Here is a 55836-nt window from a genome sequence, read left to right as displayed (position 1 = left end):
CGCGCTCCCCTCCGCCCCCGACGAGGCCGCCCTGGTCGTACTGAGCGCCCGGGCGGACGGGCACTGGCCCTGGCTGTCGCTCTCCGAGCCGGTCCCGCCGGGGCAGGTGGTCGCCGCCGCGCACAAGCGGGGCTGCACCCTCGCCGAGGCACTGGCGGAGCTGGTCTCGTTCGGCTTCCGGCCGCCCCACCCCTTCCCCGCCGATGCGCACGCCGACGACCGGCTGCTGCTGTACGACTTCTGGGACGCCCGCTTTCCGCTCCCGTCCGAGCCGTTCCCCTACCACTGCCTGTTCGAGTCCGTGGAGCGCACCGGTGACGGCCTTGAGGAGGCCTTGGCGCGCCTGCGCGCCTACGGGTTCGATGTGCCCTTCCGGCTGCCCGACCCGTTCACCCCGCTCGACGAGGCGCTCCTCCAGGTGGACGGGGCCTTCCACTGGTGGGGCCTGCAGGCCGGCGCCGAGGTGCCGTACGCCCATGTGGTGGCGGCGTCGCGCACCCTCGCGGCGAGCCACCACGAGGTCGCCGCACGGCTCCGGGCGTACGGGCTGCGGGTGCCGCTCCGGGATCTCCCGCCGGGCCTCTCCTTTGCCAAGGCGCTGGACCTGCTCTTCTCGGGCTTCTCCGACGACGACGCGTTCCGCGACGCCGAATCCGAGGTGTCCCTGCAGGAGGCGCTCGCCCTGTCCGGGACTCTGCGGGCAAGCCTCCCCCAGGTCGTCTCCTGGCTCGACGCCCTGGGGGTGCCCGTCGTGGACATCGGAGAGACCCTGCGCACGGCCCTGGCCCACGTCCCCTTCGCCGATGCGGCGCCGCAGGCCCGTGGGGAGCCCGAGTGCGATCCTGGACCGTAGGCAACACCGGGAGAGCGACGAAGGCATCCGGGACGGCAACCACCGAGGAGCACCGATCATGGGCACCACACACGGCCACCGCATCGACGTCGTCACGGGCACCGACCACGTCCGGGTGGTGATCGGCGACCGACTGATAGCGGAGAGCCGGCGACCGCTGCTGCTCTCCGAGACGGGCTACCCCGTGCGGTACTACCTCCCGCCCGAGGACGTACGGATGGATCTGCTCACCCCCTCCGAGACCCACACCGTCTGCCCCTTCAAGGGCACCGCCTCCTACTGGTCGCTGACCGGCGGCCCCGAAGACGTCGCCTGGGCCTATCCGGAGCCGCATCCGGAGGTGGCGCAGATCAAGGACCACCTGTGCTTCTACGAGGTCGAATCGGCCGCCGGGTCGACCGCCGAATCGGCCTAGGCCTTCGACGGGGCCAACGGGAACGGCGGTGCGCATCCCGGTGGATCCCCCCTACCCCGTACCCCGCACCCCCTCCCCGGGGCGCACAATCGAAGCGTGAACGACGCGGAGCGAGCCCACGACCAGGCCGGCCGGCAGCCGGCGCCCGACCAGGGCGGTGACCCGGCCTGTTGGCTGGACCAGGTGTGCCAGGAGTGCGGACGGATCCGGGAGCGGCCCGGCAGTGCGGGGTGTGAGCACTGCGGGGCCGGAACAGAACAGGACCCCCCGGTCCGCCGGCGGGACCGAGACGAGCAGGGCCGGGCCCGCAGCGCCCGCCCCCGGGACGGGCTCGGCCGACCGCTGCCGTACGGCGTCCCTGGTGTGGCCCGGCAGCCCGAAGGGGTGCCCCGTACACCCGCGCAGGCACTGGCCGAGGCGCAGCGGCTGCTCGACGCCGGGATGCCGTTCCACGCACATGAGGTGCTGGAGGACGCCTGGAAGGCCGCGCCGGAGGCGGAGCGCGAGCTGTGGCGGGGACTCGCCCAGCTCGCGGTGGGCCTCACCCATGCGGCACGGGGCAACGCCGTAGGGGGCGGGGCGCTGCTCGACCGGGGTGCGGCGGCCATCGGACGGTACGCGGATGCCGCCCCGTACGGGATCGACGTCGTGGGACTGCTCACCTGGGCGCGGGAGCTGAGCGCCCGTCTGACCGGACCGGAGGCGGTACCGGGGGCGGTGCCGGCGGCCGGGACCGCCCCCCGGCTGCGGGCCGCCGGGTAGACCGGACGGTGTCCGGCCGGACGGGGCGCCCCTCCGGCCGGACGTCCGCCCTACCCGCCGTCTCCCCTGCGGCCGGTGGGGCGTGGCTGCCGCCACCGGGCCAGCAGGGCGCCGAGTGCCACCACCGCGAGCCCGGCGCCGCCCGCCCCGAGGACGAGGGCGGGACGCCAGGGGGAACTCTCGCGGGTCTCGGCCCCGGTGGCCTGGGCGGCCACCGGGCGCATCGGGCCGCCGTGGTAGGCGGCGTTCACGGCGTGCAGGGTGCCCACCGGCTGGGTGCTGCCGGCCGTGCCGAAGCCCCAGTCGAGCAGCGCGCCGGCTTCCTTGTAGACCGCGTTGGGCACCGCGGACTGCGGGTTGAGCACGGTGACCAGCAGCGTCCGGCCGTTCCGTCGGGCGGCCGCAATCAGCGTGTTGCCGGCCTTGGAGGTGTAGCCGTTCTTCACGCCGATGATGCCGGGGTAGCGGGACATGCCGTGCGAGCCCGCCAGCAGGCGGTTGGTGTTCTCGATCGTGGTGCTGCCGCCGGCACCGGGGAACGTGGCGCGGGCGGTGGCGCAGTAGCGGGCGAAGTCGTCGTTGGCGAGCCCGGCGCGGGCGAAGACGGTCAGGTCGTAGGCGGAGGACACCTGGCCGGGCGCGTCATAGCCGTCGGGGGACTTCACGGTGGTGTCGTGCGCGCCGAGCCTGCGGGCGGTCTGCTGCATCTCGCGGGCGGTGGTCTGCCAGCCGCCGTTCATCGAGGCCAGGACGTGCACCGCGTCGTTGCCGGAGCGCAGGAAGACCCCGCGCCAGAGGTCGGCGACGGTGTAGCGGCGGCCCTGTTGGATGCCGACGACGCTGCTGCCGCTGCCGATTCCGTCGAGGTCGGCCGAGCTGACCTGGCGGACCGCGCCCGCGGAGAACTTCGGCAGGACGGTGACCGCGAACAGCGTCTTGAGGGTGCTGGCCGGGGCGAGCTTGCGGTGCGGGCTCCGGGCGGCCAGCACGCTGCCGGTCTCCGCGTCGGCCACCAGCCAGGACAGCGCGGACAGCCCGCCGGGCAGCCTCGGTATGCCGGGAGCGGTGACGGCCTGCTCCCCGGCGGTGCTCAGGGCGGGCTGAGGGGCCGTCCGTCCGTCGGCCGCGGCCGGTATGGGCGCCAGTGACACCCCGGTGGCGGCGATCAGGGCGAGCAGCGCCGCCTTCTTGGACACACGCACGTGACTTGCCATGCCGTCACGCTAAGGAGGGTGGGCGCTCTGCGCAGCGCAGTTGAGCCAGACGGGCCACGCGGTGTGCGCCGGCGCGGGCGTGTCGCAGCTGCAAAGGGGCGGCGACCGCAGAGAAGGGCCCGCCCGGTGCGACGGGGGATGCACACCGGGCGGGCTCAAGAACCTTTTTACCGCATGAGGGAACGGTTACGCCTCAAAAACTTGTTCGTTTGTCGATTACCAAGCGACGGGCAGCGAAATCAGGCCACGTGACCGCAGGGACCGACGATGGCGCAGGTCACCCCGTGGACCGGCGAGCCGGAGCCCCGGGAAGCGGGCGAGCAGCGCCTCCAGCGCGGTGACCGCCTCCATCCGCGCGAGCGGGGCGCCGAGGCACCGGTGGATGCCGTGTCCCATCGCGAGGTGCCCGGAGACCGCCCGGCCGCGGTCCAACCGGTCCGGCTCCGGGAAACGGGCGGCGTCACGGTTCGCGGAAGCGATCGCCAGCAGCACGCTCTCGCCCGCAGGAATCCGCACCCCACCGATCTCCAGGTCCTCCGTCGGGAACCGGCGGATCGCCAGTGGAGCGGGCCCGTCGTACCGCAGGAACTCCTCGACGGCGGACGGAAGTTCGGCCGGATTGCGCTGCAGCTGGCGGAGCTGGTCCGGATGGTCCAGTAGGGCGAGCACCGCGTTGCCGATGAGGTGGACGGTGTTCTCATATCCGGCAAAGAGGATGAGGAAGGCGAGCGAGGTCAGTTCGTCCTCGGTGAGCCGGTCGCCGGCCTCCTCGTCGCGCACCGCGATCAGGTCCGACAGCAGATCGTCGCCGGGCTCGGCGCGCTTGGCCGCGATCAGCCCGGTGTAGAACTCCAGCATCGCGCCGATCGCCTGCTTCATCAGCTCCGGCCGGGCCGGGTCCGGGGTGATCAGCGCGTCCGACCAGGCCAGGAAGTCCCGGCGGTCACGCTGCGGGATGCCGAGCAGATCGCAGATCACAATGATCGGCAAGGGACCCGCGTAGTCCGCCATCAGGTCGCCGCCGCTGCCCCGCTGCTCCATGGCCTCCAGCAGGTCATCGGCCACCCGCCGTACGGGCCGGCGCAGGGCGTCCACCCGGCCGGGCGTAAAGGCCTTGGTGACCAGCCGTCGGACCCTGGTGTGGTCCGGCGGGTCCATGTTGAGCAGGTTGGCGTCCAGCGCCGGCGGCAGTGCGAAGCCGCGGTAGCCGCCCGGTGCCGCGTTCCGCCGGTCCAGGGAGAGCCGCGGGTCGGCGAGGGCGCTGCGGACGTCGTCGTAGCGGGTGACCAGCCAGGCGGGGCTCCCGTCGGCGCCGGTGATCCGGTGCACCGGTCCGGCTTCGCGCAGCGCGGCGTACGTGGCGTACGGATCGTCCAGGAGGGGCGTGCTGTCGAGAGGGGCGTCGGGGCCGGTCTCAGCGGTGTTCGGCATGGCCCCGACTGTAGGGCGCGGGCGGCGACGGACCGGGCTGTCATGCGTCATCCGGCGACGCGGGGAGGCGGCACCGGCCCGCACGGAACGGTGCCGCCTCCGTCATACCGGGCAGCCCGGACCCCCGTACCGGGCCACCACGTCCGTGGTACTGCTCAGCCCTGCCGCATCGCACTCCGCTGCCGCAGTTCGGTGAGCACGGTCTCGATCAGCGGGGAGTGGTAGACGTCCGCGACCAGCGCCAAGTGCTCGTACTCCGCGGCGAGTTCGGCGCCGTCCCGGCCAGCGGCGACCACCACACTGTCCGCGCCGTGGGCAGGCACGTGCCCCACCGCGCGGTTCTCCAGCCCGCGGCGCAGTGCGGCCGCCTCGGCGACGGCCGCCAGTTGGCGGTCGTCCAGCGCCACCGCGCGGGCGCGTTCGCGGGCGATGTCGACGGCGTCGGACTCCACATGGCGGCGGATGCCGCGCTGGACGTCCCGGATCTCGGCCATCTGGCGGTTGGCGCGCCACTCCAGATCGGCGAACGGCCAGCGCACCGGCCAGCCCGGCTCCGCCATCGTGACCTCCGGAGCCTGCGCGGTGACGGTCCGCCAGAGCGGGGAGAGGCGGCGCAGCCGGCGCCAGGCGGCGACCCGGGGGCCGGCGGCGGGCAGGGCGAAACCGGCGAGGACCAGGAGCGCCGCGACCGAAGCGCTCAGCGGGGCCACCCCGTTGGAGAGCCACAGCGCCGGATGTCCCATCCAGGACAGCACGAAGCCGATGACCTTGCAGGCGCAGTAGACCAGACCGAGCCAGCAGCCGGCGGACAGCACCCGGAGTCCGCGCGCCAGGTGGGTGCCGCCGAGCCGGGCGGCGTAGAGGGGGCAGAGGGTGCCCAGGCCCGCGAGGCTCGATCCGAAAATGGCCAAATACAGCACCAGGAAGACCATGACTCCGGGGGAGTCGGTGTAGGCGGTGCTGAAGTCACGGGGGTGCTCGACGGCGTCCGGCCGCCCGAACGCGAAGCCGGTGACCGCCACCGCCCACAGCGCCGCCACCCCGGCGACCGCCGCCCGGGCCCGGAACCGCGCCCGGGCCTTCGCGGCGGGACCCTCGCCCGCGGTCCAGCGCAGCAACAGCACCAGCGCGCCGGCGGCGAAGAGCACGACGGAGGAGTAGAGGAAGACCATGGCGAGGTTGGCCACGCCCGTGAGCCGGTCGAAGGCGCGGTAGAGGCTGGGCGCGGAGAACAGGAAGACCGTCGCCACCCCGCCGGTCATCACACAGGCCAGCCCCAGGTCCGCATTGCTCCGGTCGCGGAACCACGCAACGGACTTGTACCCGACGATCGCCCAGGCGGCCACGCCGAACGACAGATAGAGGACGTCAAACACGAAGGCCCCCGCCCCCCGGTCGGCCCGCGGTGTCACCGTCGGGCCCGTCGGCTCCACCGGACGGCCGCTGCTGGTTCCGCCGGATGTGCTGGAGGGCCGGCCCGAGCGCGGCCGCCAGCGCGGCCGCCGGCCCCTCCAGGGGGAGTTGGCTCTCGGCGGCCGACGGAGCGACCCGCTCCATCAGCAGCGTGCCGAGCACTTCGGTCTCCCGCTCGGCGGGGTTGTCATAGCCGTGGTGCCGGGCGAAGCCCATGGTCAGCCCCATCCGCTGCATGGCGGTGGCGACATCGACGGACGGCGTCCACAGCTTCAGGGCGTCCTCCGTGACGGCCGGGTCCTGGCCGTGGCCCAGCAGCAGATGGCTGAGCTCGTGCAGCACGATGTGGGCCTGGTGCCAGGCCGAGGTCTTGAGCTCGTAGAAGATCCAGTAGCCGTCGTCGGTGACGGCGGTCATGCCCGAGATCACCCCACCCAGGCCCATCGGCACCAGATGGACGGGCCGTTCCACCCGCGCGCCGACGATGTCGCACATCCCGCGCAGATCGGTGGCGGCGGGCAGCTCAAGCTCCTTGATGAGGCGCTTGCACCGCCTGCGTATCTGGCCCACTCGCATGCTCGTCCCGTCCTCGTGTCCGGTCCGCTGCCAGGTAGTGAAGAACTGGTCGCCTTCAGCGGTCCGCATCGGGTCACTCACCGCGCCGATCACCGCCCCGCTCCGGCGGATCGGCCGGCAGATTCATCTGTTGCCGGAACTGGGAGATGATCGTGGTCAGGCTGTCCTGTACCTCCGGCGGCAGGCCGACGGAGCGCAGGGCGATGGCCCGCACCCGCTGGTCCCGCATCGCAGCGAGGAAGCGGACCTCCTCCTCCACCCGTGCGGCCTGCGGCTGGGAGAGGTCCCCCAGCAGGTAACCGACCGGCACCGCAAAGAACTTGGCCAGCGCGCGCAGCAGCTCCGGACTCGGATTCGCCCGCCTGCCGTTCCGCAGCATGGACAGGTACTGCTCGGTGACCTTGACCCCGCCGTAGGCCTCCGCCCCAGCACTGATCTCCTCGGCCACAAAGGCGTTGGTGTACGGCGCTCCCGGCGGATGCATGTTCGCGAAGAGGTGGTTGAGCCGCTCCGCGAGCGCACTGCCCGCCTCCCCGGACCGGCCGTCGCCCCCCACGCCCATGCCCCCGTCCCCCATCGATCGACCCAACGAGCAGTTAAGACCGCCCTTCCAGCACTTCTCATCCTGACATGCAACGCACGCGCCGCACCAGTCCACTTACAGACAGTGAGAAGGAACGGCCTTAACCGGCAGTTGAGTTACCGGACCCAACGCTCCGTGAGGCCTTTCGCGGTCCTGCAAGGGGCCGGCCGCTGACCTCCGGACCCGACCTGGCGGTGCACACGCCCCCGAGACGAAGGCCGCACGAACCGCCGCACGAACCGCTGCACGAACCGCCGCATGCAGCGCTGCATGAACCAACCCACAGGAGATCGATTCGAGATCACCGCCTTGTGCCGCCCGTCCACGCCGAGATCTCCGCGGCACCCCGACGGACAGCCTCTTCCGGATCCCGGGCGAGCTGGGCGCAGACCGCTTCGAGCCCAACCCAGGCCGCTACGAGGTCCGGCACGCCGTCCGGCTCCACGAGCGCGTCATACACCCCGGCCTGCAGCCAGTCGAACCGGCTGTCGTCAGCCCCGGCAATCGCGAGGGCGATGAGCCTGATGGCAGCCACCGTCCCCACCTGGGCCAGGGCCTCTGCCGTCTGTCGAGTCACCGCCGTGTCCTCGGCGTCCAGCAGCAGCCTCACCAGCACCTCCGCAGCCTCAGGAGAACCAGCGAAGCCAGCAAGGGCACGCCCGGCACGAACACGTTGCGCCCACGAAGGTGACGACGCCTCAGCCAAGGCCGCCGCCAACCCACTCCTCACCTCTGACACGACCAGACAGTCTCACGCCCCACGAGGAAGATCGAACGCCGGGCCGAAGCCGCCCACACCCTCGACAGCTCCCTGACACCCCCTCACCAACGCCCTCACCAACGCCGTTGGGCAATGCCCCCGAGGCCGCCGACTTCCACGACATGGCGGAGCGTGGCAGCCTGGGCGGAGACAACTCCAGCGACCGCGGAAGGCTCGCCGACGCCGCCGGGGAAAGGCCGAAGTAGCCAGTGCCCCGTATCCCCCACACCGTGACCCTGGCGAGCGTGGCACACAACAACCCGCACCACGCCCCCGGTTGGTCGGGCTTCCTCCTCGCACTCCTGGGAATCGCAGGGTGCCTGATCGCCTTCACCGGCCTCGCCGTGACCCTCGCCCTCTTGCGCGTCGACGGACGGAAGACCTGGGGCAACTACGCGATCGGCCCAGGGATCCTCCCCATCGACCTCGCCGCCACCGCCACCGGATTCCAACTGCGGTAGCCGGAGCGGAAGGAGCCTACGGCCCGGCAGGGCAGGTACGTTCCGCCAGCCCCATGGAGCCACAGCCTCCCCGGCCTGCTCAGCGGTGCGCCTACGCCTGGCTGACACCAGTCGGGAGCCCCCCAGCAGTGAGCTCGCCCGAGGCGAAGGCGTGGTACCGGTAGTCCCTTGGTGGCATGCCGTAGGCGTTACGGAATGCGCGGCTGAAGTCGGTTGCCCGCGGGAAGCCCCAGCGGGAGGCGATCATGTGGATGGAAGCGCTGCGGAGGGTGGCGTCGGCCAGATCACGCCGAGCGTGTTCGAGGCGCTGGCGCCTGATCCAACTGGACACCGTGATGCCCTGCTCTTTGAACAGGCGGTGCAGGTAGCCGGTCGAGATGTGGTGCGCGGCGGCGATGGTGCGCGGCGTCAACTGCGGGTCGTGCAGATGCCCCTGGACGAAGGCCCGGATGCGTAAGACCAGGTTGTTCCGGTGGGTTTCGGGGGGCAGCGAAGCATCCACATCGAGGGCCTGGGAAATCAGCGCGGACAACAGGTCGACCACCACTCCCCCGAGCCGGGGCCCATCGGTCGGCTGGTAGGAGTCGGTGGACTTCGCCAGCTGGGTGAGCAGCTGTGCCAGCAGGGCACCGAATCCGTCCTGCGGTGACAGTCGCAGGCCGGCAGCACGGTCAACCTGGTTCCGGGGCAGCGGCAGCAGCGCTTTGGGGACCTCCAGCCCCACGCCCGTGTGCAGGCGTGCGCCGTCACCCGCATGAACGTCCACGGGACGCGAGGTGTCGACGACGCACAGGCTGTCCGGACCGTACACCGCCTCCTCCTCGCCCCGGACTGCGTGCAGCGGTCCGCTCAATGGCAGGGAGAGATGCAGGCCTTCAGGGTCGGACTGCCGGACCAGTTTCGGCGTCCGCCGAAAGGACGCCGGCTGGAACGTCGTCGGCCACACCGATACCGCACCGAGTTCCAACAGGCGTTGAGAGGCTCGGAAGTCCTCCCGGTGGTCACTGGCCAGCTCCATCGGAGCATGCGTGTGCGAGACCACTTCGCGCCAGCAGTCAAACCGATCCGCCGCCGGTACGTCCTCGCTCCGGTACACCGTCTCGATCAGCATGTCCCCTTCTCTCCGTTCGGGCACCCTCCCGGCGGACGACGACTACGCCTCGTGTCCTCACGGGTACCGACTGCGGCAGGGGCAGATCATACGACCCAGCAGGACGGGGTCGCGGAACGGGGCGAGGAGCTTTCGGCCGAGCGCTGGGCTGCTGGGAGGCCCGTCCGGTCCGGCATGGGTTCGCCGCCTCTTGCCCGAGCCTGGGCGGGGCCATGCAGACGGCTCTCGTACCCACGACCGCACATCCGACTCCGCACGTCCGACGCCGCGGACCCGAGCACACCCGGCCGACAGACCCTGGCACCAGACCTCAGGAACATGCACTGATCTGCGGTTTTGCTCGGCCATGCTCCTAGGGACCACTGAACCACCCTCGGCAAGCAACTGACAAAACGTCAGAGGCAATACGGCCACACACAACGAAGAGGTCCTCTGACCTGGATTTCTCCAGGTCAGAGGACCTCTTCGCACCGTCGGGACGACAGGATTTGAACCTGCGACCCCTTGACCCCCAGTCAAGTGCGCTACCAAGCTGCGCCACGTCCCGGTGCTCGGCCCTGCCAGGCTCTCCCGGCCGACCGCGCACGAGAACAATACCGCATGTCAGAGGGTGGGTGCTGCCATATACGGCCACCCTCACGCGGACGGCGGGGTCACGCGCGGGAGGAAGGTTGAGTATCCGTACTCATGCGGCCGAGTCACCGCACGACCACGCTACGCGCATGACCACTCCATCGATTCAGCGGCCGACGACCACGGCCTTCTTCGTGCAGGCCGCACTCTCCTTCGGGCTGTCGCTGGTGGCGCTGATGATCGGGATCATCAAGCTGCCGGTAGGGCCCTGGGAGCGCGGGTTCCTCTCACTCGGCCTGGTCTTCGTGGTGTCCTCGGCGTTCACGCTGGCCAAGTGCGTCCGCGACCGGCAGGAGGTGGCCGAGGTGACCAACCGGGTGGACAAGGCCCGGATCGACAAGATCCTCATCGAGCAGGACCTCTTCAAGCCGGGACCGGTCTGACCCGTACCGTGCTGAGCCGTGCCGGGGCGCGGGTCGGAGGGCTCGCGGAGCGTACGGCTCACGGATCGCACCGTCCACGGACCGCGGCCGGCCCGCGGATCGGACGGTCCACGAAACGCGGCCGGCCCGCGGACCGCGCCGGCTCCCCCGGATCGGACGACCCGCGCCCCGGCCGCACGCTTCAAGACGGACCCGACAGCGGGGCTCCGACGAGTCGAGGGAGCAGCGACGGCCGCGCGAGCCCCCGGCCGCTCGAGCGCCAGCGCCCCAGCGCCCAGCCGCCCAGCCCCCGGTCAGAGGTGCTTGTCGAGCCAGGCCAGCAGGTCCTGCTGGACCTCGGCGCGGTTCGTCTCGTTGAGGATCTCGTGGCGGGCCTCCGGATAGGCCCGCCAGGTCAGCTCGCGGGCCCCCAGGTAGCGGAAGTCCTCCAGGAGTTCATGGACCAGGGTCATCTGCTGATGGCAGGGGTCCAGAGCACCCACGGCGATGTGGACGGGCAGCCCGCGCGGGATACGGGCGAGGTTCCCCGGGGCGTTGATCTTGCGGATGGCGCACACCCAGTCGAGGGCGAGGCCGGCGGAGAAGGGGAAGCCGCAGTCCTCGTCGGCGACGTAGGCGTCCACCTCGGCCGGATCGCGGGAGAGCCACTCATAGCCGGTGCGGTGCTCGAAGGCGTCATTGAAGGAGCTGAAGGTGCGCGGGATGAAGGAGGACAGCGCGGTGCGGCCGTGCACGTCGACCTCCCGCTCCAGTGCGGCGATGGCGCCCTCGACGTCCAGTCCCGGCAGGGTGCGGAAAGTGCCGCTGAGGATCAGTCCGGCCAGGTCGGCGCCGTACTCCTGGGCGTAGTCGCGGGCCAGCATCGAGCCCATGCTGTGGCCGAGCAGGACCAGCGGGAGGCCGGGGTGGGCGGCGGCCACATGGTCGCCGATCCCCTTCAGGTCGGTGACGATCGCCCGCCAGGAGTCCTCACCGACCACCCCGCGGCCACCGGTGGAGGCGGCGGTGGCCCCGTGGCCACGGTGGTCGGAGGCGATGACGCCGTAGCCGTGGCCCGCCAGGAAGCGGGCGAAGCGGTCGTAGCGCCGGCCGTGCTCCGCGGCGCCATGGGCGATCTGGACCAGGGCGCGCGGAGGGCCGGACTCCGGGAGCCAGGTGTAGGTGGCGATCCGTGCGCCGTCCGGAGCCTGGTGGAAGTCCTGCTGCGGGGCCTGCATGGCATCGTCTCCTGATTGCCGGGGCGGGGGCTGACGCATCGTCGCGGCCCACTCTGGCGCGCCGGGCGGCGGTACGCCATGGGGCGCGCGTGGCGGGGGTGACCTGCCGCCCGTGCGGCAAGCGATGGATTCCCTCCTCACCGAACCGCCCTGCTCGATACCTGCCACGGTGGTGACGGAGAGCCCTGAGGCCTGGGCCAGCTGTTCCTGAGTCGGCCCAGCGCGCCGGCGAAGAGTACGGACGTTGTGGGAAATCCGAGGGACGTTGCCACACCTTCCCTTGATGCCAGCGCACTCGTGCGTTCCCCCGCAAAGGCCTCCGCCGCGTGATCCCGATGGAGCTCTCTGCTCACCCCAACGCCCCTCTGCGACAACACCTGACGATCCCTCTGCAGAACTGCCGACGCCTGGAGTTCAGGCACGCAGTCAACGGATCCGGGCACCTACCAGGACGTGGCCGAGACCCGCACATCCGCGAGCCCACCAGGGAGCCAGGGAGGCGTGGGGTGGCGCGGATTCCGGGTCCGCCGGGGCCGCGCCACGGCAGTCCGCCAAGGGGGGTTGTGCGGGGTCACTTCGCGCCTCAACTCCTCCCATAAATGCCCCCAGTTGATGTTTTATGCGCCCCGCAGTAGGTATGCCAACCGGTATTGCACGCGGTAAGTGCCAGATCACTTTCCGGTATGCCCCCGCGGGCGACACCGCCCGGTGCCGCCCCGAGGCGGGGTGCGACCACTACCGAGAAGATCGCGAAGGAGGGCTCGTCTTGCATCGCTACTTCACCGATCAGCGACATGAAGCACTCCGCCAGCGGGTGCGGGACTTCGCCGAGAGCGAGGTCCGCCCCCGGATTGCGGAGATGGAGGCGAGCCGTTCCGTCTGCCATGACCTTTCGCGCCGGATCGCCCGCCAGGGCTGGATAGGCGCGACCGTGCACCGTGCGTACGGAGGCATGGGAGCGGGGCACGTCGCCAAGACCATCATCATCGAGGAGCTCTCGCGGGTCAGTGCCGCGATGGGCGCGATGGTGCAGGCGTCCCAGCTGGGCGTCGCAAAGATCGTCCACTTCGGCAGCGAGGAGCAGAAGAAGACCTGGCTGCCGGCGATCGCCTCCGGCGACTGCCTGCCGACCATCGCCGTCACCGAACCGCAGTCGGGCGGCCATGTCCTCGGCATGGCGTCCACCGCCGTGCGCGACGGCGACGACTACGTCCTCAACGGCCGCAAGATATACGTCGGCAACAGCCACATCGGCGATCTGCACGGCGTCGTGGTGCGCACCGGAGAGGGCGCCAAGGGCCTGTCGGCGTTCCTCGTCGAGTCCGGTACCCCCGGCTTCCGGGTGGGGCCACAGCAGCCGGCGATGGGCCTGCACGGCTTCAGCTTCGGCGAGCTGTTCTTCGACGACTGCCGGGTCCCGGCGACCCAGATGCTGGGCGGGGAGGGCGACGGGCTGTCCGTGGCGTACTCCTCCAGCGTGCTGTACGGCCGGCCGAACCTCACCGCGGTCTCGCTGGGGATCCACCAGGCGGTGCTGGACGAGACGTCCGCGTTCTGCGCCGAACGGCAGCGCTACGGGCGGCCGCTGGCCGACCTCGGCAACATCAAGCTCAAGCTGGGCCGCATCCAGTCGCGGCTGCTGCTGGCCCGGCTGTCGGCGTACCACGCGGTGCACCTGCTGGACCAGGGTCTGCCGTGCGATGCGGAGCTGATGAACGCAAAGCTGGTCAATGTGGAGTCGGCGCTGGAGTCGGCGCGCGATGCGATGGAGATCCACGCGGCCTGCGGCCTGTTCACCGACCGTCCCATCGAGCGCTTCCTGCGCGATGCGCACCACATCTTCGCCCCGGCCGGCACCTCCGACGTCCAGTTGCTGCGGCTGGGCGAGCTGGCCCTGGGCCGGGCGAAGGGCGACTGGTCGGCCCGGCTCGCGGAGCTGCTGCGGCTGGAGCCTTCGGAGTGGCCAGAGGACGACCACGGCGCGGACCCGGTGGAGGCCGCGGGCACCGTGGAGGCCGCGGGCACCGTGGAGGCCGCGGGCACCGTGGAGGCCGCGGGCGCGGTGCCGGGCAGGGAGGACCGGGCCACGCTGCCGGGCCAGCGCACCGGCCCGGTCCGGCAGCGCCTGGTGGGTCCGTCCGCCGTGACCGGCCGGCCCTGACCGCACAGATGGGGCCGCGGTATCGGCGTGCTGCTGATACCGCGGCCCCGGGCGGGTCCCCGCAAGCGGGACCCGGTTCAGCGGGCGTCGCTCTGCTGCCGCTCCATGTGGTGGATCTGCTCGACGAGTTCGGCGGCCATCGCCTTGATGGTCTCCAGGCCCTCCCGCCCCCAGGGGCGCGGTTCGAGGTCCACGACGCAGACGGTGCCCAGTGCCATACCCGTCCGGTCGATCAGCGGCGCCCCCAGGTAGGAGCGGATGCCGATCTCGTCGACGACGGGGTTGCCGGCGAACCGCGGATAGTCGCAGACGTCCTCCAGCACCAGCGCCTTGCGGCGGACGATGACATGCGGGCAGTAGCCGTGGTCACGGGCCATCACCCGGCCCGGCTGGCCGCTGGCGGGCGCCGGTCCCAGCTCGACGGCCTGGTCCTGGGCGGGCGTGTAGAGCCCGGCGAAGTACTGCCGGTGCTCGTCGATGAAGTTCACCATCGAGTACGGCGCCTTCGTGGTCCGGGCGAGCTTGCGCGCGAACTCGTCGAACGCGGGCAGCGGGGCGTCGCCGATGCCCAGGGCGCGCAGCCGGGCCACCCGCGCGGGGGCGTCGTCGTCCTGAGGGGTGAGCAGCAGGTGCCGCGTCGGGTCGTAGGAGGCGTAGGGGACACGGGAGGCGGGGTGGTTCATGGCAGCTCCGGGGTCGCGGCGAGGACGGGGGTGAGCAGGTGCTGGACGAGCGAGACCAGGACGTGGGTGGCCGAGCCGCCTCGGCGGGCGTCGCAGAGCACCACGGGGGTCCGCGGTGAGAGGTCCATGGCGGTGCGGACCTCGTCCGGGTTGTAGCGGTAGGAGCCCTCGAACTCGTTGACCGCGACGATGAAGTCGATGCCGCGCCGCTCGAAGAAGTCGACCGCGGCGAAGCACTGGTCCAGGCGCCGGGTGTCGGCGAGGACGACCGCGCCGAGCGCCCCGTTGGACAGTTCGTCCCACATGAACCAGAAGCGCTGCTGGCCGGGCGTCCCGAACAGGTAGAGGATGTGCTCGGGGCCGAGGGTGATCCGGCCGAAGTCCATGGCGACGGTCGTGGTGTTCTTCTCCTCGACGCCCGCTAGGTCGTCGGTGCCGACGCTGACCTGGGTGAGGAGCTCTTCGGTACTGAGCGGTTCGATCTCACTGACCGCTCCGACGAAGGTCGTCTTGCCGACCCCGAAGCCCCCCGCGACCAGGATCTTCAGCGCGGTCGGGAAGTGGTCGGACGAGGGGTCCCCCTGGCGGGGGTCACAGTCGTTTGCGAAGTCCATGCAGCACCGCCTCCAGCAGGGCTCGGTCGGTACGGGACGCGGGCCCTGCCGAAACGGCCGCGGGGGCCCGCGCGGTGAGCGCCCCGCAGTCGACGAGGTCGGCGAGGAGCACTTTGGTGACCACGGCGGGCAGCCGTATGTGGGCGGCGATCTCGGCCACCGAGACCGGGCCCCCGCACAGCCCCAGGACCTGGGCGTGCTCGGGACCTTGCGCGGCGACGGGGCGGCGCCCGGTGGCCATCACCATGGTCAGCAGGTCGAAGTGCGCCGTCGGCCGGGTCCGGCCGTTGCTGACGGTGTACGGGCGGACCAGCCGGCCCGCCTCGTCGTCGTACCAGGGTTCCCCGCCGCGCCGTCGTCGACGCACGGTCACGGTCACCGACCGCCCGCGGACGCCTGGTGGCGCGCGGGGGTGGACAGATAGGGCCGGACGCTCTTGACCAGCATCGACATCTCGTAGCCCAGCACCGCCACATCGGCATCGCGGCCGGCGAGCACCGCCAGACAGGCGCCGGACCCGGCGGTGGAGACGAACAGGAAGGTGGACTCCAGCTCGACGACGACCTGCAGTACGTCATCGCCCTCCCCGAAGCGGGCGCCCGCGCTGCGGGCCAGGGAGTAGAGCCCGGAGGACAGGGCCGCCATGTGGTCGGCGCTGTCCGGGTCGAAGCCGTGGGCGGCCTTGACCAGGCCGTCCGAGGACAGCAGCAGGGCGCTCCTGGCGTGCGGTACTCGCTGTACGAGCCCGGTCAGCAGCCAGGACAGATCGGTGTGCTGACTGCCCTGCAGCTGCGCCGTCTGCGCACGGACATCACTCACCATGGTTGCGGTCGTCTCCTCGGGGGCGGGCCATCGGGGCATCGTGGTCACGGTCGTAGAGCGGATCGTCGCCGGCCGGGCCGCGGGGGGCGCCGCCCGGTGCCGGGGGGTTGCCGTCGGTGCCGGCGGAGCCGGCGGCATAGCTCTCGTCGGCGAGGCTGAAGCCCCGCCGGAAGGCGGCCATCAGGCCGGGGTCGTGCTCGGGCTCGGGCCCCGTACGGCGGGTGGCAGACGGCAGGATCGGATCGCCGCGCAGCTCGGGGGCGAGGTGGGTCTGCTTGCGCCGCCGGGGCAGCCGGGGGCGGGCGCCGTTGTCGAGGGGCGCGGGGGGCGGGGGTGGCAGCACGACCGGGCCGGGGTCGGCGGGGCGGTCGGCCGGGGCGGGGGTGGGCACGTCGGCCATGGGGATGTCGGGGGTGAGGTGGCCCGAGACACGGACCAGCCGGCGGCGGGCCGAGCCGGGGTCGGGCTCGGCGTGGTGCGCCGGCGGCGCGGGGGCCGGGGCGGGTGCGGGCGCGGGAGCCGGGGCGGGCGCCGGCGCGGGGGCCGGGGCGAGCGCGGGCGCGGGGTCCGGGGCGGGCGCCGGATCCGTATGGTCGAGGTAGCCGGACCGGCCGGCGCCGAGCAGGTCGTCGGGGGCCGGGCCGGGGGCGGGGATGGCCGCGGTCCGGGGGCCGTTGCCGCCGTGGAGGGAGTGCTCCGGGCGGTCGTGGGCGTCGGGGTGGTGGGGGCGGTCGTACGCCCCGTGGTCGCGCGTCGGGTCGCTGTCCGGGGAGCCGAGGCGGCCGGTGTCCGCATCGTCCTGGCCGGCGGCCGACTCCGCGCCCAGCAGGTCCTGCGGCACGATCAGCACGGCCTGCACGCCACCGTAGATGTTGCTCTGCAGCCGTACGACGATGCCGTGCCTCCGGGCGAGCGAGGAGACCACGAAGAGCCCGATCCGGCCGTCGCTGAGCAGCTCGGCGACGTCGATGTGTTCGGGGTCGGCCAGCAGGGCGTTCATCCGCGACTGCTCGTCGGCCGACATGCCCAGGCCGCGGTCCTCGACCTCGACCGCGAGGCCGGCGGTGACGAGCTGGGTGCGCAGCAGGACCGGGGTCTGCGGGGCGGAGTAGATGGTGGCGTTCTCGACGAGTTCGGCCAGCAGGTGGATGACGTCGGCGACGGCGTGCCCGCGCAGGGTGCCCTCGATCGGCGGCACCAGTTTGATCCTGGGGTACTGCTCGACCTCGGCGATCGAGGAGCGCAGGACCTCGGTCATGGAGACCGGGCGGCTCCACTGCCGGCGGGAGATGGCGCCGCCGAGGACGGCGAGGTTCTCGGCGTGCCGGCGGATGCGGGTGGCCAGGTGGTCAACGTGGAAGAGGCCCTTGAGCAGGTCCGGGTCCTCGACCTGGTTCTCCAGCTCGTCCAGCAGCTCGATCTCGCGGTGCACCAGCGACTGCAGCCGGCGGGCGAGGTTCACGAAGACCTCGACCTTCTGCTCGCTGCCGCTGGCGTTGCTGCGGGCGATGGCGACCCCGTCGATGACGGCCGCCTCGGCGGCCCGGCCGGCGGCGGCCACTTCGTGCGCGAGGAGGTCGAGGGTGTCGCCCGTCGGGACCGGCACCGGCTCGGGCTCCCGGCGCGGCAGCCACTCGCCCTGGCGCACCCGGTCGAGCAGGTCGTACAGGTCGGACTGGCTGCGGGCGCTGACCTGGCGCAGCCGGGCGTAGCGGGCGACGGTGGCGCGGGCCTCGGAGCTGGCGGCGGCGCTCGCGGTGAGCACGATGACGCAGACCACGGCGAGGCCGCCGTAGAGCACCACCCACTCACGGCTGGTGATCCGGGCGCCGCCGGCTTGGACGACGAAGGCGGCGACGGCGGTGCAGACCACCGCGGTCAGCAGGCAGGGGACGGCGGTGAGCCGGACCAGCCGGGACCGTATCGCCGAATCGGCGGCCGACTCGGGGAAGGAGGCCCGGCCGTGCCGTGCGCCCTCCCGCTCCCGTCGCCGGGCGGAGGCGGGTACGGGAGCGACCCCCGGGGAACCCTGGGTCTCTGGGGACCCTTGAGCCTCCGGGGACGTCGGGGTCCCCTGGGGGATTGCGGTCGGCATCTACGCCCTCCGGATCGGCCGTTGGCAGTTCACGGAGCACGCACGCTAGTTGTTGCCGGGGTGGTGTTCGGGCCCACTTCGAGGTTTCGCTACCCCTCGCCACCTCCTTGAGTGGACGTCGCACGCACATCAGTGCGAGGCAATACGAACTTCCGTTCATCCAGAGGAAGTTGAGGAACGCGATCCGCTCTGGGCGACGGCTCGCGGACGGCGCTCACGGGTCCGCCGCGCGCCGGACCTCCGCGGCGTGCCTCAGTGCTCCGCCGCGAGGTCGGCGTCCACCACCGGCACCGCCGAAGGCCAGGCGGGCCACCCCTGGACGGGCGGCACCGCGACCGCCCGCCACCACGGTTCGAGCACCGGCGGGCCGGACGGTTCGAAAGGTTTGCCCGGGGGCGGCGCGGCCACCTGCACCCCCGCCCGCCGCCCCGCCGCGACCGTGCGCTCCACCGGTTCGGACCACGGATGCGGGGCGAGGTTGAAGGTGCCCCAGTGGATCGGCAACAGCACGCCGTGCGGTGCGCCGCCGGACAGGTCGAGGTGGGCGCGCAGGCCCTCCTCCGGCGTCATATGGATGTCGGGCCAGAAGTCGCTGTACGCACCGATCTGCACCATCGTCGCGTCGAACGGGCCGTGGGCCGCGCCGATCTCCGCGAAACCAGGGAAGTATCCGGTGTCACCGCTGTGGTAGATCCGGTGCTCGGGTCCGGCGACCACCCAGGAGGCCCACAGGGTGTGCTGCGGGCCACGCAGACCACGGCCGCAGAAGTGCTGGGCGGGGGTGGCCGTGAGGGTCAGACCGCCGACGCGGGTGGACTCGTGCCAGTCGAGTTCGGTGATCCGCTCGGCGGGCACGCCCCAGAACTCCAGGTCGGCACCTATCCCGAGCGGGACGACGAAGGCCGCGCCGGTACGGATCAGGCCCTGCACCGTCGGCATGTCGAGGTGGTCGTAGTGGTCGTGGGAGATCACCACCACATCGACCGGCTCCAGCTCGTGCAGCTCCACCGGCACCGGATGCATCCGCTTGGGACCGGCCCAGCCGAACGGCGAACAGCGCTCACCCCAGACGGGGTCGAAGAGCACCCGCCGGCCGTCGATCTCCGCCAGCACGCTGGAATGCCCCATCCAGGTGAGGCGGAGCCCCGAGGCGGGCGGGCGGCCCCAGTCCTCGGCGGTGGGGCGGTGCACCGGAATCGGACCCACCGGGGCGCGGCGCAGCCGTCCCTCGCGGCTCAGCTGGGTACGCGCCATCGGCAGCGCGGAGCCCCGCAGCAGCTGCCTGGTCGGCAGCGGGTTACGGAACTGGCCGTCCACGAACTGCGGCGATCTGCGCATTCTGGCCAACCGATCCCCGGTGGGCTCGGCGCCGAAGCTCGCAGGACGCAGTAGCGAAAGACCTGTGCGGCGGGGTCTGGAACCGGTCACGGCACCTCCATGTTCGGGGCAGTCGCGGAGTGAACGGACCACGCGAGCGGTGGGTTCCGGCCGACCGGCCAGGCGGCGCCGCCGCGCTCTGTACGCACCACTCAGCCCCTGGACTCAACACCATCACCCTCAGAAGGCAACCACGCGACCTGCGGCAACATTCCGAGGGGCGGACCACCACCTCAATCGATCACCCGTTCGACGCGAAGCCCGGCTAGGGGATTCACGGTGCCTCGACGGTGGTGGGCGGGTCGGGGAGGCCGGGGCGGCGGGGCAGGAGGAAGGTGCACAGGAGGACCCGCGGGGCGAGGAGCCGGGCGGGCGGGGCGGTGCGGCAGAACACGTCCCGGAAGGCCGGGCCGACGACGGTGCGCAAAGTGGCGGGCGTGCGGGGCTCCCTTGCGGAAGGCCCGTCCGGCCGGGTACCGGTCGCGTTCGACGACCGTGACGGTCTCGACGTGCCCTCGCAGCGCGGTCACCGCGAGCATCCCGGCGAGCCCGCCACCGATCACGATCGCGGTGCGCCCGCCATTCGAGTGCTCTGCCCTTCCCGCCTCGCTCCTCCTGCCGGCCCGTCGGCGGCCTGCGCACCGCCTGCGCACCGCCCCCACCGGGGCCCGTACGCCCCGCTCGCCATCCGCGGGACGGAACCGGGCGGGCGGCTCGTCCCCGTATCCGATCGTTGCCGGCCACCCCCCTTCAAGGCCCTGGAGGCACGTCAACTCCCGTTCGGACAAGGGGAGTCCGGGCGTGGGAACGGTGCGCGGCGGGCCCCTCTGCCGGCGTCCGGAGCACACCGGATGCGGACCGCGGGGGCGGCCTGCCGGACGTCCTTCGCTCCCGCGTGCCACCCCGGTCCGCGACATCCCGATTTGCGGCGGGCCTGCGTCTAGACTCCCCGCAGCGGGCGCCCCGGTCCGCCCACGGTCTCACCAGCAACGGATTCGCCTCACCAGCAAGGGATTCAAGGACGCTTGTGACATTCCAGCAGGTTTCTGAGCCGTATGACGTATACGACGTACTCGTTGTCGGCGGGTCGGGCGTGGACACGATCGTGCCGGTCGACGCGCTGCCCGTACCGCCCGCCGACTCCTGTGCGGTGCCCCCCATCCGGGAGTGGGCCGGCCATACCGGCACCGGTGTCGCACTGGGCTGTGCGGCGCTCGGCCTGGCCACCGGGTTCGTGGACTTCCTCGGCGACGACCACGCCGGCGGTCTGGTCCGCGAGCGGCTGGCCGGCACCGGCGTCGACTTCCGCCCGCTGATCTCGCCGCACGGCACCCGGCGCGCGGTCAATCTCGTCGCGCCGGACGGCCACCGGATGTCCTTCTTCGACGCCCGGGACCCGCAGGATCTGCGGATGCCGCCGGAGCACTACGGGCCCATGCTCCGCCGGGCCCGGCACGTCCATCTGTCGGTCACGCACTTCGCCCGCCATCTCTACGACGACATCGAGGCGCTGGGTCTCCCGGTCTCGACCGATCTGCACGACTGGGACGGCCTGACGGACCACCACCGGGACTTCGCGCTCCGCTCCGACCTGGTCTTCCTCAGCACGGCCGGGGCCGGTGAGCGGATCGGGGACGTGATGCGGGAGATCCTGCGCAAGGGGCGGGCCGAGGCGGTGATCGCGACGGCCGGGGCGGGTGGCGCCTACCTGCTGATGCGGGACGACCGCACCCCGCGGCCGGTGCCGGCCGTCGTCCCGCCCGGCCCGGTGGTGGACAGCAATGGCGCGGGAGACGCCTTCACCTGCGGATTCCTCTACGGTCGGCTGGCCGGCCGGCCGCTGGAGGACTGCGCACGGCTGGGTGCCGTCGCGGGGGCGTACGCCTGCACCGCGCCGGGCACGCACACCGCCCTGGTCGGCCCGGACGACCTCCGCGGCGTCCTGGACGGACCCGCGCCGGTGATCTCCGCACCGGCCGCCGCGCCGGCCGCCGTGCCCGCGGTGGACGGCCCCGCCCTCCCGGAGCCGCAGGCACCGCAGGTCTCGGCGACCGGGGCGTAGACATCCGCCCGATGCCGCGGAGCGCTCAGCCCTTGCGGCCTACCGCACCGTAGAAGATGGTGTTGTTGAGCTCCTCGGCGCCGGGCACCTCGCCGTCCGGACGCCACAGCGGCACCCGCACGACACCGGGATCGAGCAGGGTGAACGGCCCGAAGAGCGGCTCGATCCGGGCCTTGGACCGCAGGTGCAGGCTGGCGGTGGCGCTCTTGTAGACGTCCTCCACGCCGGCCCGCGCCACCTCGTCCGTACGGCCCGCCTCATAGGCCTCGTACGGCTCGTCGGTGGCGTGCGACAGCACGAGATGGCTACCCGCGGGCAGCCGCTCGGCAAAGGCCGCGATCAGGCCCGCCGGGTCCTCGTCGTCCCGGATGAAGTGCAGCACGGCGACCATCAGCAGGGCGACCGGCCGGTCGAAGTCGATCAGTTCACGGACGGTCGGGTGGTCCAGGATCGCCCCGGGGTCCCGGACGTCGCCGAGCACGAAGCCGGTGTGCGGGGTGTTGGCGAGCCGGGCCCCGGCGTGGGTGGCGACGATCGGGTCGTTGTCGATGTAGACGACGCGGGTGTCCGGCGCCGTCTCGTGGGCCACCTCATGGGTGTTGGGCGAGGTGGGGATGCCGGTGCCGACGTCGACGAGCTGGCGGATGCCGCCGCCGACCAGGTCGCGCACCGCCCGCCGCAGGAAGGCACGGTTGGCGCGGGCGCTCAGCCGGACCTGGGGGTGGACCTCGATGACGCGCTCGGCGGCCACCCGGTCGACCTCGTAGTTGTCCCAGCCGCCGAGGTAGTAGTCGTACATCCGGGCGGGGTGCGGGCGGCTGGTGTCGATCTCCTCGGCAGCGAAGCCGGAGTGCGCGGGCCCAGGGGCGTACGGTCCGATCCCGGGGACCGGCAGGTCCGGTGCCGGCGGGACGTCCTGCCCGCTCATGCCGGCCTCCGCTCCGGGCACCGGCCGGGCGCGGCGGTGAGCAGGAAGTCGGCGTGGCCGGCCTTGGCGCCCTCGATGAAGCTCACCATCTCTCCGTGGGTGTAGATCAGTGCGGGGCCGTCCGGGTCGGTCGACTGCCGCAGCGCGACCCGGCCGTCCCCCAGGCGCATGGCCTCGACGCATTCGCCGCCGTTTCCGCCGCTCCACGGTTTGTGCCAGCCCTCACTGCCCAATTCCTTGGCGGGCATGCCGTTGTAGATGCGTATGCGATCCATGGGGGGTTCAGATCTCCTTGCGAAAGCCACCCAGAATGGCCTCGGTGGTGTGTGCCGGCGCGGCCTGCGCACACATCCGGTCCAGGGCCTCCAGGAACTGCGAGACGTCGTTGCGCTGGTCGAAGTACACGGCTCCGACGAGGCTTTCCGCATAAGCGATGTCCGGGAGTTCCGGGATCGGGAAGCGGAAGATGTGAAAGGGGCCGTACATGGCAGGGTGCGGGCCTGCGGCGAACGGCATGATCTGCAGGCGGACGTTCGGCAGCGCGGTGGCTTCCATCAGCCGGGTGACCTGGTCGCGCATCACCTTGGGCCCGCCGATCGGGCGCCGCAGTACGGTCTCGTCCATGACCACCCACAGCATCGGCGCCCGCTCGCGGGTCAGCAGCGACTGCCGCTCCATCCGCAGGGCGACGATGCGGTCGATGTCGGCCGGGGAGGCGCCCGGCATACCGGCGCGCAGGACCGCGGTGGCGTAGTCCTCCGTCTGCAACAGCCCCGGGATGTAGTGCGGTTGGTAGGCCCGGATGAGGTTGGCCTCGCCCTCCAGGCTGACGTAGGCGCTGAACCACTCGGGGAGCACATCGCGGAAGCGGTGCCACCAGCCGGGCTTGTTGGCTTCCCGGGCGAGGGAGAGAAAGCCCTCGATCTCTTCCTCACCGGTGACGCCATAGGTCGCCAACAGCTTTTCCACGTAGGGGAGTTTGAGGCCGACTTCGGCCTTTTCCATACGGCGTATCGTGGCGTGGGTCACATCGAGGGCCGAGGCCGCCTGCTCGAAGGAGAGCCCCGCCTTCTCGCGCAGGTCCTGCAGTCGCTTACCGAGCACCACCCGCAGGACGGTTGGCGCTCCCGCCGACCGTGGGTCCGCCACGTCCGATCGCCTCCAACTGAATTCAGTGACCAGCAGTGTGTCATGCCGTCACCTTGAACGAACAGACTGCACTTACGATTCTGCAAATTGCAGAGTGATCCTTGCCATCGGTGACCAACATCGCACATAGTTGCGGCGTGGCTTCCTCCAACAACGCTCCCTCGTTAGGGCGCTGCGGCGGCTCTGTCGCCCAGTACCCGCAGGACGCGTTCCACTTGCCGGCGCGCTGCTCGTCCGTGTCCGAGGCACGCAGTCGCGTCAGTGCGCTGCTGCGCGAGTGGGGCGCGGGTCAACAAGTCCGCGACGACGTGGAGTTGGTGGTCTCCGAGCTGTTCACCAATGCGGTACGGCACACCGAGAGCGAGAAGATCGGCTGCGAGCTGTCGCTCACCGTGGCGCACATACGCATAGAGATCACCGACGAGGGCGGAGCGGGCTACTCCGCGCCGCACGTCCAGCCCGGCAGTGTGGACAAGGAGTGCGGGCGGGGGCTCTTCCTCGTCGGCGCACTGTCCGACGGCTGGGGTTCCCGGCCCGCTGACGGCGGCCGGGGCCGGGTGGTCTGGGCCGACCTGCCCCGCTCCGGCAACGCCGCGCACTGAGGCCCCGCTCCGCCACCGGCGGAATCGGGGCCTCCGTCATGCCGAGGGGCGTCGGCCCCCGGAAGGGCCCCACGCCCTACAGCGGCAGCAGATCGGGCCGCTTGGGCTCGACGTGGTCACCCGAGGACTCGCCGCGCAGCCGGCGACCGATCCACGGAACGAGGTGCTCCCGCGCCCAGTGGATGTTGTCCCGCCGCGCCTCGGAGGCCGAGCGCTCGGCCTCCGGGGGCCAAGGCCCGTCCGGGTCGGCCGGCACCGCCAGGCCCAGCACCTGCCCCGCGCGCAGCGCCACCCGGGTGTGGCCGTCCGCCGACAGGTGCAGCCGGTCCTCGCTCCACGCCCGCCGGTCCTGCACCGACTTCAGCGACCACAGGTCCAGTACCGGGCAATCATGGCGGTCCGCAATGGCCCGGACATGCGCGGTATAGGTCGCGATCTTGCCGCGCAGATGCTTGAGCACGGGGACACCGCGGGTGTCGAAGCCCGTGCACAGCAGGACCGTGCCGACCGACCGGCTCAGCTCGACCACCGCCGCTTCATAGCGCTCCGCGACCGCGTCCGGGTCCGACCCGGGCCGCAGGATGTCATTGCCGCCGGCACAGAACGTCACCAGCGCGGGGGCGAGCTCCTTGGCCCGCGGCACCTGCTCCTCGACGATCTGGTCCAGAAGCCGTCCCCGGACGGCGAGATTCGCGTAGCGGAAGTCGCCCTCCGCCCGCTGGTCCGAAAGCAGGACCGCGAGGCGGTCCGCCCAACCGATGTACACCCCGTCAGGGCCGGGATCCCCGACCCCCTCCGTGAAGCTGTCCCCGACGGCTGCGTACGACCCGATGGCACCGTTGGCGCCCTTGATGATGTCCCTCGACTCATCTGCAGCGCTCCTGGCGCCGCTGCTGATGTTCTTCGAATCGTCTGCCACGTCAGGAGATACTTCACCTTGAGAAGTGACCTACGCCACCGTAACCAGGGGTTGACGAGGGGTGATTAATGCCACCAGGTCAAAATCTCCTCAAGTTGGAATAAAGATCGATCGCGCGTTGCTTCCCGAGCGCTTCCCTGCGCTCCAGCACGCCGCCATTGCGGCCTGATTGTCTATTGCATCGATGTCGTATCGTCGGAGGCGCCGCCTCGCCGACGAGCAGCGTCGGCGGCCGACACCAAGGAGCGCCCGTGACGCAGACGCCGCAGGTCCCTCAGGCCCAGCCCGAGCTCGCGGAGGTGCGCAACTTCCGTGATGTGGGCGGACTGCCGACCGTGGACGGGCGTCGTATACGGGAGGGCCGGCTCTACCGCAGCGGACACCTCGCCCATGCGACCGAGGAGGACGCGGCGTTTCTGGCCACGCTCGGGCTGCACACCATCTTCGACTTCCGCAACGCCGCCGACATCAAGCTGGAGGGCTCCGACGTCGCCCTCCCCGGCGTGCGCAATGTGAACATTCCGCTCACCGACCCGGCCGACGGCGCGGAGTTCTGGACGATGGTCCGCGACGGTGAGCTGGAGCAGCTGCGCGAGGCGCTCGGCGACGGCAAGGCCGCGGCCCGTATGGCCATGACCTACCGGCACATCATCACCACCCGCACCGAGGATCACAGCCGGGTGCTGCACGCCCTGGCCGAGGACAGCGTCCCGGCGCTGATGCACTGTGCGGCCGGCAAGGACCGCGCGGGCCTGTCCGTCGCCGTGACCCTGCTGGCCGTCGGTGTGGAGCGGGACGCCATCGAGGCGGACTACCTCAAGTCCAACGAGCCGCACCGCCGCTACAAGATCCGCCGCTCCGACAACTCGGCCGTCGGGATGTCGCCGGAGATCCTGGAGCTGCTCTCCCCGCTGTTCGGGGCGCACGCCGACTACCTCACGGCGGCCTACGACGCCATCGAGGAGACCTGGGGCTCGACGGAGAGGTACCTCACCGAGGGCCTGAAGCTCGCGCCCGCCACCCGCGAGCGGCTGCGGGACCGGCTGCTGGAGGGCTGATCGCGGGCCCGGCCGCACCGTAGGGCCCGGTGGTCGCCACCGGGCCCGCCGCGGTCGCCGCCGCGCCAGGTCAGGGCAGGCCGACCCACCCGGCGGCCAGCACCAGCCCCGACGCCCGGTGCACCGCGAGGAAGCCGAAGGGCCGGTCGAAGCGGGCCGAGATCAGCTGCGCCTGGTAATGCGGGGGCGGCGGTACACAGCCCACCTCCATGGGTATGGCGGTGACCGCCGCCGCCCGGAAGCCCAGCGGACCGAAGGTCGCGGTGGCCGACTGCCGGGCGTCCGACACCGCGAGCGGCACCTCGCTGATCCCGGGGAAGTGCCCCCGGGAGGCGTCGCAGGCGGTGGTGAGGCCGAACAGCTCGGGCCGCTTGAGCAGGTCGTGGTCTCCGTCGACGGTGAAGGCGGCGGTGGTCAGGTGGAAGCGGGGCACGCCGTCGTCGCTCGGCACCGTCGTCACCCGCAGTCCGGGTCCCGCACCATCGGTCAGCGCCGCCCCGGACACCGTCGGGTACCCCCCGCCCAGCGCCGCGACGCCGTGCCGCAGCACCGCGCCACCGGGCGCCTCCGGCCCACCGAGCAGCAGATGGACGTCGAGGCCGTTGTCACCCTCGACCCGCACGGCGGTCAGCGGACCGTCCGGGGTGTCGTGCACCCGCACCTGCTCCACCTCGGGCACCGAGCGGCTCAACACCGTCAGCTCCCGCCCGGCCCAGGGTCCTTCGTACGCCCAACCCGGGAAGGCCTGGAACTCCTGTACCCAGGTCGTCCGCACCAGCAGCGCGCTGGCCAGGAGGCACAGCGTGCCCGGCCCGACCTGCACCGGCATCTCCCCGATCAGCCCGTCCGTGTGCTGTCGCGCCCAGGCGTCCAGCGCCTGCTGGTCGGCGCCCGGGTCGTCGGTGAACTCGCCGTACACACCGGCCGGCAGGGCGTTTCGCCAGGCGGGACGCACCGCCAGCGAGCGCCGGGCCCACAGCCCCATCGCGGCGTTGACCCCGGGCACCGCGTCCAGCGCCGCGAGCAGCTCGCAGCCGGCGGCCACCGCGTCCTCCGGGGCGACGCCGAGCGCCTCGGCCAGCTCCGTACGGGCCGGCCCCGCCGCCGGGCCCGCGAGCAGTGCCAGCAGCGGCCAGACACCGGCGGCGGTCAGCACCGTGTTCTGCTCCCCCACCATCTCCCGTGCCCAGCGGGCCGTCATGTCGTTGACGGCCCCGACCGTCGTCGCAGCGACCATCGCATCCCCCTCTGTCCTGTCAGCGGACGACCATCCGCGGCCGTCCGGCCCGGACCGCCCCCGTCCGGAGCGGCCGGGGATCCACCCTAGTGGGCAGGTCAGGGGCGGACTGCGGGGGCGTCAGCGACGGGTGCAAGGCGCCTCGGCGGCGCTCCTGCCGGCGGGTTCGGCTCCTCAGGAGCCGCTCGCGGCGGAGGCATGACGAGCCCTCAGATTCGCCTTGACCAGCGTCCGCCCGAAGTCCCACATCAGGCCGCCGCCGCCGTGGGCATCGTCCATGACGGCCGTGAACGCCGCCACGAACCGGTCCACCTCCCGCTCGCCGATGATCAGCGGCGGAATCAGCTTGATGACCTCCAGGTGGTCGCCGGAGACCTGGGTCAGGATGCGGTGCCGCTGCAACAGCGGCACCACCACCATCTGCGCGAACAGCCCCTTGCGCGCCGCCTGCAGCATCGTCCAGCGGCTCCGTAGGCCCAGCGACGTGGGGCGGCCGAACTCGATGCCGATCATCAGGCCGCGGCCCCGTACGTCGTGCAACAGCTCGTACCGGTCGACGAGGGCGGCGAGCCTGCCGCGCAGCAGGTCGCCGGTGTGCCGGGCGTTGGCGACCAGCTGCTCGTCCTCCATCACCGCGAGCACCGCCAGACCGGCCGCCATCGCCTGGGCGTTGGCGCCGAAGCTGGCGGAGTGCACCAGCACCCGGTCCATGGACGAGTAGACCTTCTTGAAGATCCAGTCCTTGCCCAGGGTCGCCCCGACCGGGACGTAGCCGCCGGACAGCGCCTTGGCCACGCACACCAGGTCCGGTTCGACGCCGTCCTCGTGCTGATGGGCGAAGAAGTCGCCGGTGCGGCCGAGGCCGGTCTGCACCTCGTCGGCGATCAGCAGGGCCTTGTGCCGGTACAGCAACTCCTGTGCGGCGCGCAGGAATCCGGGTGGGGTGGGGTGGACGCCCTTGCCCTGGATCGGCTCGACCACGAAACCCGCCACATCGCCGCGCCGCAGCTCCCGTTCCAGCGCGTCCAGGTCGCCCAGTGCGATGGCGGTGTCGGGCAGCAGCGGGGCGAAGCCGTCCCGGAAGCCGTCCTCGCCGTTGACCGAGAGCGAGCCGGTGGTCAGGCCGTGGAAGGCGTGGGTGCAGTAGACGATGCGCGGTCTGCCGGTGGCGTAGCGGGCGAACTTCAGGGCAGTCTCGATGGCCTCGGTGCCGCTGTTGCCGAAGAACACCCGGTCGAGGTGGGGTGCGTGGGCCAGCAGCTGCTCGGCCAGCAGCCCGGGCAGCGGCTGGCAGTCGAAGCGGGTGAGGTCCGGCAGGTCGGCGTCCAGCACGTCGTGCAGCGCCTTGCGGACGACGGGGTGGTGCCGGCCCAGGCCCATCACACCGAACCCGGCGAGCATATCCAGGTAGTCCTGGCCCTCGTGGTCGAAGAAGTAGGCGCCCTCGGCCCGCTCGTAGACCTTGTCGAAGCCGAGGGTGTGCAGCATCCGCGGCAGCTGGTGGTTGAGGTACCGGCTGTGCAGCTCATAGCGCTCACCGCCGCGCTCGGCGAGCAGCTCGGTCAGGTCGAATCCGGTCACGGGGTGTTCTCCTTACGGGCCAGTGCGCCACTGATCCGGCCGGCGATCTCGGCCGGTGTGAGGCCGAGATCGGCCAGCAGCTCACCGCGTCTGGCATGCGGCAGGAACTGGTCGGGGATGCCGAAGGCGCGCAGCGGCACATCGACGTCGGCGTCCCGCAGCGCCTGCCCGACCGCCCAGCCGATGCCGCCGTTGACGGAGTTGTCCTCGACGACGGCCACCATGGCGTGCTGGGCGGCGAGCGGAGGGAGGGCCGGATCGACCGGTTTGACCCAACGGGGGTCGACGATGGTGGTGTCGACGCCGCGGGCGGCGAGCAGTTCGGCCACCCGCAGGCAGACCGGGGCCATCACCCCGACCGCGATCAGCAGGACGTCGGGGTGGGGGTCGCGGTGCAGCACATCGACGCCGCCGATCCGGTCCACGGCCGGGACCGGGTCGTCGACCGCCTCCTTGGGGAAGCGGAGGACGGTCGGGGCGTTGCGCACCTCCAGCGCCTCCCGCAGCTGGGCGCGGAGCTGGTCGGCGTCGCGCGGTGCGGCGATCCGCAGCCCGGGTACGACGCCGAGCACCGACAGGTCCCACATGCCGTTGTGCGAGGGCCCGTCGGTGCCGGTGACCCCGGCCCGGTCGAGGACGAAGGTCACCCCGCACTTGTGCAGCGCGACGTCCATCAGGACCTGGTCGAAGGCGCGGTTGAGGAAGGTGGCGTAGACCGCGACGACGGGGTGCAGGCCGCCGGTGGCCAACCCGGCGGCACAGACCGCGGCGTGCTGTTCGGCGATGCCCACGTCCCACACCCGGTCGGGGTAGGCCTCGGCGAACTTCCCCAGCCCGACCGGCTGCAGCATGGCGGCGGTGAGGGCGACGACGTCCTCGCGTTCGGCGCCGATGCGGACCATCTCGTCACCGAAGACCTCGGTCCACGACGGCGCCCCGGGCGGGGTGGCGGGTGCGCAGGTCAGGGGGTCCATCACGCCGACGGTGTGGAAGTGGTCCGCTGCGTCGTCCAGGGCGGGCGGGTAGCCGCGGCCCTTCTCGGTCAGGCAGTGCACCAGGACGGGGCCGTGGAAGCCCGCGGCACGGCGCAGCGCGGATTCCACGGCGGCGGTGTCATGGCCGTCGACCGGGCCGAGGTACTTCAGGCCCAGGTCCTCGAACATGCCCTGCGGGGCGATGAAGTCCTTCAGGCCCTTCTTGGCGCCGTGCAGCGTCTCGAAGAGCGGCCTGCCGACCACGGGGGTGCGCTCCAGGACGTCCTTGCCCCAGGCCAGGACCTTCTCATAGCCGTCGGTGGTGCGCAGGGTGGCCAGGTGGCCGGCCAGGCCGCCGATGGTCGGCGCGTAGGAGCGCTCGTTGTCGTTGACGACGATGATCAATGGACGGTCCTTGGCGGCGGCGATGTTGTTGAGCGCCTCCCAGGCCATGCCGCCGGTCAGCGCGCCGTCACCGATGACCGCGACCACGTGGTCGTCGCTGCCGCGCACCTGGTTGGCCTTGGCCAGGCCGTCGGCCCAGCCCAGCACCGTCGAGGCGTGGCTGTTCTCGATCACGTCGTGGACCGATTCGGCTCGCGAGGGGTAGCCGGACAGACCGCCCTTGGCGCGCAGCTTGGAGAAGTCCTGACGCCTCGTCAGGAGCTTGTGTACGTACGACTGATGGCCGGTGTCGAAGAGGATCCGGTCGGCCGGGGAGTCGAAGACCCGGTGCAGGGCCAGGGTCAGTTCGACCACGCCGAGGTTGGGGCCAAGGTGACCGCCGGTGCGGGTGACGGCGTGCACGAGGAAGTGCCGGATCTCCTCGGCGAGTCGGGGCAGGTGCTCGGCGGGAAGCGCCTTGAGGTCGCGCGGTCCCCGGATCTGTTCCAGCAGGGTCATCTGCGGTCGGTCCCCCTCTGTGCGTTCGGCTGACCGTGCCTGCCGGGGAGCCGTGGGCGGCCAGCTCCCCGGCGGCGCTCATCGCGTCATCCGCGGTTGCCCGCGACGGTCTCCTTGGCGGCCCGGAGGGACTCCTTGAGGGAGTCCATGGTGGCCAGGACGGCGGTCGGCTCGTAGCCGCAGTGCGCCATGCAGTTGGCGCAGCGGGGGTCCTTGCCGCGGCCGTACTTCTCCCAGTCGGTCTCCTCGATGAGCTCGCGGTACGTCGGGACGTAGCCGTCGCTCATCAGGTAGCAGGGGCGCTGCCAGCCGAAGAGCGAGTAGTTCGGGATCGCCCAGGCCGTGCACGAGAAGTCCGCCTTGCCCTCCAGGAAGTCCAGGAAGAGCGGGCTGTGGTTGAGCCGCCAGCGGCGCCGGTTGCCGCCGGCGAAGGCCTTCCGGAACAGCTCCCGGGTCTGTTCGACGCCCAGGAAGTGCTCCTGGTCGGGGGCCTTCTCATAGGCGTAGGCGGGCGACAGCATCATCTCGTCGACCTTCAGCTCGTCATTGAGGAAGTTCAGCACCTCGATGACGGTCTGCGGGGTGTCGGTGTTGAAGAAGGTGGAGTTGGTGGTGACCCGGAAGCCGCGCCGCTTGGCCTCCTTGATGGCCGCCACCGCCTCGTCGAAAACGCCTTCCTTGGCGACGGACTCATCGTGCCGCTCGCGCATTCCGTCGATGTGCACGGCGAAGGCGAAGAACGGGGAGGGGGTGAATTTCTCGATCTTCTTGCGCAGCAGCATGGCGTTGGTGCACAGGAAGACGTACTTCCGCTTGGCCACCAGCTGCCGGACGATCTCGTCGATCTGCGGATGCATCAACGGTTCGCCACCCGCGATGGAGACCATCGGTGCCCCGGACTCCAGCACCGCTCCGACTGCCTGCGCCACCGGCATCCGCTGCTTCAGTACGCCCGCCGGATGCTGGATCTTGCCACAGCCCTCGCACTTCAGATTGCATGCGAAGAGCGGTTCCAGCTCGACGATGAGCGGGAACTTCGTACGCCGGCGGAGCATCTTCTGTTCAAAGAGATAGGTCCCGACCCGGATGGACTGACGGAGCGGCATGGCCATCTGGCTCACCTCCTGGGGAGCAGCAAAGAACGGTGCCATTCATCGAAAACGGGGAGCACGGCGCGCAGCACTTTGAAGGCCGATATTCCACCGCGCACGGTCCCGATGCGTACGAGTTCATGTTCCGGAGCGTCCACGACCACCCGGACGGCCGCAACCGGACGGCGGCCGGCCCGCTGGGCCGCAAAGAGCGTGGCGGCGGACTCCATGTCCACCGCCACCGCTCCGGCCGCGTGCAGCTCGGCGCGCTCGGCGCCGCGTACGACGTGGTCACAGCCGCGCAGCAGGCCGCTGTGCACGGTGAGGCCGCGCTGCCGCAGGGCGGCCAGCAGCGGGCCGTTGTCACGGCACAGGACGTCCCCGGCGCCGGGCCGGTGGTCGCGGGTGGCCTCGGCGACGACCACGTCCCCGGGGCGCATGCCCGGCGCGAGCCCCGCGCAGAAGCCGCTGGCGATCACCGGGGAACGCTGGGTGCGCGACCCCTCACCCAGTGCTTTGGCCAGGGCGCGTTCGGCCGCCTGGGGGCCCATTCCGGTACGGAGCACGACCGGCTCGGGACGGTTGCCGCCGACTGCCGCGCGCCCGCCGCGCAGCGCGAACCGCTCGATGCCGAGCGCACAGGCGACCAGCAGGGGCGGGTCCGCGTCCGCGGCGGGCGGTCTCGGCATCAGGCACCCACCGGCCCGCTGGTCGGGCCCCCGCCCAGATAGCGGCCCAGGGCCGTGAGCGGGAAGACCTGGCGGTAGAGGTGGTAGTTGATGGAGAAGTCCCAGGGGAAGCCCGTCCCGGTGAAGTACGGCTCGTCCCAGGAGCCGTCCTCGCGCTGGGTATCGGTCAGCCAGCGCACCCCGCGCCGCACCGCCCTGCTCTCCCGTTCCCCAGCCGCCAGCAGCGCCATCAGGGCCCAGGCGGTCTGTGAGGCGGTTGAGGCGCCGCGCCCGGCCCACTTCTCCGGGTCCTGGTAGGAACGCTGGTCCTCGCCCCAGCCGCCGTCGTCGTTCTGCACCTGCTCCAGCCAGCGCACGGCCCGGCGCACGGCCGGATGTGAGCCGGGGATGCCGGCCGCGGCGAGCGCGGGCAGCACCGAGCCGGTGCCGTAGACGTAGTTGGTGCCCCAGCGCCCGAACCAGGCGCCGCTGGGCTCCTGTTCGGCCAGCAGCCAGGCGATGCCGCGGCGGGTGCGCGGGTCATGGGTGCGGCCGACGTCGGCGAGCATCTCGACGACATGGGCGGTGACATCGGCCGACGGCGGGTCGACGACCTCCCCGAAGTCGCAGAACGGCAGGCGGTTGGGGAAGGGGCTGGTGTTGTCGGCGTCGAAGGCGCCCCAGGCCCCGTTGCGGGACTGCATCCCGACACCCCAGCGCACCGCGCGGCGGACCGCGGCCTCGACCCGCTGCGGGTCGGGGTGCCGGACCCGGCGCAGCGCGAGGACCACCTCGGCGGTGTCGTCGATGTCCGGGTAGGTGTTGTTGTGGAACTCGAACGCCCATCCTCCGGAGGGCAGTTGGGGGCGCCGCACGCTCCAGTCACCGGTCCGGTCGATCTGCTCGGCGAGCATCCAGTCGACGGCCTTGACCAGCTGTGGATGGTCGGCGGGCACTCCGGCGTCGGCCAGCGCGATGGTGGCCAGGCAGGTGTCCCACACCGGCGATTGGCAGGCCTCGATCATCCGGACGGGCGCGCCTCCCGAACCGTCCGGCCCGGGAGGACCGTCCTGGCGCCACACGGCGAACCGGTCCAGCGAGGCGAGGCCCGACCGCAGCACCGGGTGGTCGAGGTCGTAGCCGAGGAGGTGCAGCGCGATGACGGAGTAGACGGCGGGCGGCTGGATGCCGCCCCAACAGCCGTCGTTCTCCTGGCGCTCGATGATCCAGCGGGCGGCGGAACGCATCGCGGCGCCGCGCAGCGTGCGCAGCGCGACCTTGTGGTAGAGGTGCAGCGCCTTGTCCAGGCGCTGGAAGAGGCCGTCCCAGCTGGTGGCCGGGGCGAGCGGCCGGGGCGGGTTGGGGCGGCGCGGATCGGTGTGCAGCTCGTCCAGCCCGAACGGCGCCGGGCGCACCGGGCGCTTGGCCGAGACGATGGTCAGCGGGACGATGGTCTGTCGGGCCCAGCAGCCGAAGTCATAGATGTTGAGCGGGAACCACTTGGGCAAGTAGAGGATTTCCGGCGGGAGTTCGGGCAGGTCCTGCCACTTCCACCAGCCGAAGAGCGCCAGCCAGATGCGGGTGAAGACCCGGGCGGCGGCGATACCGCCCTGTGCGCGGATCCAGACCGAGGCGTCGGCCATGTGCGGTGCGTCGGGCTCGTCCCCGGCGAGCCGGAGGGCGACATAGGCCTCGATGGTGGCGGAGAGTTCGCCGGGCCCGCCGTAGAAGGTGGCCCAGGTGCCGTCCGGACGCTGCTCCGCACGGATGTGGCGGGCCGCGGCCTGAGTGAGCTCCGGGTCCTGGATTCCCAGGAACTGACGGAGCAGCAGGTCCTCGGCGTCCATGGTGACGTTGGTCTCCAGGTCCCCCTTCCACCAACCGGCGGGGTCCTGGAGCGACAGCAGGTAGTCGGTGGCGCGGGCGGTGGCGCGCCGGGCCGACTCCGCCGTGTCGTCGAGTACGGCGGTCCGGGTGCCGTCGGTCGGTTCGGTTGTTTCAGCTGTGGCTTCGTTGGCCGCGGGGGCCCGGGGCGGCAGCGCCCCGGTGCTTCCGTCGGTCGTCGCTGTCATGGCTTCCCCTTCTGCAGTGAACTGTCAATGCGTGTTCAGGGATTCCGTCGGCCGATGCCCGGCTGGCACCGGCCGGCGACTGCGAACTATGCGGCGTCGATGGCGATCATCTCTCGCGTACGACGACGAAGTCCGCGAGCGCGACGAGCTGTGCGCGGACCTGCTCCGGCATCTCGATCTCGTTCAGCGCGGCGATGGCGGTGGCGTGCTGGCGACGGGCCTCCTGGGAGGTCCACTCGCGCCCGCCGGCCTCCTCGATGAGGGCGGCGCGGGAGGCGAACTCCTCCTCGGTGAAGTCGGCGATCTCGCTCTCGCTCTTCTTGGCGTCGGCCGCCAGGATGCCGGCCAGCCGCTCGGAGGCCGGGCCGCCGGCGTCCAGCGCGGCGACGACCGGCAGCGACTTCTTGCGCTGGCGCAGGTCGCTCCAGGTCTGCTTGCCGGTGGCCTCCGGGTCGCCCCAGATGCCCAGCAGGTCGTCGACGGCCTGGAAGGCGAGGCCGAGGTGGTAGCCGTACGTCTCCAGGGTGTCCGCGGTGCGGTCGTCGGCGCCGCCGAGCACCGCACCGATGGAGACCGCGCAGGCCAGCAGCGCGCCGGTCTTGTTGCCCTCCATCTCCAGGCACTCCTCGACGGTGACCCGCTCGCGGTGCTCGTAGGAGATGTCCTGCGCCTGGCCGTCGATGAGCTTGCGGCTGGCCAGGGTCAGCCGGCGGGTGGCGCGGCCGGCGTCGACCGTGCCGAGCTCCAGCAGTATCTCGTTGGCGAGGGCGAACAGCGCGTCACCGACCAGGATCGCCTGGGCGGGGCCGTGCACCTTCCACACCGTGTCGCGGTGCCGGCGCTGCTCGTCGCCGTCCATGAGGTCGTCGTGCAGCAGCGAGAAGTTGTGCACCAGCTCGACGGCGACCGCGCCGGGGATGCCGACCTCCGGAGCCGCTCCGGCGACCTCGGCCGACAGCAGGGCGAGCGCGGGGCGCACCGCCTTGCCACCGTCACCCGCCGCGGGCCGGCCCTCGGCGTCGATCCAGCCGAAGTGGTAGGCGGCGACGGTGTTCATGGGGGGAGCGAGCCGGTCCACGACGGCACGCAGCACGGGAGTGGCGAGGGTCCGCCCGCGCTCCAGCAGCGCGGTGACGCTCGCGGTGTCGATAGCTGGGGAAGCCGGATTCACGGTTTCTCCTCTGTTTCCGGTGCTCGTGCTCGTGCGAGCGCTCGTACTCGTAGTCATGCCGCCTCCTGAGGCAACTGGCCTTGGGGGAAGCCGAGTTCGTTGAGTGCCTCGCGAGCGGCGGCGGTGCCGCTGCGAACAGCGCTCTCCATCGTCGCGGGCCACCCGGTGGCGGTCCACGCACCGGCCAGGAACAGGCCGGGGGCTTGGGTGCGGGCGGCGGGGCGGAGCCTGCCGACGCCCGGGGCGGGGGCGAAGGTCGCGGTGCGTTCGCGGGTGACGAAGAAGTCCAGCACGCGGGCGCCCCGGGCGGCCGGCAGCAGCCGCTCCAGCTCGGGAAGGTAGCGGGCGCGCAGCTTGGCGACCGGCTGGTCGATCTCCTCCTGGGCGGCGGACTGCGACACGGCGAGGTACTGGCAGTGCGCGTTCCCGGCGGTACGGGTCATCCCGGAGGCGTCGGTGCGGTCGAACACCCACTGGACCGGCGAGCCGACGGCGGCGAAGAACGGGCGGCGCAGCACCTTGCGGTCGTAGACCACATGGAGGTTGAGGATCGGGGCGGTGCCGATGTCCAGCAGCCGGTCCTTGCCGTCCAGCGCCCCGTCGGGCAGCAGCCCGTGCGTCTCGCGCTGCGGCACGGCCAGCACCACGGTGGCCGCGGTGAGCTGCTCGGTGCCGTGCGGGCCGTTCTCCACCGTGACCCGCCAGCCGTCGTCGGCGCGCTGTACGGCGGTGGCGCGGGTCCGCAGGGCGATGCGCACCCCGGCCTTCTCCAGCGCCGTACGGGCGAGGTCGTCGTGGACGTCGCCGAGCGGGACGCGGGCCCAGCCGATGTCGGCGGCGCCGGGGGCGGACAGCAGCCCGGTCTGGAAGACCTTGGCGGCCAGACCCATCGAGGCGTCGGCAGCACGGGCGTTGAGGGTGGCGATGCCGACCAGGTCCCACAGCGCCTCCACGGCACGGGCGGACTGGCCGTGCCGGCGCAACCAGGTGGCGAAGTCGATGCCGTCCAGCGCGGGGTCGGCCGGGTCCAGGCCCTTGAGCGCGAGGGTGGCCCGCACCACCCCGGCCCGCTCGGCCGGTGACAAGTGCGGGTAGCTCGCGAGGCTCTTGGTGAGGTGCAGCGGGACGGGCAGCGCGGTGCGGCGCAGCCGGCCGAGCCGCATCCGGTCGGCGTCCAGCACGGGGACGTCCATCCGGTCCTGGAGCGGGACGAGGCGGGCCGCGCCCAGCCGGCCCAGCAGCCGGCCGTAGGCGGTGCAGCAGCGCAGGTAGACGTGCTGGCCGTTGTCCACGCTCAGCTCGCCGACGGCGCTGTCGCGGCGGAAGGAGAAGACCAGCCCGCCCAGCCGCGGCCGGCCCTCGACGAGGGTGACCGGCAGCCCGGCATCGGCCAGGGCGAGCGCCGCGGTCGTGCCCGCGAGGCCGCCCCCGATGACCACCGCTGAGGTGGCGTGCGCCGTCATCCGTTCTCCCCCCGTACTGCTGAGAGTGACGCAGCCGGCCCGTGGAGGGTTGCCCGGCGTGGTGACGCGGGGTCACCGCTGTCGTGCGCGGCCGGGCGGATCATCCACGCCTCCGGACGGTCTGCCGGCGGCCGATCGCCCGCGCGTCGAGCCCGGACAGCCCGCGCACCGCGACGAACGCCTTCTCCCGGCCGGGCAGCGAGACCCGGCCGCGCAGCACCGCCTCGGGGTCGGCGGCGATCCGGGTGAGCAGGCGGTGGTAGATGCCGGCCATCGCGGCCACGCAGGCACCGCTGCGCCTGTCGAGCATCGGGAGCAGCTGGAAGCCCTCGGCGAACAGTGCCCGGGCCCGCTTGACCTCGTAGTGCACCAGGCCGGTGAAGTCCGAACCGGGCGGCGGTACTGGGCGCTCGAAGCCGGCCGAGCAGCCGAACTTGGCCAGGTCCTCGGCCGGCAGGTAGGTCCGGCCGTTGCCGGCGTCCTCGCGAACGTCCCGGAGAATATTGGTCAGTTGGAGGGCGAGGCCGAGCGTGTCGGCGTACTCGAAGGCGCGCTCGGCGTCCGGTGCGCCCGGCGCCGTGCCGAACACGCCCAGCGAGAGCCGGCCGATGGCGCCGGCGACGCAGCGGCAGTAGACCTTCAGCTCGTCCCAGGTCTCATAGGTCTCGCCGCGCACATCGGCCAGCACGCCGTCGATCAGCTCGTCCAGCGCGTCCAGCGGGATGGGGAAGCGCCCGGCGGCGTCGGCGAGGGCGACGGCCACCGGGTCGGTGTCGTCCTCCTCGATCCGGCCGTCCTTGATGCGGGCCAGCAGCGCCCGGGTGTCCTCCAGCCGCTGCTGCTTGGCCGGGGCCTGCAGTTCGCCGTCGCCGATGTCGTCGACCCGGCGGGAGAAGGCGTAGAGCGCCGACATGGCGTGCCGCTTGTCGGTCGGCAGGAGCCTGATGCCGTAGGCGAAGTTGCGTGCCTGCTGCCCGGTGACGGTCTCGCAGTAGCGGTATGCAGCGAGCACCGGCGCGGACATCTGTGTGGTTGCCTCCACGGTCCGACTCACCCCTCTCTTCGCAATGTCGCCCCGACCTCGCGCAGCAGGCTGAGCTTGGTTGGCTTGGGCGGTCCAGGGAGTACGTCGTGTTCGGCGGCCGCGACCGCCTGGAGTGCGGCGCGCCCGCCGGCGACAAAACCGGCCAGCAGCAGCTTGAGTCTGCCGTGGACGCTACCCACCAGCGGGGTGCCTTCATTCAGCAGCTCACGGGCGCGTTCCGCCTCGTAGGCGATCAGTGCGCGCACCGATGCGCCCCCGCTCGGGGCGGCCAGATCGGCCTCGGTGACACCGAAGCGTTTCAGGTCCTCGGCGGGGAGGTAGATGCGGTCTCGCCCGAGGTCCTCGGCCACGTCCTGGATGTGCTCGACGATCTGCAGGGCGGTGCAGACCGCGTCCGAACGACGGATCCGCTCGGGGGACGAGGTACCGGTGATGCCGAGGACGAGCCGTCCGACCGGGTTGGCGGAGAGCTCGCAGTAGGCGACCAGGTCGTCGTAGGTGGTGTAGCGGCTGACCCGCTGGTCCTGGCGGTTGGCCTCGATCAGGCCGAGGAACGGCTCGGGAGTGAGTTCACAGCGGCGGACGGTCGGGCCGAGCCGGCGCATCAGCGGGTGCCGGGGGCCGGGCGCCCGGTCGCTGAAGACGCGCCGCAGATCCGCCTCCAGCGCGTCGAGCAGTGCGGGACGGTCGTCGTACTGGGCGCGGTCCAGTCCGAGGAGGACGGCATCGCCGCCACCGGGTGCGAGGTCGCCGTCTCCGATGTCGTCGACGAGCCGGGCGAAGCCGTAGACGGCCGTCAGATCGGCCCGCCACGCGCGGGGCAGAAAGAACGGCGCGACCGGGAAGTTCTCGTGTGCGGCCTGATCGAGCACGGTGCGCGTCTGGTCCCGCCCGTCACCCGCCGCCACCCTTCGGAGGAAGGCGCGACGCGCCCGGTCGTTGTCTCGGCTCACCGTGGGCTGCCCGGCGCATTTCGGTGCCGGAGCGAACCAGTAGCCATTGCCGTCACGTCTCCCGTTCTACACCGCCAAGCCAAAACATCCTATTTCGGACACGCCGCACTGGACGACGCGCCCTGATCGAGCCCTCATCGCCGTCTTGGGTGAGCTATGCCCGACATGCACCACTTGTGCGCTTCGGCACCCGTACAGCTTACGCCGTACAGCTGGCCGGCAGCCGAGCGGGTACCGACAGCCCGGGCCCACCGTCCGGTCAACATCGGCAAAGGCCCGAACAGTTCCCGAACCCGGCAGAGTTGACCATCTCTTCACCGTGAAGGCCTCCGCGAGGCGGTGTCGCGGAGGCCTTCGGGTGCGGAGGGGCTACTTGCCCGTCTCCTTCTCGTACGCCTTGATGACCTCGTCGGTCGGGCCGTCCATCAGCAGCTCGCCGCGCTCCAGCCACAGCACCCGGTCGCAGGTGTCCCGGATGGACTTGTTGTTGTGGCTCACCAGGAAGACCGTGCCGGCCTCCTTGCGCAGCTCGCGGATGCGGGCCTCGGAGCGCTTCTGGAAGGCGCGGTCACCGGTGGCCAGCGCCTCGTCAATCATCAGTACGTCGTGGTCCTTGGCCGCCGCGATGGAGAACCGCAGGCGGGCCGCCATACCGGAGGAGTAGGTCCGCATCGGCAGCGAGATGAAGTCGCCCTTCTCGTTGATGCCCGAGAAGTCGACGATGCCGTCGTAGCGCTCGCGGATCTGCTCGCGGGACATGCCCATCGCCAGCCCGCCGAGGACGACGTTCTTCTCGCCGGTCAGGTCGTTCATCAGGGCCGCGTTGACGCCCAGCAACGAGGGCTGGCCGTGGGTGTAGACCTTGCCGCGCTCGGCCGGCAGCAGACCGGCGACCGCCTTGAGCAGGGTCGACTTGCCCGAGCCGTTGGAGCCGATCAGGCCGATCGACTCGCCCCGGTAGGCGGTGAAGGACACGCCCTTGACCGCGTGCACCTCGCGCACACCGGCGGACGGCCTGCGGCGGATGATCCGGTTGAGCGCCGCGGTGGCACTGCCCTTGCCGGCACCGGTGCCGTAGACCCGGTAGACGATGTGCAGATCGTCCGCGATCACCGTCGGGATGCGCGCCTCGGCCGCCTCGGTCGGCTGAACGCCGTTCTTCTGCTCAGCCACGTCCGTACCGCTCCTCAGCCTTCCAGAAGTACACGAAGCCGACGACGCCCATCAGCAGCGCCCAGCCCCCGGCGAACGCCCACACGTGGTGCGGCAGCTGCGCCTTGGTGAAGCTGTCGATCAGGGCGAAGCGCATCAGGTCGATGTAGACCGCCGCCGGGTTGCCGTTCAGCAGGACCTCGACGAACGCCGGGACGTGCTTGCCCTTGAGGATCAGGTCGATGCTGAACATCACGCCGGACGCGTACATCCAGGTCCGCATGATGAACGGCATCAGCTGCGCCAGGTCCGGCGTCTTGGCGCCCAGGCGGGCCATCACCATCGCCAGCCCGGTGTTGAACACGAACTGCAGCGCCAGCGCCGGGATCGCCAGCAGCCACGACCAGGTCGGCATCTGCCCGAAGCCCAGCAGGATGACGACCAGCACACCCATGGAGAACAGCAGCTGCTGGAGCTGCATCAGGCAGAACGAGATCGGCAGACAGGCCCGCGGGAAGTGCAGCGCCCGCACCAGCCCCAGGTTCCCCGAAATCGCCCGGGTCCCCGCCATCACCGAGCTCTGGGTGAAGGTGAAGATGAAGACGCCGGTCACCAGGAACGGGACGAAGTCCGGAACGCCCTTCCGGGTACCGATGAGCAGGCCGAAGATCAAGTAGTAGACCGCCGCGTTCAGCAGCGGGGTGGCGACCTGCCAGACCTGCCCCAGCTTGGCCTGGCTGTACTGCGCGGTCAGCTTGGCGCTGGCGAAGGCGGAGATGAAGTGCCGCCGGTGCCACAGCTGCCGGACGTACTCCGGGAGGCCGGGGCGGGCCCCGCTCTGCGCGAGCCCGTACTTCTGGGCCCGCTGAACAGGGGTGAGCCCTTCGTCGGAGGCTGGCGGGGCACTCATGGCGACCGCACTGTCGTGCGTGGTCTCGCTCACAGTTGACACTTTCGTCCTCAAGGTGCGCTGCCGGGGCCACGCCCCGGTGCGCGCTGATGCTCTTCAGATACGAGCTTGTCAGATCACGGGAGGGCGGCCCAGTCGGGTCAGTCGCCAAACGGTAGCCCACTTCATGGGGCGCCTGGGACCGCACGGGGTGGCCCAGCCCTCCCGGAAGCCGCCCAGCCAGGCCCGCAGGGCCGGCCGCGAGGGCCGCCGGGCGAGGGTCAGCAGGATCCAGACACCGAGATAGACCGGAACCAGGGGGGCGGGGAGGTTGCGACGCGCCAGCCAGACGCGGTTCCGGGCCACCATGCGGTGGTAGACCGCGTGCCGGGCCGGCGCCGTCGTCGGGTGGTACAGAACCATGTCCGACCGGTAGTCGATCAGCCAGCCGGCGTCCAGCGCCCGCCAGGCCAGGTCGGTCTCCTCATGGGCGTAGAAGAAGTCGTCGGGCAGCCCGCCGACCTCGGCGAAGACCTTCGTGCGGACCGCGTTGGCGCCGCCGAGGAAGGTGGTCACCCGCGAGGAGCGCATCGGATCGGAGGCGCGCAGCCGCGGGACGTGGCGGCGCTGGGTCTCACCGGTGTCCGGATCGGCGATCCGGAAGCTGATGATCCCCAGCTCGGGGTCCGCGGCGAACGCCTCGCGGCACAGCTGGGCGGTGTCCTCCCTGGCCAGCAGCCCGTCGTCGTCCAGGAACAGCAGGATGTCGACGTCGCTGCCGCCGGGGCCGAACGCCTCGATGCCGGCGTTGCGGCCGGCCGGGATGCCGACGTTCTCCGGCAGCTCGACGGTGCGTACGTCCAGTCCGGGAACCGTCAGCTCGGGCAGCGGTGAGCCGTTGCCGACCACCGCGATCTCGACCTGGTCGCCGTCCTGCTTGGCGACCGAGTCCAGCAGCGCGCGCAGCTCCTCGGGGCGGTTGCCCATGGTGATGATCACCGCACCGACCCGCATACCGGTGTCCATACCCGCCCCCGTCACTTGAGCCTGCTGGAGGCGAGGATGGACACCAGGTGCAGCAGCGTCTGGAGCACCGCGATGCCGGCGAGCACGGCGACGCCGAGGCGGGAGAAGAACAGGTCGCCCCGGACGGTGTCCAGGATCGCCAGGACCAGGATCAGCAGGGACGCCTCGACCCCGAGGACCAGCCGGTGGAACTTCAGCGCCGCGGCGGCCTTACGGGCCAGCGCCATCCCGGACGAGCGCGGCTCGGACGCCGCCTCCTTCACCGGCGGCAGCCCGCCCTGGTGCCGGGCGACGCCGACCAGGTCGGTCTCCGCCTTGATCAGGATGGCGCCGAGGGCGGCGAGGGTGCCGAGGAAGGCCCACAGCCAGTCGATCCTCCCTGTGCCCCACAGGTCAGCGGCGCGCAGGCCGAAGCCGACCAGGACCGCGGCGTCGCACAGGTAGGCGCCGACCCGGTCCAGGTACACCCCGCCGAGCGAGAACTGCTTCTTCCAGCGGGCGACCTCGCCGTCGACGCAGTCGAGCAGCAGGTAGAGCTGGACCATCAGCACGCCGAGCACGGCGCCCGCGATCCCCGGCACCAGCAGTGCCGGGGCGGCGAGGACGCCGAAGACGGTCATCAGATAGGTCAGCTGGTTGGGCGTGACCCGCGTGTTCACCAGGTGCCGGTCGATGCGCAAGGAGATCTCGCGCATGTAGAGCCGGCCGGCCCAGTGCTCACCGCTGACCCGGTCCTTCACCCCCTCGGGGTGCACGACCGGGCGGAGTTCAGCTACTGACGGCTTGTGCATAGTCGGCGTAAGCGTCCCTGATCTGGTCGGTGGACAGGTCGAGGTGCTCCAGGATGGTGTAGCGCCCCGGGCGGGTCTTGGGTGCGTAGGCGACGGCCTCGACGAACTCCTCGTCCGTGAAGCCGATTTCGCCCGGCGTGACCGGCAGCCCGTGCCGGCGCAGCACCTCGACCATCAGGTCACGGGTCTCCTTGTCCCCGCGCAGGTGCGTGGCGAAGGCGGCACCGAGGCCGCACTGCTCGCCGTGGCTCGCCGCCCGCTTGGGGTAGAGGATGTCCAGCGCGTGGTTGATCTCGTGGCAGGCGCCGGACGCGGGGCGGCTGTCGCCGGCCACCGACATCGAGATGCCGGTGAGGACCAGGCCTTCGGCCAGCACCTGGAGGAATCCGTCGTCACCGACGCCGCCCGGGTGCCGCAGCACGGCCTCGCCGGCCTGGCGCGCCATGGCGGCGGCCAGCCCGTCGATCGACTCGCCGGTCTCGCGGTGCGAGAGCTCCCAGTCCGCGACCGCGGAGATGTTGGAGATCGCGTCGCCGATGCCGGAGCGGACGAACCGGACCGGAGCCTCGCGGATGATGTCGAGGTCGATCACCACGGCGATCGGGTTCGGCACACCGTACGAGCCGCGGCCCGCGTCGTTGTCCAGCGTGGCCACCGGCGAGCACAGGCCGTCGTGCGACAGGTTCGTCGCAACGGCGACCAGCGGCAGGCCGATCCGCGCCGCGGCGAACTTGGCGCAGTCGATGATCTTGCCGCCGCCGAGGCCCACGACCGCGTCGTAGTGCCCCTTCTTCATGGCGTCGGCCAGCTTGATCGCGTCGTCCAGCGTGCCGCCGTCGACCTCGTACCACTCGGCGCCCGGCAGTGCGGGCGACAGCCGCTCGCGCAGCCGCGCCCCCGAGCCGCCGCTGATCGCGATGGCCAGCTTGCCGGACGCGGAGATGCGCTGATCGGCCAGCAGGCCCGCCAGGTCGTCCAGGGCGCCGGCGTTGATGTCAACGACGACCGGGGACGGAATGAGGCGGGTCAGTACTGGCATGCGATGTCACGGCCCTTCGCCAGGTCGTCGTGGTTGTCGATCTCGACCCACTTGACGTCGCCGATCGGCGCCACGTCCACCTTGAAGCCGCGGTTGACCAGCTCCTGGTAGCCGTCCTCGTAGTAGAGGTCGGGGTCGCGCTCGAAGGTGGTCTTCAGGGCGTCGGCCAGCTCCTCGGCGGCCTCGCCCTCGATGAGGGTGACGCCGATGTACTCACCGGTCGCCTCGGCCGGGTCCATCAGCTTGGTGATCTTCTGGACGCCCTTGGCGGGGTCCACGACGACCTTCATCTCCTCGTCGGCGAGCTGCTTGACGGTGTCCAGCGCGAGGATGATCTTCTGGCCGTTGCCGCGGGCGGCGAGCAGGGTCTTCTCGACGGAGACCGGGTGCACGGTGTCGCCGTTGGCGAGGATCACGGTGTGCTTGATCGAGTCACGGCCGCACCACAGGGAGTAGGCGTTGTTCCACTCCTCGGCCTTGTCGTTGTCGATGAGGGTGAGCTTGAGGCCGTACTTCTGCTCCAGGGCCTCCTTGCGCTCGTAGACGGCCTCCTTGCGGTAGCCGACGATGATCGCGACCTCGGTCAGGCCGATCTCGGCGAAGTTGCCGAGGGTCAGGTCGAGGATGGTGGTGTCCCCGTCGACCGGCACCAGAGCCTTCGGCAGGGTGTCGGTGTAGGGGCGCAGACGCCGTCCGGCGCCGGCGGCCAGCACGAGGCCGATCATGCGGGTTCTCCTTCATCGTGTACGGCGGGTGCTTGGGAGGACACCCAGAAGCGGATGCTCTCGATGAGCACCAGCAGCGCCAGGACCACGGCCAGGGCCGTGAGCGCGATTGTGAAACCTTGAGGGGACAGTGCGGCCGCGAGGACGGTGACCACAAGGGTCCGTCCCTCGGCACCACCGGTCGCCCGTACCAGCCACCGCGGCGGGGCTCCGGTGCCACCGCGGATGCGGTAGACCGTGTCGTAGTGATGGTAGGCGACCGCTGCGACCAGCCCGAACGCCGCGGGCAGGGCCCCGGGGACGTCCGCCCGGGCGGCCAGCACCAAGATCGTGACGTACTCGCCGGCCCGGAAGAAGGGCGGGACGAGCCAGTCGAGGGCGCCCTTGAGCGGCCGGGACACCGCCGCGCCGGCCAGCAGCGCGGAGCAGGCGGCGACGCCGACGGTGAGCCAGGACGCGGGGTGGTCCTCGAAGATCACCCAGACCAGCAGCACCGCGGCCGAGAGAAACGCCATAGCGGGCGCCAGGTACGAACCGGTCCGGCCGCGGCCGCGCGCGCCAGCGGCGATCAGCTCGGCGAGCGGCCCGGAGTCGGCGAGGTCGGCCAGCGCCTGGGCGGCCCGGTCGGTGCGGCGGGCCCGGCGGGTCAGCGAGCGCAGCACCCGGCCGGCGGTGGTGTAGCAGGCGGCCAGCGCACAGCCGACGAGCAGGGCGTAGAAGACGATGCGCGGGGTGGTCAGCGCGGTGAGCACGGCGATCATGGCCCAGCGCTCACCGATCGGCAGCACGATCATCCGGCGGACCCAGACCGTCCAGCCGACGCTGTCGAGCTTGTCCGAGAGCGCGGCGGTGGGGCTGGTGTTGGCGGTGGCGTCGTGGTTCGCCTCGTTGAACGAGAAGTCGACGACGTGGCGGCAGGTCTGCAGCACCATCGCGCCGAGCGCCAGCGCCCACACATCGTCATGGCCCCCGCCGCGGGCCGCCCCCAGGGCGAGCCCCGCGTAGTAGGCGTACTCCTTGGCCCGGTCGAAGGTGGCGTCCAGCCAGGCGCCCATCGTCGAGTACTGCAGGGAGTAGCGGGCGAGCTGCCCGTCGGTGCAGTCCAGGACGAAGGAGAACAGCAGCAGGAAGCCGGCGGCGATGAAGCCGGCGCGGCTTCCGGTGGCCGCGCAGCCGGCCGCGATCAGCGCGGTGAGCAGGGAGGCGGTGGTGACCTGGTTGGGGGTGAGCCCGCGGCGCGCGCACCAGCGCGCGAGGTACCGGGAGTAGGGGCTGATGCAGTAGGTGGTGAAGAAGCCGTCGCGGGACTTCACCGCGGTGCGCAGCCGCACCGCCTCGTCGTCGACGGCCGCGACGGCCTCCCGGGCCTGCTCGCGCTCCGCGGGCGTGAGGGCGACGGTGGCGACCAGGCTGCCCAGCTCGACGCGGTGCAGCCCGACCTCGTCGCGCTCCAGGGAGTCGCTGAGGGTTTCGGTGAGGACGTCCGTGAGGTGGGCGGTGCCGGCGCCGACCGGGATCCGGCCGACCGCCCGGTCCAGCGCGGGGCGCGCCTCGGGCTGCACGGTGAGTGCGCCGGGGACGGCCGCGGCCGGGAAGCGGGGGTCGGTGAGGGCGAGCCGCAGGGCGTGCAGATGGCCGACGAACCGGGGGTCGACGACGGCGATCCGCTGCTGCGCGGGGGCGTCGGCGATCAGCTCGGCGGCGGACGTGGGATCGTTCGCCGTACGGACGTCGAAGCCCAGCGCGCGCAGGTCGGCTTCGAGCGGCGACCCGGCGACCGGCGGACCGGTGAGGATGGCGGTCGACAGACGAACTCACTCCTTGGATGCTGACAAGGCAGCACGGGCCGGTCCGCAGTCGATCCGCATTCGATACGAACTACCCGGGCAGCGGGCGTGGCACACCAGGCGCCCCGGAGGGCTGGGTGGCACGTCGGCAGAGGCTATCGGATCGCCGGATCGGCCGTTCACCGCACATTCACCGCACGATCGAGTGACCGACGGCTGCGCCTGCCGCGATCATCATGGTGGATCGGGCGGTCCATGAACAACTGGCCGACGGCCCGGGCCTCCGATCCGGTGCCGGATATGAGAGGGCTGGTCACGGGGCGGGCGGCTTGTTCCGGGGCAGGTGTGGCGAGAGCCATCCCCGGTCCGGGGGCGCGCTCGCGCCCGGGAGCGGCCGGCGGGCCGTGGGACACCGCCCAGGAGCGGGGGCGGCGGAGCGGCGCGGATGTGGCACCTCTCACGGCCGGCGCACGCGGTGGTCGGTGCGCGCGTTGTTGCGCCGCGCACCCGCTGTGCCGCTGATCAGGACCCGGCTAGGGCAGACTTGGCGTCGGAAGACCGACGACAAGGATGGGCATGCCGATCACACCTGCCAACGGACAGACCGCCGGAGACGCGGCGGTGAGCACGCCGGGCGGCGCCGCCGAACCGATCATGCTGGAGCTGGTCGACGAGGACGGCACGACGATCGGCACCGCGGAGAAGCTCGCGGCGCACCAGCCTCCCGGGCAGCTGCACCGGGCGTTCTCGGTCTTCCTCTTCGACGAGAAGGGGCGGCTGCTGCTCCAGCGCCGGGCGCTGGGGAAGTACCACTCCCCCGGTGTGTGGTCCAACACCTGCTGCGGGCACCCGTATCCCGGTGAGGCTCCGTTCGTGGCCGCGGCCCGCCGGACCGCGGAGGAGCTGGGGCTGGCGCCGGCGCTGCTCGCGGAGGCGGGCACGGTGCGCTACAACCACCCCGATCCGGACTCCGGGCTCGTGGAGCAGGAGTACAACCACCTCTTCGTGGGGCTGGTGCGGGCCGAGCCGGCCCCGGACCCGGACGAGGTCGGCGAGATCGCGTTCGTGACGCCGCAGGAGCTGGCCGAGCGGCACGCCGCGGTGCCGTTCTCCTCGTGGTTCATGACGGTGCTGGACGCCGCACGCCCGGCGGTGCGCGAACTCACCGGGCAGTCGGCGGGCTGGTAGTCGACGGGGTGAGCGGAAGCTCGGCCCAGATGGCCTTGCCGCCGTTCACCGTGTGCTCGACGTCGCATTTGCCGCCGGCCTCGGCCGTGAGCGTCTTCACCAGCCACAGCCCACGGCCACCGACATCCCCCTCTTCCGCCTCCAGTGCCTTGGGGCGGTAGGGGTGGTTGTCCTCCACCGCGAGCCGTAGCCAGTTCGCGCCGATGGTGACCTGTACGGCGATCTGCGGGGAGAGCAGGGCGGCGTGCTGGACCGCGTTGGTGACCAGTTCGGAGACGATGAGCAGCAGACCGGCCAGGGTGTCGGCCGCGATGGGTACGTGCTGTTCGGTGAGCAGATCCCGGACTGCGTGGCGGGCCTGCGGCACCGAGGCCTCCAGGGCCGGCGCGGTGAATCGCCAGACACCTTCGTACGCGAGCGGGGAGGTCAGCTCTTCGGGGGGTTCTGCGGGGGGTCCGGAAGGCATCCTCACAGGAAGAGTGTTGAGAATCCATTGGTCCGGACCGGCTTGCTGACCACAAGTCAGCACCTATCGACGGCTTTTGACTGTTCTCAAGCGAGGCGATCGACCGGACGACCGGTCCTGTTCCCTTTGTTCCCGATGCGGGGAACTCCCTCGGATGGCGACCGTACGATCCTCGCCACCGTGGCCGAGTCGCCACCTCGGCCGCACAGAACACAGCAGGTCCGGTGCCGTGGCACCGGACCTGCTGCACATCAGTAGCGGGGACAGGATTTGAACCTGCGACCTCTGGGTTATGAGCCCAGCGAGCTACCGAGCTGCTCCACCCCGCGTCGGTTGCCCCCACATTACGGGTAGGCGGCCGCAGGACCAAATCGATGATCGGACCGCCGGCCCGGGGCCGCTCCCCCGCGGCTCCACCGCGGGCCGTGACCGCCCCGTGACAGCACCTGACGGCCCGTGCCGGTCAGAGTGTCCGGTCGGTGATCCGTCCGCCGTCGACCTCGATCCGCCGGGTGGTGTGCACCGCCGCCAGCATCCGGCGGTCATGGGTGACCAGCAGCAGGGTGCCGCGGTAGGAGGCGAGCGCGGACTCCAGCTGCTCGATGGCGGGCAGGTCGAGGTGGTTGGTGGGCTCGTCCAGGACCAGGAGGTTGACCCCGCGGCCCTGGAGGAGGGCAAGCGCGGCGCGGGTGCGCTCCCCCGGCGACAGGGTGCGCGCCGGGCGCAGTACGTGCGCCGCCTTCAGTCCGAACTTCGCGAGCAGGGTGCGCACATCGGCCGGCGAGAGATCCGGTACCGAGGCCCGGAAGGCGTCCATCAGCGGCTCGTCGCCCAGGAACAGCCCCCTGGCCTGGTCGACCTCGCCGACCACCACACCGGGGCCGAGCGCGGCCTGCCCGGTGTCCAGCGGGAGCCGCCCGAGGAGGGCGGCGAGCAGGGTGGACTTGCCGGAGCCGTTGGGGCCGGTGATGGCGACCCGGTCCGCCCAGTCGATCTGCAGGTCCACCGGGCCGAAGGAGAAGTCGCCGCGTCGGACACCGGCGCCGCGCAGGGTGGCCACCACCGCGCCGGAACGGGGCGCAGCGGCGATCTCCATCCGCAGCTCCCACTCCTTGCGCGGCTCCTCGACCACGTCCAGCCGCTCGATCAGGCGCTGGGTCTGCTTGGCCTTGGCGGCCTGCTTCTCGCTGGCCTCCGCCCGGCCCTTGCGGCCGATCTTGTCGTTGTCGGTGGCCTTGCGGCGGGCGTTCTTGACGCCCTTCTCCATCCAGTTGCGCTGGGTGTGCGCGCGGGTCTCCAGGGCGGCCTTGGTGTCGGCGTACTCCTCGTACTGTTCGCGGGCGTGCCGCCGGGCCCGTTCGCGCTCCTCCAGGTACGAGGTGTAGCCGCCGCCGTAGGTGTGGACCTGCTGCTGGGCGAGGTCGAGTTCGACCACGCGGTTCACCGTGCGGGTCAGGAACTCGCGGTCGTGGCTGACCAGGACCGTGCCCGCGCGCAGCCCGGTGACGAAGGCCTCCAGCCGTTCCAGACCGTCCAGATCGAGGTCGTTGGTCGGCTCGTCCAGCAGGAAGACGTCGTAACGGGAGAGCAGCAGCGAGGCCAGCGAGGCACGAGCGGCCTGGCCGCCGGAGAGCGTGGTCATCGGCTGGTCCAGGCCGACCGAGAGGCCGAGCTGGGCAGCGGTCTCCTCGGCGCGCTCGTCCAGGTCAGCGGCGCCCAGCGCCAGCCAGCGCTCCAGCGCCGTGGCGTAGGCGTCGTCCGCGCCGGGCCGCTCCGCGACCAGCGCCTCGGTGGCGGTGTCCAGGGCGAGCTGGGCGGCGGCCACGCCCGTACGGCGGGCGAGGAAGGCCCGTACGGTCTCCCCGGGGCGGCGGTCGGGCTCCTGCGGGAGGTGGCCGACGGTGGCGGTAGGCGGGCTCAGCGAGAGCGCGCCCGCCTCGGGAGCGTCCAGGGTGGCGAGCAGGCGCAGCAGGGTGGACTTGCCCGCCCCGTTGGCGCCGACCAGACCGATCACGTCCCCTGGGGCGACGACGAGGTCCAGGCCGGAGAACAGCACGCGCTCACCGTGGCCGGCGGCGAGGTCTTTGGCGATGAGAGTGGCAGACATCAGACCGCCGATCGTATCCGGCCGCCCCGTGCCGGTCGCTCTAATATCCCGGCATGGAACCGGGTCTGAAGACGCATGTCAGCGACGGCACAGCGACCGTCACCATCAGCAACACGGGCAAGCGCAATGCGATGACCGTCCCGATGTGGCGCGAGCTGCCACCGCTGCTGGAGCGGCTGGCCGCCGACCGCTCCGTACGGGCGTTGGTGCTGACCGGTGAGGGCGGGACGTTCTGCGCGGGTGCGGACATCGGGGCGCTGCGCGAGGGGGCCGGCGAGTCGCAGGGGCTGGCGGTGGCGGCCGAGGAGGCGCTGGCGGCCTTCCCCGGTCCCACGCTGGCGGCGATACGGGGCTACTGCGTGGGCGGTGGTGCCCAGTTGGCGGCCGCCTGCGATCTGCGGTTCGCCGAGGAGGGCGCGCTGTTCGGGGTGACGCCGGCGAAGCTCGCGGTGGCCTATCCGGCGTCCGCCACCCGGCGGCTGGTCCGGCTGGTCGGTCTCTCCGCGGCCAAGTACCTGCTGTTCTCCGGGGAGTTGATCGACTGTGCCCGGGCGCTACGGACCGGGCTGGTGGACGAGGTGCTGGCCGAGGGCGAGCTGGGCAAGCGGGTGGCGGAGTTCTCGGCCGTACTGGCGAGCCGGTCGCTGCTGACGCAGACCGCGGCGAAGGAACTGGCCAACGGGACCTGGGACGTTACGCCCGCCGAGGCCGAGGAGCGCGGCGCGTACTGGGCCGCGCAGGCCCGGGCCAGTGGCGACACCGCGGAGGGTGCCGCCGCCTTCCTGGAGCGCAGGGCGCCGCGCTTCACCTGGACCGGGGAGTGAGGTCCAGGGAGTGGCTTTCTGGGAGTGGCTTTCGGGGCGCAGCGCCCGGGGGCGAAGCGGGATGGGACGCCCGGCCGGGGGGCGGTGGCGCGGGCTGACCGGCAGTGCCGCGTGGCGCCCTGCGCTCCCGGCCCGGACGTCCTCCGCCCGTCGCTGAACGGGCTGCGCAGTACTACCCGCGCGGTGCGCGACCGGCCGTGCGGTGTCTACTCCTGGCCCGTCAGCACGAACCGGCTGCGCTCCCGCAGCAGCGCGGTGACCTCGGCCGGCGCCTTGTCCGGGGCGCCCGCGTCGTAGGGCGGCTGCGGGTCGTACTCGATGCCGAGCTGGATCGTCTGGGCAACGGTGTCCCCGGCGATCCGGCCCGCCAGCGCCAGGCCCATGTCGATGCCGGAGGAGACGCCGGCCGCCGTGACGTACTTGCCGTCGAAGACCACCCGTTCCCCGGTCGGTTCGGCACCGAGCCCGGGCAGTTGGTCCAGGGCCAGCCAGTGGGAGGTCGCCCGCCGTCCCCCGAGGAGTCCCGCGGCGCCCAGGATCAGGGAACCGGTGCACACCGAGGTGGTCCAGGTGGTGTGGGCGTCCACCGCGCGGATCCACTGGAGCAGCGGGCCGTTCGTCATCTGTGCGACCTGCCCCGGGCCCCCGGGCACGACGAGCAGGTCCGGCGCGGTGACCTCGGCGGTGCTGGCGTCGGCGACCAGCCCCAGCGAGCCGACCTCGTTGCGGTAGGTACCGGCGCGCTCACCGACGAAGACGGCCTCGGCCCCCGGGAGCCGGCTGAGCGTCTCGTAGGGGCCGATGGCGTCCAGTGTGGTGAAGCGGTCGAAGAGGAGGATGGCGATCTGCACGGTGGCTCCTGGCGGTGTGGTGGTGGGGCGGGGTGGGGTGGGTGCGGGTGATCGGGCGGGAACTGGTGGTCCGGTGGGGGCGTGCGGGAACTGGTGGTCCGGTGGGGGCGTGGCGGTCGGTGAGCCGCGCCCGGCCGGGGTGGGTCAGGCCGGCTGTGGCTGTGGTCCGGCCGGCCGGAAGCGGCGGCGGTACTCGGCCGGGGAGGCGCCCAGCGCCCGGAGGAAGGCCCGGCGCATCGCCTCCGGCGTGCCGTAGCCACAGCGCCGGGAGACCTGTTCAATGCCGTCGACGGTGTCCTCCAGGCACCGCCGTGCCGCCTCCAGGCGCACCCGGTCGACATAGCGGCCCGGCGTCATGCCGACCTCGTCGCGGAAGGCCCGGGCGAAGTGCCGCGGGGAGAGCCCCGCGCGGTCGGCGAGGGCGTCGACGGACAGGTCGGCGGCCGGGTTCTCGGTGATCCACTGCTGGACGTCGCGCAGCGGCTGCCGCTCCGCCGTCTGGGCCGCGAGCTGGGCGCTGAACTGGGTCTGGTTGCCCGGCCGGCGCAGGAAGACCACCAGGTGCCGGGCGATGGCCAGCGCGAGCTCCCGGCCGAGGTCCTCCTCCACCAGGGCCAGGGCGAGGTCGATGCCGGCCGTCACGCCCGCCGAGGTGGCCAGGTCGCCGTCCCGGACGTAGATCGGCTCGGGTTCGACCCGTACGGCGGGGAACCGCCGGGCGAGGGTGTCGCACAGCATCCAGTGGGTCGTCGCACGCCGGCCGTCCAGCAGCCCGGCTTCCGCGAGCAGCAGCGCCCCGCTGCAGACCGAGACCTTGCGCCGGGCGCGGTGGGCGTTCCCCCGTAGCCAGTCGACCAGTTGGGGGTCGGGGTTGCGGGTGCCCTGTCCGCCCGGCACGAGCAGGGTGTGCGGCGGCGCCGCGTCGGCGAGCCGCAGGTCGGGGACGAGGGTCAGTCCGCTGGTGGTGCGGACCGGAGCGTCGTCCAGAGCGGCGGTACGGATCCGGTAGGCGCCGGGGACCCCCTGGCACGCCCCGTTGAAGACCTCGACCGGTCCGCTGACGTCGAGGGCCTGCACGCCGTCGAAGAGGACGACCAGCACATCGCGCTGTTCCATGCCTCCATCCTGATCACGTGCGGCCATGGCGGCAATGACGGATTTCCCACCTTTCCTGCCATGGAAGGGCGTGCGGGCGGGCGACTGCGCGGGCGACTGCCGCGAACGGCCTGTCCGCGCTGCGGTCGGGGCCGGGAGGCGCGGGCAGCGAGCCGGGAGCCGCGGGTAGCCAGCCGTACGGGGAGCGCGGCGAGCGGGGCCGACGGGGTCCGGCCCCCTGGGGCGAGGGTCATACCGACGGGTCGGTACCCTGCCGCGTATGACCACTTCCAGCGCACTGCCCGAGCAGGCCGGCCGCGCCTGTCACAACCTCGTCAACCCCTTCCACTCCACGCACTACTTCGCGCCGGAGCTCGCCTCCGAGATGGCCGGCCTCGGCATCGAGCACCGCAGCGCCGGCTACTTCGCCTGCCGCGCCGCGGCCATGGGTGCGGTCGGCCCGGGCACCGTCACGGCCACCTTCTACAACTTCCGCTACGAGCTGGTCGCCCAGCACATACCGCACGTCTGGACCGTCACCACCCCCGAGGAGGTGCTGGCGGCCCGGCTGCGCGCCGCGGACACCGCCCTGCGGCGGCTGCTCGGCGAGGAGGCGATCGCCTCCCCCGAGATGGCGGAGGCAGCGGAGCTGGCGCTGCGCGCGGCCGAGGCCGGCAGCCGCCCGGCCCGCCCGCTGTACGCCGCGCACGCCGACCTGCCGGTGCCCAACGCCCCGCACCTGGCCTACTGGCACGCCGCGACGCTGCTGCGCGAGCACCGCGGCGACGGCCACCTGCTGGCGCTGGTGGACGCCGAGCTGGACGGGTTGGAGGCGCTGGTCACCCACACCGCCACCGGCCGCGGCATGAGCTTCCAGGGCGTCATGGCGACCCGCGGCTGGTCCGAGGAGGACTGGCGGGCGGCACAGGAGCGGCTGCGGGACCGCGGTCTGCTGGACGCCGACGGCGAGTTGACCGAGGCCGGCGTGCAGCTGCGCAAGGACCTGGAGCGGACGACGGACCGTCTGGACCGGGCGCCGTACGCGCACCTGGGAGCGGACGGCGTGGCCCGGCTGACCGAGCTGGCCAGCGGCTTCACCACGGCCGTGATGAACGCCGGCGCGTTCCCCGCCACGCTGTTCGGCAAGTAGCCCCCCTCCGGGGCGCCGGGGCGGGTGCGGCTTCTCACACCCCGGCGTCCCCGGCCGGGCGGTGCGACAGTCCGGCCCGCCAACCGGCAGAATGCAGGCTCACAGCACGAGCGGGAAGGCGGGTCAGCATCAACGTGACGGCATCCACTGAGCCCATCGGGGCCCTCGGGTCCATCGAAGCGAGGATCGCCGGGGAGCTCGGCGTCAAGGAGCGGCAGGTCAAGGCCGCGGTCGAACTGCTCGACGGCGGCTCGACCGTCCCGTTCATCGCGCGCTACCGCAAGGAGGCCACCGAGACGCTCGACGACGCGCAGCTGCGCACCGTCGAGGAGCGGCTGCGCTACCTGCGGGAGCTGGAGGAGCGGCGGGGCGCGATCCTGGAGTCCGTACGGTCCCAGGGCAAGCTGGACGAAGCCCTGGAGGCGCAGATCCGCGCCGCCGACTCCAAGGCCCGGCTGGAGGACATCTACCTCCCGTTCAAGCCCAAGCGGCGCACCAAGGCGCAGATCGCCCGGGAGGCGGGCCTGGAGCCGCTCGCGGACGGGCTGCTCGCCGACCCGTCGGTGGAACCCGCCGCGGCCGCCGCGGCGTTCGTGGACGCCGACAAGGGGGTCGCCGATCCGGCGGCCGCCCTGGAGGGCGCACGGGCCGTCCTCACCGAGCGCTTCGGCGAGGACGCCGACCTGATCGGCGAGCTGCGCGAGCGGATGTGGGGGCGCGGGCGGGTCGCGGCGAAGGTGCGCGAGGGCAAAGAGGAGGCCGGCGCGAAGTTCGCCGACTACTTCGACTTCGCCGAGCCGTTCACCGAACTGCCCTCCCACCGGGTGCTGGCGATGTTCCGCGGCGAGAAGGAGGAGGTCCTCGACCTCACCCTGGAGCCGGAGGACCCGTCGGCGGCCACCGAGGGCCCCAGCTCCTACGAGCGGTCCATCGCCCACCGCTTCGGCATCGCCGACCGGGGCCGGCCCGCCGACAAGTGGCTGCAGGACACCGTCCGTTGGGCCTGGCGCACCCGCGTCCAGGTGCACCTGGGCATCGATCTGCGGCTGCGGCTGCGACAGGCCGCCGAGGACGAGGCGGTACGGGTCTTCGCATCGAACCTGCGCGACCTGCTACTGGCGGCGCCCGCCGGAACGCGCGCCACGATGGGCCTGGACCCCGGTTTCCGTACGGGCGTGAAGGTCGCGGTGGTGGACGCGACCGGCAAGGTGGCCGCCACCGAAACCATCTACCCCCATGTGCCGCAGCAGAAGTGGGACGCCTCGCTGGCCACGCTGGCGAAGCTGGCCCGGGAGCACGACGTCGA

At 72.0% G+C, this 55836-nt stretch carries 54 protein-coding genes, 2 tRNA genes and 2 pseudogenes (2 of these 58 running past the window's edge); 14 read left to right on the top strand and 44 right to left on the bottom strand.

Features of this window, described 5'->3' with window-relative positions:
- The 3 genes from AB0G84_RS18125 to AB0G84_RS18115 form a co-directional block, all read left to right on the top strand.
- A protein-coding gene (locus AB0G84_RS18125) for an ATP-binding protein (RefSeq protein ID WP_361321245.1) crosses the window boundary here: on the top strand, positions 1-853 show its final stretch. Its footprint begins 2972 nt before the window's first position; the window shows 853 of its 3825 coding nt (coding positions 2973-3825); its start codon lies beyond the left edge, outside the window; it ends in the stop codon at positions 851-853.
- Positions 854-911: 58 nt separating this feature from the next.
- Positions 912-1268 carry a DUF427 domain-containing protein gene (locus AB0G84_RS18120; RefSeq protein ID WP_361321243.1) on the top strand — a complete coding sequence of 119 codons (357 nt, stop codon included), beginning with the start codon at positions 912-914 and terminating at the stop codon, positions 1266-1268.
- Between the two features lie 96 nt (positions 1269-1364).
- Positions 1365-2030 carry a DUF309 domain-containing protein gene (locus AB0G84_RS18115; protein WP_361321241.1) on the top strand — a complete coding sequence of 222 codons (666 nt, stop codon included), beginning with the start codon at positions 1365-1367 and terminating at the stop codon, positions 2028-2030.
- A gap of 50 nt (positions 2031-2080) precedes the next feature.
- Here the strand turns inward: AB0G84_RS18115 and AB0G84_RS18110 are convergent, their stop codons facing one another.
- From AB0G84_RS18110 to AB0G84_RS18085, 6 genes are all read right to left on the bottom strand, one after another.
- Entirely contained in the window at positions 2081-3244 is a 1164-nt protein-coding gene (locus AB0G84_RS18110; protein ID WP_361321239.1) for a serine hydrolase, read from the bottom strand.
- Positions 3245-3460: 216 nt separating this feature from the next.
- A complete protein-coding gene (locus AB0G84_RS18105; RefSeq protein ID WP_361321237.1) occupies positions 3461-4675 on the bottom strand; it encodes a cytochrome P450 in 1215 nt (404 codons plus the stop codon).
- Between the two features lie 155 nt (positions 4676-4830).
- The gene (locus AB0G84_RS18100) at positions 4831-6051 is read right to left on the bottom strand and encodes an MAB_1171c family putative transporter (RefSeq protein WP_361321235.1); all 1221 of its coding nucleotides are present in this window, start codon (positions 6049-6051) and stop codon (positions 4831-4833) included.
- Positions 6044-6733: a hypothetical protein gene (locus tag AB0G84_RS18095; protein ID WP_361321233.1), complete on the bottom strand. Its 690-nt coding sequence runs from the start codon at positions 6731-6733 to the stop codon at positions 6044-6046. The genes AB0G84_RS18100 and AB0G84_RS18095 overlap by 8 nt, the downstream gene beginning before the upstream one ends.
- 4 nt (positions 6734-6737) lie before the next feature.
- On the bottom strand, positions 6738-7226 hold the full coding sequence (locus tag AB0G84_RS18090; RefSeq protein WP_361321231.1) for a helix-turn-helix transcriptional regulator: 489 nt from the start codon (positions 7224-7226) through the stop codon (positions 6738-6740).
- Between the two features lie 322 nt (positions 7227-7548).
- Positions 7549-7977: a HEAT repeat domain-containing protein gene (locus AB0G84_RS18085; RefSeq protein ID WP_361321497.1), complete on the bottom strand. Its 429-nt coding sequence runs from the start codon at positions 7975-7977 to the stop codon at positions 7549-7551.
- A 275-nt stretch (positions 7978-8252) separates the two neighbouring features.
- Here AB0G84_RS18085 and AB0G84_RS18080 point away from each other — a divergent pair, with 275 nt between their 5' ends.
- A complete protein-coding gene (locus AB0G84_RS18080) occupies positions 8253-8468 on the top strand; it encodes a hypothetical protein (RefSeq protein ID WP_361321229.1) in 216 nt (71 codons plus the stop codon).
- A gap of 91 nt (positions 8469-8559) precedes the next feature.
- Here the strand turns inward: AB0G84_RS18080 and AB0G84_RS18075 are convergent, their stop codons facing one another.
- Together AB0G84_RS18075 and AB0G84_RS18070 are read right to left on the bottom strand one after the other, a co-directional pair.
- Complete coding sequence (locus tag AB0G84_RS18075) at positions 8560-9579, bottom strand: AraC family transcriptional regulator (protein WP_361321227.1); 1020 nt, start codon at positions 9577-9579, stop codon at positions 8560-8562.
- A gap of 473 nt (positions 9580-10052) precedes the next feature.
- Positions 10053-10126: transfer RNA gene (locus tag AB0G84_RS18070), tRNA-Pro, on the bottom strand.
- 175 nt (positions 10127-10301) lie between these two features.
- Between AB0G84_RS18070 and AB0G84_RS18065 the strand changes: the two genes are divergently transcribed.
- A complete protein-coding gene (locus AB0G84_RS18065) occupies positions 10302-10595 on the top strand; it encodes a YiaA/YiaB family inner membrane protein (RefSeq protein ID WP_361321225.1) in 294 nt (97 codons plus the stop codon).
- A 293-nt stretch (positions 10596-10888) separates the two neighbouring features.
- Here AB0G84_RS18065 and AB0G84_RS18060 read toward each other — a convergent pair whose 3' ends face one another.
- Positions 10889-11812 (bottom strand): alpha/beta hydrolase, encoded by a 924-nt coding sequence (locus AB0G84_RS18060; protein WP_361321223.1) that lies wholly within the window; start codon positions 11810-11812, stop codon positions 10889-10891.
- A gap of 141 nt (positions 11813-11953) precedes the next feature.
- Positions 11954-12067, bottom strand: a pseudogene (locus tag AB0G84_RS18055) (helix-turn-helix domain-containing protein); the annotation flags it as partial.
- A 511-nt stretch (positions 12068-12578) separates the two neighbouring features.
- Here AB0G84_RS18055 and AB0G84_RS18050 point away from each other — a divergent pair.
- The gene (locus AB0G84_RS18050) at positions 12579-13973 is read left to right on the top strand and encodes an acyl-CoA dehydrogenase family protein (RefSeq protein WP_361321221.1); all 1395 of its coding nucleotides are present in this window, start codon (positions 12579-12581) and stop codon (positions 13971-13973) included.
- A 77-nt stretch (positions 13974-14050) separates the two neighbouring features.
- Here the strand turns inward: AB0G84_RS18050 and AB0G84_RS18045 are convergent, their stop codons facing one another.
- From AB0G84_RS18045 to AB0G84_RS18010, 8 genes and pseudogenes are all read right to left on the bottom strand, one after another.
- Positions 14051-14656, bottom strand: a complete 606-nt coding sequence (locus tag AB0G84_RS18045; protein ID WP_361321219.1) for a GAF domain-containing protein — start codon at positions 14654-14656, stop codon at positions 14051-14053.
- Complete coding sequence (locus AB0G84_RS18040) at positions 14653-15270, bottom strand: ATP/GTP-binding protein (protein ID WP_361321217.1); 618 nt, start codon at positions 15268-15270, stop codon at positions 14653-14655. The genes AB0G84_RS18045 and AB0G84_RS18040 overlap by 4 nt, the downstream gene beginning before the upstream one ends.
- Entirely contained in the window at positions 15248-15643 is a 396-nt protein-coding gene (locus tag AB0G84_RS18035) for a DUF742 domain-containing protein (protein WP_361321495.1), read from the bottom strand. Before AB0G84_RS18035 ends, AB0G84_RS18040 begins: the two co-directional genes overlap by 23 nt.
- Before the next feature lie 2 nt (positions 15644-15645).
- A complete protein-coding gene (locus AB0G84_RS18030) occupies positions 15646-16092 on the bottom strand; it encodes a roadblock/LC7 domain-containing protein (RefSeq protein WP_361321215.1) in 447 nt (148 codons plus the stop codon).
- Positions 16082-18187, bottom strand: coding sequence for an ATP-binding protein (locus AB0G84_RS18025; protein WP_361321213.1), 2106 nt, complete (start codon positions 18185-18187; stop codon positions 16082-16084). The genes AB0G84_RS18030 and AB0G84_RS18025 overlap by 11 nt, the downstream gene beginning before the upstream one ends.
- Positions 18188-18439: 252 nt before the next feature.
- Complete coding sequence (locus AB0G84_RS18020; RefSeq protein ID WP_361321211.1) at positions 18440-19615, bottom strand: MBL fold metallo-hydrolase; 1176 nt, start codon at positions 19613-19615, stop codon at positions 18440-18442.
- Between the two features lie 223 nt (positions 19616-19838).
- Complete coding sequence (locus tag AB0G84_RS18015; RefSeq protein ID WP_361321505.1) at positions 19839-19991, bottom strand: hypothetical protein; 153 nt, start codon at positions 19989-19991, stop codon at positions 19839-19841.
- A 1-nt stretch (position 19992) separates the two neighbouring features.
- Positions 19993-20130: pseudogene (locus AB0G84_RS18010) on the bottom strand (FAD/NAD(P)-binding protein); the annotation flags it as partial.
- Positions 20131-20591: 461 nt separating this feature from the next.
- Between AB0G84_RS18010 and AB0G84_RS18005 the strand changes: the two are divergent.
- Positions 20592-21626 (top strand): PfkB family carbohydrate kinase, encoded by a 1035-nt coding sequence (locus AB0G84_RS18005; RefSeq protein WP_361321209.1) that lies wholly within the window; start codon positions 20592-20594, stop codon positions 21624-21626.
- Between the two features lie 25 nt (positions 21627-21651).
- Here AB0G84_RS18005 and AB0G84_RS18000 read toward each other — a convergent pair whose 3' ends face one another.
- The 3 genes from AB0G84_RS18000 to AB0G84_RS17990 are packed head-to-tail and all read right to left on the bottom strand — an operon-like array spanning position 21652 to position 23703.
- Complete coding sequence (locus AB0G84_RS18000) at positions 21652-22554, bottom strand: SAM-dependent methyltransferase (RefSeq protein ID WP_361321207.1); 903 nt, start codon at positions 22552-22554, stop codon at positions 21652-21654.
- Positions 22551-22829 (bottom strand): DUF397 domain-containing protein, encoded by a 279-nt coding sequence (locus AB0G84_RS17995; protein ID WP_361321205.1) that lies wholly within the window; start codon positions 22827-22829, stop codon positions 22551-22553. The genes AB0G84_RS18000 and AB0G84_RS17995 overlap by 4 nt, the downstream gene beginning before the upstream one ends.
- Before the next feature lie 7 nt (positions 22830-22836).
- A complete protein-coding gene (locus AB0G84_RS17990; protein WP_361321203.1) occupies positions 22837-23703 on the bottom strand; it encodes a helix-turn-helix transcriptional regulator in 867 nt (288 codons plus the stop codon).
- A 215-nt stretch (positions 23704-23918) separates the two neighbouring features.
- Between AB0G84_RS17990 and AB0G84_RS17985 the strand changes: the two genes are divergently transcribed.
- Entirely contained in the window at positions 23919-24305 is a 387-nt protein-coding gene (locus AB0G84_RS17985; RefSeq protein WP_361321493.1) for an ATP-binding protein, read from the top strand.
- Between the two features lie 76 nt (positions 24306-24381).
- On the opposite strand, the gene AB0G84_RS17980 is transcribed toward AB0G84_RS17985, so the two are convergent.
- Positions 24382-25224, bottom strand: a complete 843-nt coding sequence (locus AB0G84_RS17980) for an SGNH/GDSL hydrolase family protein (RefSeq protein WP_361321201.1) — start codon at positions 25222-25224, stop codon at positions 24382-24384.
- Between the two features lie 251 nt (positions 25225-25475).
- Here AB0G84_RS17980 and AB0G84_RS17975 point away from each other — a divergent pair, with 251 nt between their 5' ends.
- Positions 25476-26282: a tyrosine-protein phosphatase gene (locus AB0G84_RS17975; protein WP_361321199.1), complete on the top strand. Its 807-nt coding sequence runs from the start codon at positions 25476-25478 to the stop codon at positions 26280-26282.
- A 70-nt stretch (positions 26283-26352) separates the two neighbouring features.
- On the opposite strand, the gene AB0G84_RS17970 is transcribed toward AB0G84_RS17975, so the two are convergent.
- From AB0G84_RS17970 to AB0G84_RS17890, 17 genes are all read right to left on the bottom strand, one after another.
- On the bottom strand, positions 26353-27519 hold the full coding sequence (locus AB0G84_RS17970) for a serpin family protein (protein WP_361321197.1): 1167 nt from the start codon (positions 27517-27519) through the stop codon (positions 26353-26355).
- A gap of 174 nt (positions 27520-27693) precedes the next feature.
- Positions 27694-29100, bottom strand: coding sequence for an aspartate aminotransferase family protein (locus tag AB0G84_RS17965; protein ID WP_361321195.1), 1407 nt, complete (start codon positions 29098-29100; stop codon positions 27694-27696).
- Complete coding sequence (gene dxs, locus AB0G84_RS17960) at positions 29097-30977, bottom strand: 1-deoxy-D-xylulose-5-phosphate synthase (RefSeq protein WP_361321193.1); 1881 nt, start codon at positions 30975-30977, stop codon at positions 29097-29099. The genes AB0G84_RS17965 and dxs overlap by 4 nt, the downstream gene beginning before the upstream one ends.
- 86 nt (positions 30978-31063) lie before the next feature.
- Positions 31064-32089, bottom strand: coding sequence for an adenosyl-hopene transferase HpnH (gene hpnH, locus AB0G84_RS17955; RefSeq protein ID WP_361321191.1), 1026 nt, complete (start codon positions 32087-32089; stop codon positions 31064-31066).
- A 5-nt stretch (positions 32090-32094) separates the two neighbouring features.
- Positions 32095-32757 (bottom strand): 1-hydroxy-2-methyl-2-butenyl 4-diphosphate reductase, encoded by a 663-nt coding sequence (locus tag AB0G84_RS17950; protein ID WP_361321189.1) that lies wholly within the window; start codon positions 32755-32757, stop codon positions 32095-32097.
- The gene (shc, locus tag AB0G84_RS17945; RefSeq protein ID WP_361321187.1) at positions 32757-34808 is read right to left on the bottom strand and encodes a squalene--hopene cyclase; all 2052 of its coding nucleotides are present in this window, start codon (positions 34806-34808) and stop codon (positions 32757-32759) included. The genes AB0G84_RS17950 and shc overlap by 1 nt, the downstream gene beginning before the upstream one ends.
- 106 nt (positions 34809-34914) lie before the next feature.
- Positions 34915-35979, bottom strand: a complete 1065-nt coding sequence (locus AB0G84_RS17940; protein WP_361321185.1) for a polyprenyl synthetase family protein — start codon at positions 35977-35979, stop codon at positions 34915-34917.
- A gap of 53 nt (positions 35980-36032) precedes the next feature.
- Entirely contained in the window at positions 36033-37442 is a 1410-nt protein-coding gene (gene hpnE / locus AB0G84_RS17935; protein WP_361321183.1) for a hydroxysqualene dehydroxylase HpnE, read from the bottom strand.
- A 100-nt stretch (positions 37443-37542) separates the two neighbouring features.
- Entirely contained in the window at positions 37543-38496 is a 954-nt protein-coding gene (gene hpnD / locus AB0G84_RS17930) for a presqualene diphosphate synthase HpnD (protein WP_361321181.1), read from the bottom strand.
- Positions 38493-39359 carry a squalene synthase HpnC gene (gene hpnC, locus AB0G84_RS17925; protein ID WP_361321491.1) on the bottom strand — a complete coding sequence of 289 codons (867 nt, stop codon included), beginning with the start codon at positions 39357-39359 and terminating at the stop codon, positions 38493-38495. The genes hpnD and hpnC overlap by 4 nt, the downstream gene beginning before the upstream one ends.
- A 450-nt stretch (positions 39360-39809) precedes the next feature.
- Positions 39810-40613: an ABC transporter ATP-binding protein gene (locus AB0G84_RS17920; RefSeq protein WP_361321179.1), complete on the bottom strand. Its 804-nt coding sequence runs from the start codon at positions 40611-40613 to the stop codon at positions 39810-39812.
- Positions 40606-41535 (bottom strand): ABC transporter permease, encoded by a 930-nt coding sequence (locus AB0G84_RS17915; protein WP_361321177.1) that lies wholly within the window; start codon positions 41533-41535, stop codon positions 40606-40608. The genes AB0G84_RS17920 and AB0G84_RS17915 overlap by 8 nt, the downstream gene beginning before the upstream one ends.
- A 78-nt stretch (positions 41536-41613) precedes the next feature.
- The gene (locus tag AB0G84_RS17910; RefSeq protein WP_361321175.1) at positions 41614-42507 is read right to left on the bottom strand and encodes a glycosyltransferase; all 894 of its coding nucleotides are present in this window, start codon (positions 42505-42507) and stop codon (positions 41614-41616) included.
- An 11-nt stretch (positions 42508-42518) separates the two neighbouring features.
- Entirely contained in the window at positions 42519-43298 is a 780-nt protein-coding gene (locus AB0G84_RS17905) for a CDP-alcohol phosphatidyltransferase family protein (RefSeq protein ID WP_361321173.1), read from the bottom strand.
- Positions 43276-44337, bottom strand: coding sequence for an iron-containing alcohol dehydrogenase family protein (locus AB0G84_RS17900; RefSeq protein WP_361321171.1), 1062 nt, complete (start codon positions 44335-44337; stop codon positions 43276-43278). The genes AB0G84_RS17905 and AB0G84_RS17900 overlap by 23 nt, the downstream gene beginning before the upstream one ends.
- A complete protein-coding gene (locus AB0G84_RS17895) occupies positions 44325-45062 on the bottom strand; it encodes a phosphocholine cytidylyltransferase family protein (RefSeq protein ID WP_086720811.1) in 738 nt (245 codons plus the stop codon). The genes AB0G84_RS17900 and AB0G84_RS17895 overlap by 13 nt, the downstream gene beginning before the upstream one ends.
- Positions 45059-46726 carry a DUF5941 domain-containing protein gene (locus AB0G84_RS17890; protein WP_361321489.1) on the bottom strand — a complete coding sequence of 556 codons (1668 nt, stop codon included), beginning with the start codon at positions 46724-46726 and terminating at the stop codon, positions 45059-45061. The genes AB0G84_RS17895 and AB0G84_RS17890 overlap by 4 nt, the downstream gene beginning before the upstream one ends.
- Here AB0G84_RS17890 and AB0G84_RS17885 point away from each other — a divergent pair.
- Positions 46694-46894 (top strand): hypothetical protein, encoded by a 201-nt coding sequence (locus AB0G84_RS17885; RefSeq protein ID WP_361321169.1) that lies wholly within the window; start codon positions 46694-46696, stop codon positions 46892-46894. The genes AB0G84_RS17890 and AB0G84_RS17885 overlap by 33 nt on opposite strands.
- 531 nt (positions 46895-47425) lie before the next feature.
- Positions 47426-48037 carry an isopentenyl-diphosphate Delta-isomerase gene (gene idi, locus AB0G84_RS17880; protein ID WP_361321167.1) on the top strand — a complete coding sequence of 204 codons (612 nt, stop codon included), beginning with the start codon at positions 47426-47428 and terminating at the stop codon, positions 48035-48037.
- On the opposite strand, the gene AB0G84_RS17875 is transcribed toward idi, so the two are convergent.
- From AB0G84_RS17875 to AB0G84_RS17865, 3 genes are all read right to left on the bottom strand, one after another.
- The gene (locus tag AB0G84_RS17875) at positions 48012-48503 is read right to left on the bottom strand and encodes an ATP-binding protein (protein WP_361321165.1); all 492 of its coding nucleotides are present in this window, start codon (positions 48501-48503) and stop codon (positions 48012-48014) included. The genes idi and AB0G84_RS17875 overlap by 26 nt on opposite strands.
- Positions 48504-48758: 255 nt before the next feature.
- A tRNA-Met gene (locus tag AB0G84_RS17870) sits at positions 48759-48832 on the bottom strand.
- A gap of 134 nt (positions 48833-48966) precedes the next feature.
- Entirely contained in the window at positions 48967-50610 is a 1644-nt protein-coding gene (locus AB0G84_RS17865) for an ABC-F family ATP-binding cassette domain-containing protein (RefSeq protein ID WP_361321163.1), read from the bottom strand.
- Between the two features lie 53 nt (positions 50611-50663).
- Between AB0G84_RS17865 and AB0G84_RS17860 the strand changes: the two genes are divergently transcribed.
- Complete coding sequence (locus AB0G84_RS17860) at positions 50664-51434, top strand: enoyl-CoA hydratase-related protein (RefSeq protein WP_361321161.1); 771 nt, start codon at positions 50664-50666, stop codon at positions 51432-51434.
- A 206-nt stretch (positions 51435-51640) separates the two neighbouring features.
- Here AB0G84_RS17860 and AB0G84_RS17855 read toward each other — a convergent pair whose 3' ends face one another.
- The gene (locus tag AB0G84_RS17855; protein WP_361321159.1) at positions 51641-52285 is read right to left on the bottom strand and encodes a DJ-1/PfpI family protein; all 645 of its coding nucleotides are present in this window, start codon (positions 52283-52285) and stop codon (positions 51641-51643) included.
- Positions 52286-52429: 144 nt separating this feature from the next.
- Positions 52430-53401 (bottom strand): GlxA family transcriptional regulator, encoded by a 972-nt coding sequence (locus tag AB0G84_RS17850; RefSeq protein WP_361321157.1) that lies wholly within the window; start codon positions 53399-53401, stop codon positions 52430-52432.
- A 259-nt stretch (positions 53402-53660) separates the two neighbouring features.
- On the opposite strand from AB0G84_RS17850, the gene AB0G84_RS17845 reads away from it, so the two are divergent.
- Positions 53661-54530: a hypothetical protein gene (locus AB0G84_RS17845; protein ID WP_361321155.1), complete on the top strand. Its 870-nt coding sequence runs from the start codon at positions 53661-53663 to the stop codon at positions 54528-54530.
- Positions 54531-54664: 134 nt separating this feature from the next.
- Positions 54665-55836, top strand: partial view of a Tex family protein gene (locus AB0G84_RS17840; RefSeq protein ID WP_361321153.1) — the 5' portion only. It continues 1288 nt past the right edge of the window; 1172 of the gene's 2460 nt are visible here — the first part of the coding sequence; its start codon is at positions 54665-54667; its stop codon lies off the right edge, out of view.

This window comes from Streptomyces sp. NPDC020742, from assembly GCF_040641675.1.
Lineage (GTDB): Bacteria > Actinomycetota > Actinomycetes > Streptomycetales > Streptomycetaceae > Streptomyces.
The sequence above is the reverse complement of the archived record's forward strand: the minus strand, read 5'-3'. Positions and strand labels throughout refer to the sequence as shown.

Bases quoted from the DNA above. Each gene is read 5' to 3' on its own strand.
- AB0G84_RS18120 (WP_361321243.1), top strand. From the start codon at position 912: ATGGGCACCACACACGGCCACCGCATCGACGTCGTCACGGGCACCGAC.
- AB0G84_RS18110 (WP_361321239.1), bottom strand. From the start codon at position 3,244: ATGGCAAGTCACGTGCGTGTGTCCAAGAAGGCGGCGCTGCTCGCCCTG.
- AB0G84_RS18105 (WP_361321237.1), bottom strand. From the start codon at position 4,675: ATGCCGAACACCGCTGAGACCGGCCCCGACGCCCCTCTCGACAGCACG.
- AB0G84_RS18095 (WP_361321233.1), bottom strand. From the start codon at position 6,733: ATGCGGACCGCTGAAGGCGACCAGTTCTTCACTACCTGGCAGCGGACC.
- AB0G84_RS18090 (WP_361321231.1), bottom strand. From the start codon at position 7,226: ATGGGCGTGGGGGGCGACGGCCGGTCCGGGGAGGCGGGCAGTGCGCTC.
- AB0G84_RS18075 (WP_361321227.1), bottom strand. From the start codon at position 9,579: ATGCTGATCGAGACGGTGTACCGGAGCGAGGACGTACCGGCGGCGGAT.
- AB0G84_RS18065 (WP_361321225.1), top strand. From the start codon at position 10,302: ATGACCACTCCATCGATTCAGCGGCCGACGACCACGGCCTTCTTCGTG.
- AB0G84_RS18060 (WP_361321223.1), bottom strand. From the start codon at position 11,812: ATGCAGGCCCCGCAGCAGGACTTCCACCAGGCTCCGGACGGCGCACGG.
- AB0G84_RS18045 (WP_361321219.1), bottom strand. From the start codon at position 14,656: ATGAACCACCCCGCCTCCCGTGTCCCCTACGCCTCCTACGACCCGACG.
- AB0G84_RS18040 (WP_361321217.1), bottom strand. From the start codon at position 15,270: ATGGACTTCGCAAACGACTGTGACCCCCGCCAGGGGGACCCCTCGTCC.
- AB0G84_RS18030 (WP_361321215.1), bottom strand. From the start codon at position 16,092: ATGGTGAGTGATGTCCGTGCGCAGACGGCGCAGCTGCAGGGCAGTCAG.
- AB0G84_RS18025 (WP_361321213.1), bottom strand. From the start codon at position 18,187: ATGCCGACCGCAATCCCCCAGGGGACCCCGACGTCCCCGGAGGCTCAA.
- AB0G84_RS18000 (WP_361321207.1), bottom strand. From the start codon at position 22,554: ATGAGCGGGCAGGACGTCCCGCCGGCACCGGACCTGCCGGTCCCCGGG.
- AB0G84_RS17995 (WP_361321205.1), bottom strand. From the start codon at position 22,829: ATGGATCGCATACGCATCTACAACGGCATGCCCGCCAAGGAATTGGGC.
- AB0G84_RS17970 (WP_361321197.1), bottom strand. From the start codon at position 27,519: ATGGTCGCTGCGACGACGGTCGGGGCCGTCAACGACATGACGGCCCGC.
- dxs (WP_361321193.1), bottom strand. From the start codon at position 30,977: ATGACCCTGCTGGAACAGATCCGGGGACCGCGCGACCTCAAGGCGCTT.
- hpnH (WP_361321191.1), bottom strand. From the start codon at position 32,089: ATGGCCATGCCGCTCCGTCAGTCCATCCGGGTCGGGACCTATCTCTTT.
- AB0G84_RS17950 (WP_361321189.1), bottom strand. From the start codon at position 32,757: ATGCCGAGACCGCCCGCCGCGGACGCGGACCCGCCCCTGCTGGTCGCC.
- shc (WP_361321187.1), bottom strand. From the start codon at position 34,808: ATGACAGCGACGACCGACGGAAGCACCGGGGCGCTGCCGCCCCGGGCC.
- hpnE (WP_361321183.1), bottom strand. From the start codon at position 37,442: ATGACGGCGCACGCCACCTCAGCGGTGGTCATCGGGGGCGGCCTCGCG.
- AB0G84_RS17910 (WP_361321175.1), bottom strand. From the start codon at position 42,507: ATGGACACCGGTATGCGGGTCGGTGCGGTGATCATCACCATGGGCAAC.
- AB0G84_RS17905 (WP_361321173.1), bottom strand. From the start codon at position 43,298: ATGCACAAGCCGTCAGTAGCTGAACTCCGCCCGGTCGTGCACCCCGAG.
- AB0G84_RS17900 (WP_361321171.1), bottom strand. From the start codon at position 44,337: ATGCCAGTACTGACCCGCCTCATTCCGTCCCCGGTCGTCGTTGACATC.
- AB0G84_RS17895 (WP_086720811.1), bottom strand. From the start codon at position 45,062: ATGATCGGCCTCGTGCTGGCCGCCGGCGCCGGACGGCGTCTGCGCCCC.
- AB0G84_RS17885 (WP_361321169.1), top strand. From the start codon at position 46,694: ATGGCCGACGAACCGGGGGTCGACGACGGCGATCCGCTGCTGCGCGGG.
- idi (WP_361321167.1), top strand. From the start codon at position 47,426: ATGCCGATCACACCTGCCAACGGACAGACCGCCGGAGACGCGGCGGTG.
- AB0G84_RS17875 (WP_361321165.1), bottom strand. From the start codon at position 48,503: ATGCCTTCCGGACCCCCCGCAGAACCCCCCGAAGAGCTGACCTCCCCG.
- AB0G84_RS17865 (WP_361321163.1), bottom strand. From the start codon at position 50,610: ATGTCTGCCACTCTCATCGCCAAAGACCTCGCCGCCGGCCACGGTGAG.
- AB0G84_RS17860 (WP_361321161.1), top strand. From the start codon at position 50,664: ATGGAACCGGGTCTGAAGACGCATGTCAGCGACGGCACAGCGACCGTC.
- AB0G84_RS17850 (WP_361321157.1), bottom strand. From the start codon at position 53,401: ATGGAACAGCGCGATGTGCTGGTCGTCCTCTTCGACGGCGTGCAGGCC.
- AB0G84_RS17845 (WP_361321155.1), top strand. From the start codon at position 53,661: ATGACCACTTCCAGCGCACTGCCCGAGCAGGCCGGCCGCGCCTGTCAC.